Raw genomic sequence first — 52514 nt, 5'->3', positions numbered from 1 at the left:
CGATGCGGACGTAGAGTGCGGTCAGGAGGGTGTTGAGGTCGGTCGTCACAACCCGAGCCTGAACACCCTCCGTCCGCGTCTACAGCGCCCTTCGACCCTCCGGGTCGATAGGACTTACTCGTCTAGGCGAGCCAGACGACCCCGGCCTGGCGGCCGGTGACCCTGTCGCGGCGGTGGGAGAACAACCGGCGGTCCTCGACGGTGCACCGCGGGTCGTGCACCACCTGCGCCACCCCGGCGCCGGCCAGCAGCTCGGCCAGCCCGGCGCGCAGGTCCAGTCCGGGGGTCCCCCGGCGGGTGCGGACGGCGGCCGACGGCGCCACGCGGGCCACCTCGGCCTGCATCGCGCGTGGCACCTCGTAGCAGGCCCCGCACACGGCGGGGCCGAGCAGGGCGGTGACGTCGGCCGGCCGGCTGCCCAGCCGCCCCATGGCGGCCAGCGCGGCCGGGACGACGCCGCGCCGGACACCCTCCCGTCCGGCGTGCACCGCGGCGACCACACCGGCCACCGAGTCGGCGAGCAGCACCGGCACGCAGTCGGCCACCAGCACGCACAGCACCAGGCCGGGCGTGCGGGTGACCAGGGCGTCGGTCCCCGGCAGCGGGCCGCGGACGGGTCCGTCGACCACGGCGACGCCGGTCCCGTGGACCTGGTCCATCCAGACCAGCCGGTCCTCGGCGACGCCGAGCTCGCGGGCCAGCCGCGCCCGGTTGGCCGCGACGTCGGCGGGGTCGTCCCCGACGTGGCCGCCGAGGTTGAACGAGTCGTAGGGAGGACGGGACCGGCCGCCCCGCCGGTCGGTGACGACCCGTCGGGGTCGTACCGCCTGCGGGGCGGCCGGGGAGGAGCTCACGGCGTGGCCCCCGTGCAGGGGTCCGCCGCAGCCCCGTCCAGGGCACCACCCCGAGCGTGCGAGGGGTGGGGAGGACGGGGTCCTTCCATGGCGGGGGGCACGGGCGGCCCTCCTGCCGGGGCCCGCAGCGAGCGTGCGAGCCGCGGGGGGCAGGAGGCGGCCCCTGTGCAGGGGCCCGCCACGAGCCTGCGAGTGGTGGGGGGCACAGGGGTCCTTCTACTGGCGCAGGAACTCCGGGATGTCGAGCTCCTCCTCGAAGTCCTCGTCGGAGAGCGGCCGCCGTCCTCCGGCGGTCGCGCTCTGCGCCGGGGGCAGCGGCGGCACGGTGATGCCCGGGCCGGCGGGGCGGGCGGGCAGCTGCGAGGTCGGGGGCAGCGGAGCCGGCTGGACCGGCGGCGTCGCGGACGCCGAGCCGAGCAGCCGCTCGCCGGTCTGCGCGGGCCCTGCCGCGGTCACCGGCTGGGGGTGCACCGGCATGCGCGGGGTGGCCGGCGGGGCGACCGGGGCCGCGGACGGCACCGAGGCGATCCCGGCGTCCTTGCGACCGGCCGGCTTGCCGCCGTCGAAGCCGGCGGCGATGACGGTCACCCGCACCTCGTCGCCGAGGGCGTCGTCGATCACCGCGCCGAAGATGATGTTGGCGTCGGCGTGCGCGGCGTCGGAGACCAGCGAGGCGGCCTCGTTGATCTCGAACAGGCCGAGGTCCGAGCCACCCGAGATCGACAGCAGCACGCCGTGCGCGCCCTCCATCGAGGCCTCGAGCAGCGGGCTGGCGATGGCCTGCTCGGCGGCCAGCAGCGCCCGGTTGTCGCCGCGCGCGCTGCCGATGCCCATGAGGGCCGACCCGGCGCCGGACATGACCGACTTGACGTCGGCGAAGTCCAGGTTGATCAGGCCCGGCGTGGTGATCAGGTCGGTGATGCCCTGGACACCGGAGAGGAGCACCTGGTCGGCGGTCCGGAAGGCGTCCATGACGCTGACGTTCCGGTCACCGAGCTGCAGCAGCCGGTCGTTGGGGATGACGATGAGCGTGTCGCACTCGTTGCGCAGCTCCTCGATGCCCGACTCGGCCTGCACGGCCCGCCGCTTGCCCTCGAAGGAGAACGGGCGGGTGACCACGCCGATGGTGAGCGCCCCGAGCTTGCGGGCGATGGAGGCGACGACGGGCGCGCCACCGGTGCCGGTGCCGCCGCCCTCCCCCGCGGTCACGAAGACCATGTCGGCGCCCTTGAGCACCTCTTCGATCTCCTCGCGGTGGTCCTCGGCGGCCTGCCGGCCCACGTCGGGCTGCGCGCCGGCGCCGAGCCCGCGGGTCAACTCACGGCCGACGTCGAGCTTGACGTCGGCATCGCTCATGAGCAGCGCCTGCGCGTCGGTGTTGATGGCGATGAACTCGACCCCCTTGAGGCCGACCTCGATCATCCGGTTGACCGCGTTCACACCGCCGCCGCCGATGCCGACGACCTTGATGACCGCGAGGTAGTTGTGCGGAGGTGTCATGTGGGGCTCCCGACCTCGACCCTCATCCTCAAGTAAAGCCTTATAGTTATGTCAACTGGGTCGACGCGGACGAAGTTAGATGGGGCGCCACAGGCCTCACAAACACCCTCTGGCGCCCGGCGTGTCGAACGGGCACGTCCTCACCATCCTCGGGGAACACACTGGTCACACCCGCATCACTGACCGTGACGGCGCGCGCCCGGAACGTCTCATGCACAGGTCGAGGGCCCCGACACACCGACGACCGGGAACCGGGAAAAGTGATGTGGCGCGTCGGGCGTGTCGCGCCACCGCGCGTGTCGTCCGCGCCCTGACCTGGGCGGTCCGGAACCGGCGCGACACGCAGGGTCACTCGCGCGGCAGCCGCCCCAGGAGGTAGAACTCGTCGTTCGGCGGGATCGCGGCCCAGTGCGCCAGCCGGTTGGACAGCGCGAAGAGCGACACGATGGCGCCGACGTCCCACACGTCGTCCTCGGTGAGCCCGTGCGCCCGCAGGCCGGCGAGGTCGGCGGCGGTCACCGCCGCCGGCTCGACCGCCAGCCGCACGGCGACGTCGAGCACCGCGTGCAGCCGCGGCGACAGGGGCGCCTTGCGCCAGTCGACGGCGACCTGGTCGGCGATGCGCGGGTCGCGGGCGCGGATCCGGGCGATCGCCCCGTGCGCCACCACGCAGTACAGGCAGTCGTTGGCCGCGCTGGTGGCCACCACGATGACCTCCCGGTCGGCCTTGGACAGCCCGGGGGTCTCCTTGTCCATGAGGGCGTCGTGCATCGCGAAGAACGCCGCGGCCTCGGCTGGGCGCCAGGCGAGCGCGGCGAAGACGTTGGGCAGGAAGCCGGAGCGCTCCTCGACGTCGGCGTAGCGCTCGCGCAGCTCGTCGGCGAGCTCGTCACGGGCGGGGACGGGGAACCGGCTGATCGGCGAGGCATCCACCCGGCCAGCCTCCCGCGCACCGACGGGGCGCGGCCACCCGCCGGCCCCCGCCGGCCCGTCCGGAGACCGGCCGCGCGCCGGGCACGAGACCGACGAGGTCCTCGCTCAGCGCAGGACGACGGTCTCCGGCGCGCTGACGTCGATCGTCTCGGCGGGGTCCAGGGCGCCGGACTCCAGCTGGCCGAGGAGGGCCACGAGCACCTGCGCCTTGGCGGCGGCGTCCTCCGCGCTCCCCCACAGCACCGTGGTGTCGTCGTCCAGGGTGAGCGTGACGTCCTCGGCAGTGGTGGCCGTCGCCGCCGTGACCTCCGCCCGCACCTCCGCGGGCAGCGCGACCAGGGCGGCCAGCGCCGCGCGGGTCACGCGGTCCTCGGGCCCGGGCTCGGGCACGTCGAGCGGCACCGCACCCGAGGGCAGGTCGCCGGTCACCGTCTCGAAGAGCACCCCGTCGGCGTCGACGAGCGACCGGACGCCGTCCTGCTCGACGACGGCCACCGGCACCCGCTCCCGCACGGTGATGACGACGCTGCGGGGCCAGCCGCGGGCCACCTCGACCGACGCGACCTGGGGCAGCCGGGCGACCCGGGCCTCGGCCGCGTCCACGTCGACCCGCAGCAGCGGCGTGCCCTCCGCGATGCCGGCGACCTCGACCACCTCCGCGGAGGTCAGGCTGCCCGCGCCGTCGACCTCGACCCGGTGCACGGCCAGCACCGGGCTCCCCCACACCAGCCAGGCGAGCACAGCGACGACGGTGACCGCGACGCCGACCCGCACCACCAGCCGGCGCCGGCGGTCGGCGGGGGTGTCCCGGCGCGGCCGGCGGGGACGCCGCGCGGGACGGCGGCCGGCCTCGGGGCCGGCCCCCGCGGACCGGTCGCGGGTCGTCGTCCCCGAGCGGCTCACCGCGCCGGGACCGCCGGGTCGTCGCCGGACTCGCCGGTGCGGGCGCGCAGCGCCTCCAGCACCTCCGGGCCGACCATGGAGACGTTGCCGGCGCCCATCGTGATCACCAGGTCACCGGGGCGAGCCCGGTCGGCCAGCGCCGGCGCGGCGCCCGACCAGGAGGCCTCGAAGTGCACCTGCTCGGCCGGCAGCGGGACGGCGTCGGCGACCATCGCGCCGGTGACGCCCGGCACCGGGTCCTCGCGGGCGCCGTAGACGTCCATCACCACGACCTCGTCGGCCAGGCCGAGGGCGTCGCCGAAACCGGCCGCGAACTCGCGCGTCCGGCTGTACAGGTGCGGCTGGAAGGCCACCACGACCCGGCCGCCGGCGGCGACCGCCCGGGCCGCCCGGAGCTGGGCGGCGACCTCGGTCGGGTGGTGGGCGTAGTCGTCGTAGACCCGCACCCCGCCCACGGCGCCCTTGAGCTCGAACCGCCGGTGCACGCCGCCGAAGCGGCCCAGCCCGGTGATCAGGCCCTCGGCGGGCAGGCCGAGCTCCAGCCCGGCCAGCAGGGCGGCGGCGCTGTTGCGGGCCATGTGCTCCCCGGGCACCCGGATCTGCACCCGGCCGAGGACCTCGCCGTCCAGGACGGCGGTCCACGCGGTGGTGTCGGGCCCGACCTCGATGTCGAGCAGCCGCAGGTCGGCGTCCTCGGCCGTGCCGTAGGTGCGCACCCGGGCCGGCGTCGGCACCCCGCGGAGCCGCGCCGAGCCGGGGTCGTCGGCGCACAGGACGACGAACCCGGCGGGGTCGACCGTGCCGAGGAACCGGTCGAAGGCGGCCTCGACCGCCGACAGGTCCCCGTAGTTGTCCAGGTGGTCGGCCTCGACGTTGGTGACGATGGCGCCGTAGGGGGCCAGGAGCAGGAAGGAGCGGTCGCTCTCGTCGGCCTCGGCGACGAAGACGTCGCCCCTGCCCGCGTGCGCGTTGCTGCCCGACTCGTTGAGGTCCCCGCCGATGGCGAACGACGGGTCCGCGCCGCAGGACTGCACCGCGACGGTGAGCATCGAGGTGGTCGAGGTCTTCCCGTGGGTGCCCGCGACGGCGACGCTGCGCTTGCCGGCCATGACCGCCGCCAGCGCCACCGCGCGCGGCAGCACCCGCAGACCGCGCCCGCGGGCCGCGGCCAGCTCGGGGTTGTCCTCGCGGATGGCGGTGGAGACGACCACCGTGTCGGCCTCGCCCAGGTTCGCGGGGTCGTGGCCGAGGGCCACCCGCGCCCCCAGCGCGCGCAGGGCCAGCAGGGTCGGGGTGTCCCGCCGGTCGCTGCCGGACACGGTCACACCGCGGGCGAGCAGGATGCGCGCGATGCCGCTCATGCCGGCGCCGCCGATGCCCACGAAGTGCACCGCGCCGAGTTCCTCGAGGGTGGGCACCGGGCCGCTCCAGGCGGCCACGTCAGCGGCGGGCACGGGCGACCTCCAGCACGATGTCGGCCAGCCGCTCGTCGGCGTCGGGCGCGCCGACCTCGGCAGCGTGCCGGGAGTACCCGGCCAGCGCGGCCGGGTCGGTGATCAGCGGGGTCACATGCTCCTCGATCCAGGACGGCGACAGGTCGGCGTCGTCCACCAGCAGTCCTCCCCCGGCCTCGACCAGCGGCAGCGCGTTGCGCCGTTGCTCGCCGTTGCCGATCGGCAGGGGCACGAACGCCGCCGGCAGGCCGACGGCCGCGACCTCGGCCACGGTGACCGCGCCGGCCCGGCACAGCGCCAGGTCGGCGGCGGCGTAGGCGAGGTCCATCCGCTCCAGGTAGTCGACGACGACGTACGGGGCGCTGCCCGGGGCGCGGGCGGGCACGGTCACGTCGGTGTTCTTGGGTCCGCGCGCGTGCAGGACCTGAACACCGGCCGCGGTGAGCGCGTCGGCCGCCCCGACGGCCGCCCGGTTGAGGGAGGCCGCCCCCTGCGACCCCCCGAACACCAGCAGGGTGGGCCGGTCGGGGTCCAGCCCGAAGGTGGCGCGGGCCTCGGCGCGGCGGGCGGCGCGGTCCAGGCTGCTGATCGCCGTCCGCAGGGGCATGCCGACGTGCTCGGCTCCGTGCAGCGGTGTGCCGGGGACGGTGACGGCGACCCGCGCGGCCAGCCGGGCCCCGATCCGGTTGGCCAGCCCCGGCAGCGCGTTCTGCTCGTGCACCACGATCGGCACCCGCTCGCGGCGGGCCGCCAGGTAGGCCGGCAGCGCCACGTACCCGCCGAAGCCGACGACGACGTCGGCCGTGAGCTCGCGCAGCAGCGCCCGGGTCTCGGCGACCGATCGGCGCACCCGGCCGGGGACCCGGAGCAGGTCCAGGGTGGGCTTGCGCGGCAACGGCACCGGCGGGATGAGCCGCAGGTCGTAGCCGCGGGCGGGCACCAGCCGGGTCTCCAGGCCCCGGGCGGTGCCCAGGCAGGTGATCCGCAGCCCGCCCTCGAGCGCGCCGCGGCGGAGCAGCGCGTCGGCGAGGGCGAGCATCGGCTCGATGTGCCCGCCGGTGCCGCCGCCGGCGAGGACGACGCTCAGGCTCACCGTGCTCCGCTCCTCGCTCGTTCCTCGCTGCGATGCTCGCGCCCCTGTCCGCTCACCGTGGCCGCCGCGGGGTCTCGGGCGCCGTGGACCGGGCGCGGGGCGGCGGCTGCCGGCGGACCTCGCCGGCCCGGGCGCGCCCCTCGGGGCTGCGGCGCTCGCGCGCGGCGGGGATCCGCTCCCGCGCGGGGTCGACGGCGACCCGGGCGACGGTGCGGCCCCCGGGGACGGTCGGCCGCCGCGGAGCACGGTCGGCGGGGCGCTCGACCCGCCGGTCGGCCGCCCCGCCCGGCTCGGGCCGGTTCCGCCGGCGCGGCCGCACCGGGTCCACCGCCTGCGCGGGGACGGGCAGCAGCAGGCGGGCCAGCCGGCCGCGGTCGCGGCGGCGCTGGTGCTCGATGGCCTCGGGCTCGGAGCGGGCGAAGCGGATCAGCAGCCCGACGATGAAGAGGGTGAGCACCAGCGAGGTGCCACCCGCGGAGATCAGCGGCAGCGTGACACCGGTGACCGGCAGCAGGCCGACGACGTAGCCCATGTTCATCGCCGCCTGTCCGACCAGCCAGACGGTGATCGCGACGCTGGCCAGCTGCACGAACCGGTCGGTCGAGCGGCGCGCGATCCGGAAGCCGGCGTAGGCGAGCACGCCGTAGAGGGTGACCACGACCAGGCACCCCAGAAACCCGAGCTCCTCGCCGATGATGGCGAAGATGTAGTCCGACTCGGCCTCGGGCAGCAGGTTCCACTTCATCGCGCTGTTGCCCAGCCCGACGCCCCACAGGCCGCCGGTCGCCAGCGCGTAGAAGCCGCGGATGGCCTGGAAGCCGCTGTCGGAGGGGTCCGCGAACGGGTCGAGGAACGAGGTGATCCGCGCCATCCGGTAGGGCGCGGCCACCACCATGGCCCACAGGCCGAGGGCCGCCAGCCCCGCACCCCAGGCGAAGAACCGCTTCGGCAGCCCGGCACCCCACAGCAGGCCGACCAGCACCAGCCCGAGGGTGACGATGCCGCCGAAGTCCGGCTCCAGGTAGAGCAGGAACGCCAGCACGCCGAAGACCGGCAGCAGGGGGACCAGCAGGGACTTCACCGTCAGGAACCGGCCCCGCAGGGCCAGCATGTGCGCGCCCCACAACGCGAAGACGAGCTTGGCCATCTCCGAGGGCTGGAAGTTGGTCACCTTCAGGTCCAGCCAGGCCCGGGAGCCGTTGAGCTCCATCCCGAGCCCGGGAACGAAGACCAGCAGCAGCGAGACGGCGGAGACGACCAGCGCCAGCGGCGCCCAGCGGCGGATGAGCCCGACGGGCAGCCGCAGCGCGACGAGCATCGCGCCCAGCCCGACACAGGCGAACACGACCTGGTCGACACCGGGGCGCCACGCCGGCTGGTCGTCCAGCGCCGCCTCGATGGCCGACGCGGAGAAGACCATGACCAGGCCGATCGCCAGCAGCAGGCCGCCCGCGCCGACCACCAGGTGGCAGCTGGTCATCGGCCCGTCGAGCCAGGCTGGTCCGGCGAACCGGCGCGCCGAGGGCCGCACCCGCCCGGCCGCCGCGGTCCGCCGTCCGCCGGCCGGGGTGACGCCGGTGGACTCCATCGCGCCATCGTCGCCGCTCCCCCCGGCGTCCGGGCGGAGGGACGGGGCGTGTCGCAGCAGCGGCTGCCGTCTCACAGGCCGGTGACGGTCAGCCAGTCGGCGTAGAACAGGCCCAGCCCGAAGGCCACCGCCATGCCCGTCACCAGCCAGAAGCGCACGATCACCGTGTTCTCGGTCCAGCCGGCGAGCTCGAAGTGGTGGTGCAGCGGGGCCATCCGGAACACCCGCCGACGGGTGGCCCGGAAGAACGCGACCTGGATGACCACCGACAGGGTGACCGCGACGAACAGCCCGCCGAGCACGATGAGCAGCAGCTCGGTGCGGGTGACGATCGCCAGACCGGCCAGCAGCCCGCCCAGGGCCAGTGACCCCGTGTCGCCCATGAAGATCCGCGCCGGGCTGGTGTTCCACCACAGGAAGCCCAGACAGGCGCCCAGGCCGGCGGCGGCCACCAGGGTGATGTCGAGGGGGTCGCGGACCTGGTAGCAGCCGTCGATCAGCTCGGTCGTGCAGTCGTGGGTGAACTGCCAGAACGAGATGATCGTGTACGCGCCGCAGACCATCGCCGAGCACCCGGCGGCCAGTCCGTCGAGACCGTCGGTGAGGTTCACCGCGTTGGAGAACCCGGCGATGAACAGGTAGGCCAGGATCACGAACCCGATCGACCCCAGCGCCAGCGGAGCGATGTCGCGGACGTAGGAGACGAACGTCGAGGCGGGCGTGTTGCCGGCGTCGTCGGGGAAGTTCAGCGCCAGCACGGCGAACGCGACCCCGATGACCAGCTGGCCGACCAGCTTGGCGGTCTTGTTCAGCCCCAGGCTGCGCCGGTAGCGGATCTTGAGGTAGTCGTCGAGGAAGCCGACCGTGCCCAGGCCCACCATGAGGAAGAGCACCAGCAGGCCGCTGGCGGTGACGCCCCGCCCGGGCTGGTTGACGAGGAAGAGGTGGGCGATCAGGTAGCCGCCGACCGTGGCGGCCACGATGACCGTGCCGCCCATCGTGGGCGTGCCCTTCTTCGACAGGTGGCTCTCGGGACCGTCGTCGCGGATCTCCTGGCCGAAGCCCTTCCGCCGGAACAGGTGCACGGCCACCGGGGTCGCGAGGATCGAGATCACCAGGCCGAAGGCGGCGGCGATGAGGACGGACTTCACGCGCCTGCCCCGGCGTCGAGCAGGTCCGCGGCCAGCACCTCGAGCCCGTAGGACCGGCTGGCCTTCACCAGCACGACGTCACCGGGCACCACCACCTCCGTGAGCAGTTGCCGGGCAGCCGCCCGGTCGGGCACGTGCACCGCGCCCTCGTCCTGGCGCGCCCCCGCGGCGGACGCGCCCCTGGCTATCCCTACCGCATCGGGGCCGACGGCCACGACGAGGTCCACCCCGGCGGCCACGGCGTCGCGCCCCAGCCGCTCGTGCTCGGCGGTCGCGCCGGGGCCCAGCTCGGCCATCCCGCCCAGCACGGCGATCCGCCGTCCGCCGGGCAGCCGGGTCAGCGCGGCCAGGGCGGCGCGCATCGACTCGGGGTTGGCGTTGTACGCGTCGTTGACCACGGTGACGCCGTCGGCCCGCCGGGCGACCTCCATCCGCCAGCGGCTGCGCGGCACGGCCGCCGACAGCGCAGCGGCGACGTCGGGCAGGGCCATCCCCGCGGCGAGGGCCGCCCCGGCCGCCGACAGCGCGTTGGCGACCTGGTGCTCCCCCACGACCTGCAGGCCGACCGGCGCGCTCCCGCCGGCGGCGGTCAGCGTGAACCCCGCCCGGCCGGCCTCGTCGAGGACGACGTCGTCGGCCCGGACGTCGGCGCCGTCGGCCCGGCCGGTGGTGAGCACGCGGGCGCGGGTGCGGGCGGCCATGCCCAGCACCCGCGGGTCGTCGGCGTTGAGGACGGCGGTCCCCTCCTCCGGCAGGGCCTCGACCAGCTCGCCCTTGGCGACGGCGATGCCCTCGGGGGAGCCGAACTCGCCCAGGTGCGCCGAGCCCACGTTGAGCACCACGCCGACGTCCGGGCGGGCGACGCGGCAGAGCCGGGCGATGTGCCCGGGCCCGCGCGAGCCCATCTCGAGCACGAGGAAACGGGTGGCCTCGTCGGCGTCGAGCACGGTCAGCGGCAGACCGATGTCGTTGTTGTACGAGCCGGGCGGGCTCACGGTCGGGCCGGCGGTGGCCAGCACCTGGCCGAGCAGGTCCTTGGTCGAGGTCTTCCCGGACGAGCCGGTGATCCCGAGCGTCGTGAGGCCCCGGGCGGCCAGGCGGGCGTGCACCGCGGCGGCCAGCCGGCCCAGCGCCGCGACCGGCTCGTCGACGACGACACAGGGCAGCGCGTCGTCCGGGCGGGTGGTCAGCGCGGCGACCGCTCCGGCGGCGGCCGCGGCGGCGAGGAAGTCGTGCCCGTCGACCCGCTCACCGGGCACGGCGACGAACAGGTCGCCGGGTGCGACGGTGCGCGAGTCGACGGTGACCTTCCCGGTGACCGTGCCGGCGTCGGGGGCCGGCCGGGCCCCGACCGCCTCGGCCACCTCGGACAGGGTCAGCGGTATCACGGGGTCTCCTCGCTGGCGCCCGCGGGCGCCGGCTGCGCCAGCGCCTCGCGCAGCACGGCGCGGTCGTCGAAGGGGTACACGGTGCCGGCCACCTCCTGGCCGCTCTCGTGGCCCTTGCCGGCCACGAGGACGGCGTCGCCGGGCCGGGCCCGGGCCACGGCCGCGGCGATCGCCGCGCGGCGGTCCCCGATCTCGAGGACGGCGTCGCGTCGGTCGGCGGGCACGCCGGCGAGCATCGCCGCCCGGATGGCGGCGGGGTCCTCCGAGCGCGGGTTGTCGTCGGTGACGACGAGCAGGTCGCTGCCCAGCGCCGCGGCCTCCCCCATCCCGGCGCGCTTGCCGGGGTCGCGGTCGCCGCCACAGCCGAGCACGGTGATCACCCGGCCCGTGGTGGCGGCGCGCAGGGCGGTGAGCGCGGTGGTGACCGCGTCGGGGGTGTGCGCGTAGTCGACGACGGCGACGAAGGGCTGCCCGGCGTCCACCGGCTCCATGCGGCCGGGCACGACGACGTCGGCCAGGCCCTCCACCGCCGCCTCGACCGGGACGCCGACCGCGTCGAGCAGGGCGACGGCGAGGACGGCGTTGGCCACGTTGAACCGGCCGGGCAGCCGGACGCGGGCGCCCCAGGTGCGGCCACCGGGCCCGTGCAGGGTGAACGCCGAGCCGCCGTCCGGGGCGACGGAGATCCCGTCGGCCCACCAGTCCGCCCCGGCGCCGCGGGTGGAGACGGTGACCGCCCGCCGCCCGCCCAGCATCCCGGTCAGCCGCCGGCCGTGCGGGTCGTCGACGTCGACCACCTCGACCGCGGCGCGGCCGTCGAAGAGCCGGGCCTTGGCGCGGAAGTAGTCCTCCAGGTCGGCGTGGAAGTCCAGGTGGTCACGGCCGAGGTTGGTGAACCCGGCGGCGGCGAACGGGATCCCGCCGACGCGGCCGAGCACCAGCGCGTGGCTGGAGACCTCCATGACCACGGTCTGCACCCCGGCGTCGGCCATGGTCGCCAGCAGCGCGTGCAGGGCGGGCGCCTCGGGGGTGGTCCGGACGCTGCGGAAGGCGGTCACCGTCGACGTGCCGTCCGGCGCCGTGGTCCGGGTCCGCGTCTCGACGGTCCCGATCAGCCCGGTCGCTCGTCCGGCGGCGGCCAGGCCCGCCTCGACCAGGTAGCTGGTCGTCGTCTTGCCGTTGGTGCCGGTGATCCCGACGACCTGCAGTCGCCGGCCGGGCTCGCCGTACACGCGTGCGGCGACCGCGCCGAGCAGTTCGCGCGGGTCGTCGACGACGCAGACCGGCAGGCCGGTGGCGCACGCCTGCGCCCGGCCGGACGGGTCGGTGAGGACCGCGACCGCCCCGCGGGCGGCGGCGTCGGCGGCGAACCGGGCGCCGTGCGTGCGCGCGCCCGGGAGGGCGGCGTAGAGGGCACCGGGCCCGACCTCACCCGAGGCGAGGGTCACCGACGAGACACCGGTGGCGGGGTCGCCCTGCACCGGGGCGCCGACCAGGTCGGCGAGGTCGGCGAGTGTCAGCGGGGTGGTCCCCGCCGGACGGGGCACCGACCCGTCATCGGTCGGGCTCACGGAACTCCAATCTACCGGCGGGCGGGCCCCGTCCCGGGACCCGCCCTGCGCGTGCCGGGGGGCGAGAGGGTCCGTCAACCGGTGAGGTCGAACTCGGGGCGCGGCGTCCCGGACGGGACGATCCCGTCGGCGGTGAGCGCCTGGCGCATGACGTCGGCGAACACGGGCGCGGCCACCTGCCCGCCCTCGGCCGAGCTGGTCGGCCGCTCCAGGTCGACGGCGACGACGTACTGCGGGTCGTCGGCCGGGGCGAAGCCGACGAACGTGGTCACGTACCCGCCGCCGTCGTAGCAGCCGCACTCGGGGTTGGCCCGCTGCGCGGTGCCGGTCTTGCCGGCCACCCGGAACCCGTCGACCTGCGCGAGGGGCGCGGTGCCCCCGGGGCCCACCACGGCCTCGAGCATGTAGGCCATCTGGTCGGCGGTGCGCTCGCTGACCACCCGCGTGGACGCCGGCGCGGGAGCCGGCTCCCCGCCGACGGAGGCGACCACCCGGGGCTCGATGCGGACCCCGTCGTTGGCGATCGCCTGGTAGACCGACGCCATCTGCAGGGTGGTCACCGACACGCCCTGACCGATCGGCACGTTGGCCGACCGGCTGGCGGTCCACTCCTCGGAGTCCTGCAGGATGCCGGCGCTCTCGCCCGGCAGCTCGATCCCGGTGGTGCTGCCGACGCCGAAGGCCCGCAGGTACTCCTCCAGCTTCTCGTCCCCGACCTCCCGGGCGAGCATGATCGTGCCGACGTTGCTGGACTTGGCGAGGATCCCGGTGACCGTCCAGTCGATCGGCTCGTGGTCGTGGGCGTCGGTGACGACGGCGTCCCCGGCCTGGATGTGCCCGTCGACGGTGAGCACGGTGTCCGGGGTGGCCTCCCCCTCCTCCAGGGCCGCGGCGAGGGTGACCGCCTTCATCACCGAGCCGGGCTCGAAGACGTCGGAGACCACGGGGTTGCCGAGGAGCTCGGGGTCGGTCTGCCGCGCCTCGGCCGGGTCGTAGCCCGGGCAGGAGCCCATGGCGGCGACCTGGCCGGTGTGCACGTCCAGGACGACGGCCGACGCCCGGGTGGTGGCGCCGTCCTGGCAGGCCTGCTCCAGACGCTGCTCGGTGATGAACTGCAGGTCCGCGTCGAGGGTCAGCGCGACCGTCTCGCCGTCGGTCGCCGGGGTGGACTCGTCGATGCCCGAGGGGATCGGGTGGCCGCCGCTGCCGACCTCGACCCGCCGCTCCCCGTCCGAGCCCGCCAGCTGGTCGTCGAAGGTCTGCTCGATGCCGGCCAGCCCGTCACCGTCCCGGCCGATGAAGCCCACCACCTGCCCGGCGGTGGTCCCGGCCGGGTACAGGCGGACGGGGTCGTCCTCGAAGAAGATGCCCCCCAGGTCCAGCTCGTCGATGGCGTCGACGGTCTCCGGCGACACCTGCGAGGCGAGGACGACGTAGCGGCTGTCCTTCGACAGCTCCTCGGTCAGCTCCGAGACCGGGACGTCGAGCAGCGTGGTGAGCGCGAGCGCGGTCCGCGCCGGGTCGGTCACCACCGTGGGGTCGGCGACCACCCGCGAGGCGTCGACGGTGTAGGCCAGCGGATTGCCGTCGCGGTCGGTCACCGCGCCCCGCAGCGCGGCGATCGGGTAGCTGCGCAGCCGGTCCTGCGCCGCGGCGGTGGCGTACTCGCCGCTGTCGACGCCCTGCAGCAGGACCAGCTTGCCCATGACGACCAGCAGCGGGACGACGACGAGGACCAGGCCGAAGGTCAGCCGGCGGCTGCTGGCGCGGATCCCGGCGGTGGTGCGGCGGCTGCCCGGGGCGCGACGGGGCGCGAAGGCGCCCGATCCCGGCGCGAGCCGGTCACCGGTGCGCCGTCCGGGCGAGGGTGGGCGGACTGCGGTGGGCACCGGTCAGCCTCCCGACTCGGGGTCGGACTCGGAGTCGGACTCGGGTTCCTCGGCCGGCGCCGGCTCGCCGCGCAAGGTCACCGTGCCGTCCGCACCGATCACCAGGTACGCCGCGGAGCCGGCCGGGACCAGCCCGGCGGCCGCGGCCGCCGAGGCCAGGGCCGCGGGCGTGCTGCCGTCGACGACCTGCTGCTCCAGCCGCTCGACCTCCTGGGCCCGCTCGGCGTTGGCCGCCTCCAGCTGGGTCGCCTTGAGCGAGTTGACCGCGATGGCGGTGTTGAGGAACAGCAGGGCCAGGGACGTGGCCACCAGCAGGGCCACCACCAGCAGCGCCAGCCGCGTCTGCCGGCCGGAGAACGCGCCGCGGCGGGCACGGGTCGGCGCGGCGGCCCCGGCGGGACGCGGCGTGGGTCCCGTGGGCAGCGGCCGGGCCGGGCGTGCGCGCAGGGCGCCGGTGCGGATGGGCGCGCTGTGGGCGCGCGCCGGTCGGGCGGCGGCGCCCGCCGTGGTCCCGGGGGCCGCCGCGGAGCGGTCCGGCGCGGAGCGGTCCGGCGCGGCCGGCACCGCGCGGGGCGGGACACGGCGCACGGGGGCCGGGGCGCGCCGGGGCTCCGGCGGGATCCCGGCGGCGCGGGCGGCGGAGCTCATGCGGCCCGCCGGATGCGCTCGGCGGCACGGACCCGCGCGGAGGCGGCGCGGGGGTTGGCGGTGACCTCCGCGTCGGACGGGGCCTCCCCGCCGCGGGTGAGCAGCCGCAGCGTCGGGCCGTGCTCGGGCAAGGGCACGGGCAGCCCCGGCGGGGTGCGGTCGGTGGCGGCGGCGGCGAGGGTCTGCTTCACGATCCGGTCCTCGAGGGAGTGGAAGGTGAGGACGGCGATGCGCCCGCCGACGGCCAGCGCCTCGATCGCGGCCGGCAGGGCCCGCTCCAGGACGCCGAGCTCGTCGTTGACCTCGATGCGCAGCGCCTGGAAGGTCCGCTTGGCGGGGTGTCCGCCGGTGCGGCGGGTGGCCGCCGGGATGGACTCGCGCACCAGCTCGGCCAGCCGGCCGGTGCGGGTGAACGGCTCGCGCGCCCGTTCCCGCGCGATGGCCCGGGCGATGCGGCCGGCGAAGCGCTCCTCGCCGTACACGCGCAGCACCCGGGTGAGCTGGTCGGCGGGGTAGGTGTTGACCACGTCGGCGGCGGTGCGCCGCGCGGCGGGGTCCATCCGCATGTCGAGGGGCGCGTCGACGGCGTAGCTGAACCCGCGGTCGGGACGGTCCAGCTGCAGGGAGGAGACCCCGAGGTCGAACAGGACGGCCTGGACCTCCTCGATCCCGAGCCGCTCGAGCACGTCGGGGAGCTCGTCGAAGACGGCGGGGACGACGGTGGCCCGGTCCGCGCAGCCCGCGGCCTCGATCCGGCGGGTCGCCTCGGCGCGGGCGTCGGGGTCGCGGTCCAGGCCGACCAGCCGCAGCCCCGGGTGGGCGCGCAACAGGGCGAGGGAGTGCCCGGCCAGGCCGAGGGTGGCGTCCACCAGGACGGCGCCGTCGGGAGCGCAGGCAGGAGAGAGCAGCTCGACCACCCGCTCCAGCAGCACGGGCACGTGCACCGCGGACGGCGCCGGCTCGGTGCTGCTCATCGTCGACTGCTCCTCGAACGGGTCGGTGGGGCCCGTCCATGGTGGCGCGGGGCGGGGGTCGGCGGGTGGAGGGCAGCGGCGTTTCGCCGGGCTCGGTACCGGGAGGGGTGGGTCGGGGGGCGGGGCGCGCCCGACGGAGCGGGTGGGCGCGCTCCCGGGCCGGATCGCCGGCCCGCCCCCCGCGGGGCCCGCCTGGCGCCGGGGAAGTGCGTCAGGTGGCGCCCCGCGGGGACGGGGAGGGCCCGTGCCGGCCCGTCCGGGGAGGGGACGGCCGGCGCGCGCCCGAGGGGCGGTGCGTCCCTCCGCGCCGGAGGTCCGAGCCGCGGGGAAGACGGCTCGGGCCGGACCGGTCGAGCCGCGGGGAAGTCGGCTCGGTCGGGGCGGGGCCCGGAGGGGGTCGGGAGGACGGGGGTCAGGAGAGGGTGGGCATCCCCTCGCTCTCCATCTCGGCGAACTTCGCCTCCTGCTCGGCCACGTAGGCGTCCCAGGTGGTCGCGTCCCAGATCTCGAAGCGGGTGTCGACGCCGACGACGACGACGTCGCGGTCCAGGCCGGCGTACTGCCGCAGGTTCGCGGGGATGGTGATGCGGCCGGTCTTGTCCGGCTCGACCTCGACCATCGACCCGAAGCTCATCCGGGCCCGCATGCGGGCCTCGGCGGTGTCGGCGGGCGCCATGCTGGCCGCGGCCTGGCTCTGCTCGGCGACCCGGGACATGGTGAGGCCGTAGATGCACCGCTCCTGCCCCTTCTTGATCACCATGCCCTCGGCCACCTGCTCACGGAACCGGACGGGGAGTGCGAGCCGGCCCTTCTCGTCGAGCCGCAGCGGATAGCTGCCGACGAACACCGGATCACCTCCCCCATCGGTCCTCCTCGTGCTCCGGGGCGCCCCCGGGACGGGCCCTGCCTCCCCACCGGGCCACACAGTAACCCACTGGGCCCCACCAGACACCACTCGACACCATGTCGTGACCGGCCTCCCCCACCCCTCCCCCTGCAGGTCAGCGCGGGGTGGGGCCGGGTGGGGCGGCGGGTGGGGCGGAGTGGGGCGCCCGGTGGGGGGAGGTGGGGCGACGAGCCCACCGGCAGGTCGTCACCCAGGGGCGGCGGGGGCCCCGGAGGGGCGGAGCAGTTGGCCGAGCCATCCGTCCGGCGTCGCACGACCGCCCGGGGGGCCGATCCCGCACGTACCGTGGGACGACGGTGACCCGGACGGGAGGTCACGCGGGGAGGGAGCAGCGTTGGGCACGTGGCCGACGAGCGCCGTCGAGGAGCGCCCGTGACCGAGCTGGCGAGGTCCCGCGGCGACGCCGCCGACGCCTCGGTCGACGTCGCGGCGGAGGGCGCCCGGATCGCGGCGAACATGGCCCGCGTCGTCCACGGCAAGCCCGACGTCGTCCACCTGGCGCTGGTGGTGCTGCTGGCCGAGGGGCACCTGCTGGTCGAGGACGTGCCCGGTGTCGGCAAGACCACGCTGGCCAAGGCCCTCGCCGCCTCGATCGACGCGAGCGTGCGCCGCATCCAGTTCACGCCCGACCTCCTGCCCAGTGACGTGACCGGGGTGTCGGTCTACGACCAGGAGACGCGGGAGTTCGAGTTCAAGCCCGGTGCGGTGTTCGCCAACATCGTCGTGGCCGACGAGATCAACCGGGCCTCCCCCAAGACCCAGTCGGCGCTGCTGGAGTGCATGGAGGAGCGCCAGGTCACCGTGGACGGGGTCAGCTACGAGCTGGCCCGGCCGTTCCTGGTGGTGGCCACCCAGAACCCCATCGAGATGGAGGGCACCTACCCCCTCCCCGAGGCCCAGCGCGACCGGTTCACCGCACGGGTCTCCATGGGCTACCCCGACCGCGAGGCGGAGCTGGCCATGCTCGACGACCTGGTGACCACCGACCCGCTGGCCTCCCTCCTCCCGGTGGCCGACGCCGCCGGGGTGCGCGCCCTCGTCGCCGCGGTCGGCCGGCTGCACGTCTCCGAGGCCGTCCGCCGGTACGTGGTGGCCCTGGTGGAGGCCACGCGCCGCTCCCCCGACCTGCGGCTGGGCGCCTCGCCGCGGGCCGGCCTCCAGCTGCTGCGCACCGCCCGGGCCACCGCCGCCCTCGCCGGCCGCGACCACGTCCTGCCCGACGACGTGCAGACCATGGCGGTCCCGGTGCTCGCCCACCGGCTGCTGCTCACCCCGGACGCCGCGGCCGCGCGCCGGCGCGCCGAGCAGGTGGTCACCGACCTGCTCGCGACCGTCCCGGTGCTCCGCGGACGCTGACGGTGCGCGGCCCCGTGGCGACGGCACTCGCCACGCTCACCCTGCGCGGCCGGTGCCTCGTGGCCGCCGGCGCGACGCTGCTCCTCCTCGGCGTGCTGCTCGGCGAGCGCCCGCTGGCACAGGTCGCGGTCTTCGTGCTGGCGCTGCCGCTGCTGTCGGCGGCCGCCGTCGCGCGCCGCCGGTTCCGCGTCGCGTCCCGGCGCACGGTGCTGCCGGCTCGGGTCCCGCGGGGCGGGTACGCCGACGTCCGGCTGGACGTCACCAACGCCGGCCGCGGCACCGGCGGGCTGTGGCTGCTGGCCGAGACCGTGCCCGCCGAGCTCGGCCCCTCCCCGGAGTTCGTGGTCGACCGCCTGGCCGCCGGCGCCACCGCGGCGCTGCACTACCGGGTCCACGGCGGGCGGCGCGGCCGCCACCGGCTGGGCCCGCTGCGGCTGCGCCTGGTCGACCCGTTCGGCCTGGTGCTGCGCAGCGTCGCGGGTGCCGACAGCGCCCCGCTGGTGGTGGTGCCGCGGGTCGTCCCGCTCGGGCCCGGCGGGCCGTCCGGCGGTCACGGGGGCGGGGGGTCCGGCGCGCGCCGGTCGATCGCCGTCCACGGCGAGGACGACGTCAGCACGCGGGCCTACCGGCACGGGGACGACCTGCGCAAGGTGCACTGGCGGGCCACGGCCCGCACCGGGGAGCTCATGGTCCGGATGGAGGAGCGCCCGTGGCGGGCGCAGGCCACCCTGCTGCTCGACACCCGGGCGCGCGCCCACCTGCTGGTCCGTGGGCACGCCGCGGCCGCCCTGGCCGCCACCGCGACCCCCGACTCCCCTCCGCCGGACAGCCTCGAGTGGCTGGTGGAGGCCGCGGCCAGCATCGGCACGGAGCTCATCGCCCGCGGCGCGACGCTGCGGGTGGTCACCGACGCCCTGGAGCTCGCCCCGGCCGAGCACCGGGACGGGCTGGGCCCGGGCGAGCTGCTCGACCGCCTCGCCGGGGTGATGCCCTCGCGGCTCTCCGGCCTGGAACCGGGCATCGAGCTGCTCGCCCGCGCGGCCGGCGACGGCCCGGTGGTCGCCCTGCTGGGCGCCGTCGGCCCCGACGAGGCCGCCGAGCTGGTGCGCGCGCGCTCGGGCCCCACGACGGACGTCGCGGTGCTCGCCGACATCGGCAGCTGGGCCGGGTCCGGGGCCACCCGGGGCCGACGGCCCGGCACCGGCGCCTCCGGCGAGCTGACCCGGCAGCAGGAGGCCGCCGCCGACGTGCTGCGCGCCGGCGGGTGGCAGGTCGCACTGGCCTCCGCCGAGAGCTCCGTCGCGTCGGTGTGGGCGCAGCTGTCCCGCCCCGGCACGGCGCCGGCCGGACTGCGGGGGGTGCGGGCGTGACCGCACCCACGCCGGTGTCCGCCGCGCACGCGCCCGGCGAGGACCGGGGAGGGCCGGCAGGCGGCTCCCGGCCGCGCCCGCCGCTCCGGGACGCCGGTACGACCCTGGCCGCGGCGGCCGCCACCGGGCTCGGCGCCTTCGCGCTGGTCCCGGTCTTCACCGACCGCAGCTGGCTGCCGCCGGTGCTGGCCGCCGTCGCCGTCGTCGCCGTGGGTGGGCTGTTCCTCCGCGCTGCCGGCGCGGCGCTGGAGGCTCGGCTGTTCGCGGACCGGCCGGTCCCGAGTGCGTGGGCCGCCCTCGGCGTGCCCCTGGTCCCGCTCGGCCAGCTGGCCCTGCTCGGTTGCCTGCTCACCGCGCTCTTCGCCCCCGCCCGCGCCGGTGACGGGTTCCTGCCCACCGGCGACAGCGCAGCCGACCTGGCCTCCGTGCTGGTCGACGGGACCGCGGAGCTGCGCGAGCAGTCCACCCCGGCGCTGCCGCTGACCGGCCTGCTGGCGCTGACCACGGTGCTGGTCGGGCTGGTCGCGGTGGCGGTCGACCTGGTCGCCGTCGGCGGGCGCCAGCCGGCGCTGGCGGGGCTGGGGCTGCTCATCCTGTTCTGCGTCCCGGTGAGCACGGTGACAGGGACGATCGGCGCGCTGCCGGTGGCCGCTCCCGCGGCCGGCCTGGCGCTGCTGCTGTGGGCCGACCAGCACCGGCGGCTGGGCGGGCGGCCGGCGGAGGGACGCCGCCCGCTGCTGGGGACCGGCACGCTGGCCGCCGTCCGCACCGGGGCGGTGGCCGTCGTCCTCGGCCTGGTCGTCGGTGCGGTCGTGCCCACCCTGACCGAGGGCTCCTTCGCCGGCGGGATCGGCCGCGGCGCGGGCGGCGGCGCGACCGGGACGGCCCTGGACCCGGCGGCCGCGCTGCAGGGGCAGCTGACCCTCCCGGAGCCGATCGACCTGCTGCGCGTCGACGCCTCGGTGGAGGACCCGGGCTACCTGCGGGTGGTCGCCCTCGAGGTCTACGACAACGACGAGGGCTGGGCCGCCGGCAACCTCGACGGCGAGGCCTCGGTGGCCGGCAACGAGCGGCTGGCACCCCTGCCCGGACGGCGCGACGGCCGGCCCGTCGACGCGCTGATCACCGCCCTCGACCACGAGGACCGCTTCCTCCCGGTGCTCTACTCCCCCCTCGCCGTGCAGGTCGCGGACGCCGAGCACTGGCGGATCGACCCCTCCACCACCACCGTCTTCGGCCGCGACGCGACCACCGCGGGACGGACCTGGTCGGTGGCCTCGGTCGAGCCCCGGCCCAGCGAGGAGGAACTGGCCGGCGCGCAGGCGCTGCCGGCGGAGCTCCCACTCGTCCAGCGCTACACCGCCCTGCCACCGCTGGACCCCAGCGTCCCGGAGCTGGTCACCCGGCTCACCGACGGGCTGACCACCCCCTACGAGCGGGTCCGGGCCGTCTACGACCACTTCACCGACCGGGACAACGGCTTCGTGTACTCGCTGTCCACGGCCCCGGGCACCACCGGCGACGACCTCGCCGACTTCCTGCGGCTGCGGCGGGGCTACTGCGAGCAGTACGCGGGGGCGATGGCGGTCCTGGTGCGCGCGGCGGGCGTGCCCGCCCGGGTCGTCCTCGGCTACACCCCCGGCACCGTGCAGCCCGACGGCAGCCGGCTGGTCACCAGCGACGACGCGCACGCGTGGGTGGAGGTCTACTTCGACGACCTGGGGTGGATCCCGTTCGACCCCACGCCCATCGACGTGGACCGGGCGGTGGACCTGCCGTGGTCGCCCCGCGTCCAGGACCAGGAGGCCGACCCGCGCGCCGACGTCCCGTCCGCGCCGGCCCCCGCACCGGTTCCACAGGCGCCCCGGGCGGAGCCGGTGCCCCAGTCCACGCCGGTGACGCCGCGGGCCGAGGAGTCGGCGCAGTGGGTGCGACCGGTGCTGCTCGGCGCGGCGACGGTCCTGGGCGCCGCGGGCCTGGCCGCCGTCCCCGCCGGACTGCGGGCCCTGCAGCGACGGCGCCGGGTGGGCAGCGGGGACCCCGCCGCGCTCTGGGACGAGCTGACGGCGACCGCACTGGACGTCGGCCTGGAGACCGACCCGGCGCGCACGCCGCGGCAGGTGGCCGAGCAGCTGTCCGCGGCGGTGGCCGACCGCGGCGGGAGGGGTGGTGCGCACCGGACCGGCGGTCCCCGTCCGGACGCCACCGACGCCGTCGCCCGGCTGGCCCGCGCCGAGGAGTCGGCCAGCTACGCGCGGCCGGGCAGCGCACTGCCGGCCGGACCGGAGCTCCGGGCGGCGCTGGACACCGCCCGCCGCGGGCTGCTGTCGACGGCGCCGCGGTGGACCCGGCTGCGGGCGCTGCTGTGGCCGGCGTCCCTGGTCACCGCCCTGCGGGTCCGGCTGCCCCGGCCGGCCTGGTCACGGCTGGGGCGGCGGACGGCGCTGCGGGGCTGAGCCGGCCGATGGGGGCCGGCCCGGGTCAGGCCGGGCGGTCCACCTGCAGCCGCAGGACCCGCTCGGTGAGCTCGGTCAGGGGCACCGCCGGCCCGCCGCTCCCGGCGGAGACCACGGCCGCGACGATGCCGCCGGCCAGCCAGCCGGGGATCTCGGCGAGGAGGGTGTCCAGGTCGAGGAACACCGGCGCCTCACCGGGGTCGGCGGCGGCACCGGCCTCCGCGGTGGCCAGCTCCGCGGAGGTCCACAGCGGGACCACGTCGCGCCCGTCGTCGCCGGTCCAGGGGACGATGCCGTCGGCGTCCCCCCAGCCCCACAGCCCTCCGGCCGCGGCCAGGGCCGCCCACACCGGTTCGGTCACGTCCCCCTCCTCCGGGTCTGCGGCCCCCGACGCGCGACAGCCGCCGTCCGGAGGGGACGGCGGCTGTACGGCGGGGCTGTCGGGCTACTGGTCGTAGCGGCGGCGGAACCGCTCCTCGAGCCGGTTCTTCAGCGGCTGCCGACGGGGCTTGCCGCCGCGGCCGCGGGGAGCCGGACCGCCGGTGGCACCGGCTGAACCCGCCTCGGCCACACCGGTGGCGTTCTTGTAGTTGAGCACGGCGAGCGCGAGCCCGCCGAAGGCGATCAGGAAGCCGAGGACACCGAGCGGCACCCACGACGCCACGGCGCCGCCCACCAGGACGGCCATCCCGACCAGGACGAGGAGAGCGCCCAGCTGCAGTCTGCGGCGGGCCTTGATCCGGCGGTCACCGGTGCGGACGGACGAGGCGAACTTCGGATCGTCATCGACGAGGGCGCGCTCGATCTGCTCCAGCAGTCGCTGTTCGTGCTCGGAGAGCGGCACGTCGACCTCCAGGTGGGCCAAAGCCAAGACCCGACGGCGGTGCCCGCCGTCGGTGACATCGAGGATACGAGCCCTTTGCGGGGCGCGAAAGGCGAGTCGGCCCCGACCCGCCGTGATCACTCTCGTGGGTGGGACGGGGCCGTCGGGAAGACGAACGGGCGCGGCCGCGGGTTCCCCCGGGCCGGTCAGCGGACGGACTGCCCGCCGCGGTGCAGGAGGGTCGCCGGGCGCACCGCCCCGGCCCCGAACCGGCGGGCCGCCCGGTCGGCGGCGAGCTCGGCCTCCCGGCGGCCGTGCTCGCGGGCGCCCAGCTCCAGCTGCCGGGGGGCGGAGCCGGCCTCCACCAGGCGCTCGGCGCGCACGCCGACCAGCCGGATCCGCGCCCGCTGCAGGCCCAGGGCGTCGAACAGCGCGCGGGCGGTGTCGTAGAGCTCCTGCCCGACGTCGGTGGGGACCCCGAGGGTGCGCGAGCGGGTGATCGTGGTGAAGTCGGCGAAGCGGACCTTGATGGTCACGGTGCGGGCCAGCCAGCCCGCCGAGCGCAGCCGGCCCGCCGTCCGCTCGGACAGCCGCAGCAGCTCGCGGTGGATGACCGCCGGGTCGTCGACGTCGGTGCCGAAGGTCTCCTCGTGCCCGGTGGACCGCTCCGGCTCGTCGGGCACCACGCGGCGGGGGTCGCGGCCCCACGCCAGCTCGTGCAGGTGCGTGCCGGCGGCCTGGCCCACCGCCCGCTGCAGGGTGCGCACCGGCACGTGGGCGAGGTCGCCCACCGTGCGCAGCCCGAGCCGCACCAGCACCTCCTCGGTCTTGGCCCCCACCCCCCACAGGGCGCCGACCGGCAGCGGGTGCAGGAACGCCATGACCTCGGCCGGGCGGACGACCAGCAGCCCGTCGGGCTTGGCGCGGGTGGAGGCCAGCTTCGCGACGAACTTCGTGCCGGCCACGCCCACCGAGCAGGTGATGCCCTGCTCGTCGTAGACCCGGGCGCGGATGTACTCCCCGATCTCGGCCGCGTCGCCCAGCCGGCGCCCGGCGCCGGAGACGTCGAGGAAGGCCTCGTCCATGCTCAGCGGCTCCACGAGCGGGGTGATCGAGCGGAACAGCGCCATGACCGCGCGGGAGACCTCGCCGTAGAGCGCCATGTCCCCCGGCAGCACCGTCGCGGTCGGGCACAGCCGCAGCGCCCGGGACGTCGGCATCGCGGCGTGCACCCCGTAGCGGCGGGCCTCGTAGGTGGCCGAGGTGACCACCCCGCGGTTGCCGGCCCCGCCGACGATCACCGGGGTGCCGGCCAGCTCGGGGCGGCGGCGCACCTCGACGCTGGCGAAGAACGCGTCCATGTCGACGTGCAGCACGGTGCAGCCGGCGGCGCGGGCGGACTGGCTCATGACCCCTTCCCGACCTCGAACACGTGTTCGACGGACGAGAGGACGGTAACGCCCTCGGCACGGTCCGGGCACCTCCACCCCGTGTCGTGACCGACCCGTTGCCGACACGCCGTTCCCGCTGGTCGGAGCGGGAGTGTGAGAGCAGGATCGGTGAGGTACAGCACGCCCGGAGGGCCACCACCCGGTGGCCCGCGACCGATGCGATCGGAGACCCATGGCGCTCGACGACGATGACATGACCACCGCCGGCGTGGGCGACGGCGGCGCTGATGGCGGTGCCGACGGCGGCGCCGACGGTGGTGCCGACGGCGGCGCGGACGGCGGCGCCGGTCACGGCCCTGCCGACGGCGGGGCGGCCGGTGGCGGCTCCGACGGTGGCGCGGACGGCGGTGCCGATGGTGGCGCGGACGGCGGTGCTGATGGCGGCGCGGACGGCGGTGCCGATGGTGGTGCCGACGGCGGTGCTGATGGCGGTGCCGACGGCGGCGCGGACGGTTCCGCCTGACCGAGAACCCCGCCGCGCAGGGCCGGCCGGACCCCCGGCCGGCCCTGCGTCGGTGCACCGCCCTCGACCCGCAGGTCTTCGCGCGGGAGTACTGGTCGCGCCGGCCGCTGCTCACCCGCGCCGAGGAGACCGGCGGGTCCTTCGCCGACCTGCTCGACCTGGCCGCGGTCGACGAGCTGCTCTCCCGGCGGGGGCTGCGCACCCCCTTCCTGCGGATCGCCAAGGACGGCGCCGTCGTCGACCCCAAGCGGTTCACCACCTCGGGGGGCGCCGGGGCCGAGATCGCCGACCAGGTCTCCTCCGACGCGGTGCTGCGGCTGTTCGCCGACGGCAGCACCGTCGTCCTCCAGGGCCTGCACCGGCTGTGGCCACCGCTGATCGAGTTCGCCGACCAGCTGGCTGCCGACCTGGGTCACCCGACGCAGGTCAACGCCTACGTCACCCCGCCGTCCTCCCGCGGATTCTCCCCGCACTACGACGTGCACGACGTCTTCGTGCTGCAGGTCGCCGGCGAGAAGCACTGGCGCATCCACGAGCCGGTGCTGCCCGACCCGCTGCGCACCCAGCCCTGGAACGACCGGGCCGCCACCGTCGCCGCCGCCGCCGAGCGCGAGCCGGTCATCGACGCGGTGCTGCGGCCCGGCGACGCCCTCTACCTGCCCCGCGGCCACCTGCACTCGGCGGTCGCGCTGGGCGAGATCAGTGCGCACCTGACCATCGGCGTGCACCCGGTCACCCGCTGGGCGGCCGCCGAGTCGGTGCTCGACCTCGTGCGGGTGCTCGCCGCCGAGGACCCCGAGCTGCGCCGCTCGCTACCCCTGGGCGTCGACCTGGCCGACCCGGGCGCCGTGGCCGACGACGTGGCGGCGGTCGTGGCGGGCCTCAGGGAGTGGCTGGGCCGGGTCGACCCGGCCGAGGTCGCCGACCGGCTCCGGTCGCGGACCTGGGCGCAGGTGCGGCCCGAGCCCGTCGCGCCGCTGGCCCAGGCCGCCGCGGCGTCGGCCCTGTCCCCCGACACCGTGCTGCGGGTCCGCCGCCGGCTGCGCTGCCAGCTGCGCGAGCCGGTCGACGGCCGGGTCACGCTGGTCGCCGGGCGACGGTCGCTGGAGCTGCCGGCCGACACCCGTCCCGCCCTGGCCGGTCTGCTGGCCGCCGGCGAGCTCAAGGTCGCCGACCTGCCCGGCCTGGACGCCGCCGACCAGCTCACCCTGGCCCGTCGGCTGGTCACCGAGTCCATCGCGGTGGTCCCGGACGCGGCCGTGCCGGACGCCGTCGTCGGGACCGCGCCCGCGGGGCACGATGAGGGACGTGACCGCGGGCCCGGGACCGGAACGTGAGCCGGCCGGGCCGCACGGCGTGACGGACCCGGCCGACTTCTGCCGACCGGCGGAGGCACCCGGACGTCCGGTCGGCCGGATCGACGAGGACCGCTGCTCGGTGCGGGCGCTGCGCCGGGGTGACTCGGGGGTCGCCACGGCCTCCCCGGCCCAGCGCTGGCTGCTCATCGAGCAGACCGGACCGTGGGGCGTCGACGCGCTCACCCAGTCGCGCTTCGACGCCGCCGTCGCCCCGCGGCTGGCCCACCGCGCCCGGCAGGAGAACGTGCGGGTGCTGCTCGTCCGCCGGCCCGGCGACCGGGAGGCCGACTCCCGGCGGCGGTGGGCCTACGTCGACGGGCGGCCGGGGCGCGAGGGCCTGTGGTGGTCGGTGCGCACCAGCGACGCGGAGCTGGTCGACGTGCCGTGGGACGGCTCGGTGGGCGAGCCCGCCGTCGGGCCCACCTACCTGGTGTGCGCGCACGGCGGGCACGACGCCTGCTGCGCGCTGCGCGGCCGCCCGCTGGCCCGGGTGCTCCCGGCCGAGGACGTGTGGGAGTGCAGTCACCTCGGCGGTGACCGGTTCGCCGCCAACGTGCTCGTGCTGCCGCACGGCTTCTACTACGGGCAGGTCCCCGACGACGGCGCGGCCCTGGTGGGCGCGCACGCCCGCGGCGAGGTGGCCCTGCCGTGGCTCCGGGGCCGCGCCGGCTGCCCGCCGCCGGTGCAGGCCGCCCAGCACACCGCCCGCGCGGAGCTGGGGCTGCTCGGCATCGACGCCCTCCCGCCGCGGGGGGTACGCCGGCTGACCCCGGCCGGAGCCGAGGTCGAGCGGTGGGTGGTGACCCTCGCCGGCCCGGACGGCGACGTGGTGGCCGAGGTCGAGAGCCACCCGTCGGAGGAGGCGGCGCGGCTGACCTGCCGGGCGACCCACGACGCGCACACCCGGACCTGGTCGGTGCGGCTGGTCTCCGCGGTCTGAGGGGTCAGGCCGCGTCCTGCACCGGTGGGACGACGCCGTGCTCGGCCAGCGTGCCGTACAGCGACGTCGCCAGGGCCCGGATCTGGTCGTCGTCCGGTCTGCTGTTCAGGTTGACGGCCACGATCAGCCCGGTGTCCGGGAAGTAGACGTGCAGGGCCCGGAAGCCGAACGTCGCGCCCTCGTAGAACCAGTTGGTGCCCAGCGCGTCGGTCATCTGGGCGACGCCGAGCCCGAACCCCCGGGGATCGGCGGGGGACGTCCGCTCGATGGGCTGCCCCGTCGCCGTCGACACCAGGCTCAGCAGCTCGTCCTGCTGCTGCGGCGGCAGCAGCTCCCCCTCGTACAGCGCGCGTTCCCAGCGGGTCATGTCGGCGGTCGTGGCGAGGATGCCCCCGGCGCCGCGCGCCCAGGACAGGCTGTTCCGGCTGATGTCCTGCCCGAACAGCGGCGCCATCTCGGGGTCCGCGGTCTGCACGTAGTAGGCGGCCGGCACGCGGTCGATGATCCGGTCGGGGTAGACGTTCGGGCGGTAGAACGTGTCCTCCAGGCCCAGCGGCTCGAACAGCCGCTCCGTCAGCTGGTCCTCGTAGCTGTCCCCGGTCGCCGCCTCGACGATCAGCTCGCCGAGCACGTAGTTGGTGTTCGAGTAGCTGTACCCGGTGGTGGCCGGAACGCCGTCCACGTACGCGATCAGCTCCTCCGGCGAGAAGTCCCGCAGCGGGTCGGCGACGTAGGAGGCGAGCATGGCCGGCTGGTCGTCGTAGGTCGGGATGCCGCTGGTCATGCTCAGCAGCCGCCGGATCGAGACGTCGGCCCACTGCGGGTACTGCGGGAGCCACTCGGTGACGGTGTCGTCGATCGAGAGGCGGCCCTCGGCCTCGAGCTGCAGCAGGAGCACCGAGGGTGCTCATCGCGGACTCCGCCCGGGCGGGATCAGGGACACCGAACGGCCGGACTGTCGTCCTCCCCGGCCGGAGCCGTCAACGGCTGACCGCCGTGCGCGCGGTCAGGAGAGGGCGCGGCCCCGCGCGGCGAGCAGCGGGATGGCCAGCTCGGTCGCGGTGAGTGAGCCGTGGTAGCCCACCAGCCGGCTCGGGCCGGGCTCCCGCTCCGTCGCGGTGAGCGCCCACGTGCCGCGCGCCAGCGCGACGACGTCGCCGATCCGGGCCGCCATGCCGTCGTCCACGGGGCCGAAGACGCCGCTGGCGACGGCCTCGTCGCGCCCGGCGACCCACGCGCGGTCGCCCAGCACCTCCCGCCACCGGGCCAGCAGGTCGGCCTCACTGCCGGGGACGGCGTGCAGGTACCGGGCCCGCGGTTCCCCGGCGAGCAGCCGCACGCCGTCTGTCAGGTCGGGCTCGGCGTCGAGGTCGATGCGGGTGTGCGGCGGGACGTCGAACATCCCGTGGTCGGCGGTGACCAGCAGCGCGGCGTCGTCCGGGAGGCCGGCGACGACCTGCTCGACGAGCCGGTCGACCAGGGCCAGCTGCGCCCGCCAGCTGGCGGAGTCGACCCCGCGCACGTGGCCGGTGAGGTCGAGCTCGGCGGTGTAGCCGTAGACGAGGGTCCGGGGCGCGGCGGCCAGCGCCTGCAGCAGCCCGGCGGCGAGGTCGCCGGCGCCGACCGTCCCGGAGTAGCGGGCGCCGCGGTAGGCGGCCTGGGTGAGGCCGCTGCCGGCGAAGGCGTAGGGCGCGACGGCGGTGACCGGCACGCCTGCGGCGACGGCCTGCTCGAAGACGCTGCGGCGCGGCTGCCAGGTGGCCGGGTCCGGGTCGTCGGACCACTGGATGTGGTTGAGGGTCCGCTCCTCCCCCGTGGCTCCCGCCCCTCCGGGAACGATCGTGACGAAGCCGAGGACGCCGTGGCTGCCCGGCGGCAGGCCGGTGCCGAGGCTGGTGAGGCTGACCGGTGTGGTGCTGGGGCAGGGGGCGGAGAGGTCGCCGGCCGGGGTGGCCAGTCCGGCCAGGGTGGGCGCGAGGTCGGCGTGCGCCCGGACCAGGTCGGCGCCGAGCCCGTCGACCAGGAGCACCGCCACGCGGCGGGCGCCGGCCAGCGCGGCGGTGAGGCCGAGCGGGTCGGCGCTCAGGCCGTCGCGCTCGACGGGGACGCCGAGCGCGGTCGCGACGCCCGGGAGGACGTCGGCCAGGGTGGCGGTCCCGTAGGCGGGGCGCTGCAGGTCCGCCGGGAGGCTCACGGACGGGTGGCCAGGACGTGCAGCCCGGCGGCGACGTCGCGGTAGGGCGAGCTGCCGGCCAGGGCCAGCTCCAGCCGGCGGACGGCGTCGGGGTCGGCGCCCGAGGCGACGTCGAGCAGGTCGGCCACCACCGACACCCCGCGCCAGGTGCCCGGCCGCAGGCCGGCGGCCTCGACGAGGGCCAGCAGGCCGTCGGGGGTGAACCGGCGGCGGCCGGGGCGGGCGGGGTCGCGGCCCTCGACCATGGCCAGTGCCTCGACCGGGTGACCGGCGGCGGCGCGGGCGAGGACGGCACCGGCGCGGTTGGCGCTGGCCACGCTGGCGGTGCCGCCGGGGCGCAGCGCCCGGGCGATCTCGCGGAGCGTGGTGGCGGGGTCGTCGACGACCTCGAGCACCGAGTGGCACAGCGCGAGGTCGTAGCTGCCCTCGCCGTCGTCGCCGGGCGGGATCACCTCGTGCAGCAGGTCGCCGTCACCCTGCACGCCGTGCACCCGCTCCCCGACCCCCGCGGTCTGCGCCCGGCGGGTGAGGGTCGCGAGGGCGTCCGCGCTCGGGTCGACCACGGTGACCTGGTGGCCGAGGCGGGCCAGCGGGACGGCGAAGTTGCCGCTCCCCCCGCCGACGTCGAGCACGCGCAGCTCGGTGCCCGCCGCGACGACCGGGTCGAGCGCGGCCCAGACGGCGGCCACGCGGGCGGGCAACTGGTCCGCGGAGGAGGCGGGAGCAGACGGCGGCACCCGTCGGAGCCTAGTGGCGGGCGCCGCACGTCACAGCGACACGCGGGGCACGCTCAGGCGCGCCCCGCCGCCTGCGCCCCGCCGCCGGGCCGGGCGCGGGCCGGGCGCGGACCGCCGCCTGCGGCACGCTCAGGCGGGCACCTGGTCCGCGGCCCGCCGGATCTCGGCGATGTCGATGCGGCGCATCTGCAGCATCGCCTGGGTGGCGCGCTGCGCCCGGCCGAAGTCGGGGTCGTTGAGCAGGCTTAGCATCTCGACGGGGACGACCTGCCAGGAGACGCCGAACCGGTCCTTGAGCCAGCCGCACATGCTCTCCTCGCCGCCGTCGGCGGTGAGCCGGTCCCAGTAGTGGTCGACCTCCTCCTGGTCGGCGCACATGATCTGGAAGGAGATCGCCTCGCTGAACGAGAACTGCGGCCCGCCGTTGAGGGCCGTGTACTCCTGCCCGTCGAGGGTGAAGTCGACGGTGAGGACGTCGCCCTCCTTCATCGGCGGCGGCATGTCGGGGCCGTAGCGGGTGACCTGCCCGATCGAGCTGTTCGGGAAGACCGAGGTGTAGAGCTGGGCGGCCTGCTCGGCCTGGCCGTCGAACCACAGGCACGGGATCTGCTTGGGCATCGGGTTCCTCCGCGGTCGGTGCTGCTCGTCATGAGGTAGACGCCGCGGCGGCGCGGAACTCATCGGGTGGTCGGCGCCCGCGGCGGTGTGCGGTCCCGGCTGACGCCCGCGGTGGTGTGCGGTCCCGGCGCGTCCCGGCCGGAGAGCGCGCCGGGACCGCACACCACCGGACGGCGGCGCCCGACCACCGGACGCGGCGCCCGGCTCCCGGGCGGCCGCGCACGGCTGCCCGCGCTCAGTGGCCGGAGCTGCCGGGGCTGGAGTGCCACAGCTTGCGCGGCGCCGCCGCGGCCCGGCGGGCCGCGGTCGCGGCGTCGTCCCCGGCCGGCTTGATGTCGGCGTAGGGCGACATCCGGAAGCCGGTCGGGTGGACCAGCACCGGCTTGACCACCACCGGCCGGGACCCGTGCGAGGCCGCCGCCCCGGTGATGGCCGCCTCCGTGTACTCCCCCGGCGCGGCCATGTGCTCGGCCACCGCGGCCGCGCCGCCGGCCTCCCAGGCCTCGTGCAGTGCGGGCAGCTCCCACGCCCCGGTGGCCCGCAGGGACACCCCCCGCGGGCCGGTGCGCCGCAGCACCCCGCGGATCACCAGCAGCCACGAGTGGAAGACCGTGGCGGCGTAGGGCCCCTGGGCGTCCTCGAAGAAGGTGGAGTCGGTGCACCCGGTGCCGTCGTCGAGGGTCACGAAGACCACCCGGCGGCCGGAGCGGATCGGCGGGGTCTGGGTCGCCACCTTGACGCCGGCGACGAGCACCTCCGCGCCGCTGCGGCAGCCGAGCAGCTCCCCCGCCGGGACCGCGCCGATCGCGGCGAGGAACGGCCGGTAGAAGTCGACGACGTGCCGGCTGGCGTCCAGCCCGAGCACCTCGAGCTCGGCCCGCACCAGCTCGGCGTCGGTGAACTCGGGCAGCCCGCTGCCCTCCGCCCAGCTCAGCCCGGCTCCGCCCGCCTCCTCGCCACCGTCCTCCTCGCCGGGGAGCTCCAGGCCCATGAGGTCGAGGCTGAGCTGCCCGTTCGAGCTCGCCCGCGCGCCGCTGCGGCTCCACCGGTCGAGCTCGCCGATCTGCAGCAGCAGGTCGCGCCGGGTGACCTGCCGGCGGCTGCGGGAGGGGCGGCCGGCCTCGCGGTCGCGGACCCCGAAGCCGTAGAGGGAGTCGAAGCCGCCGGCCAGCACCAGCCGCTCGACCACCGGCCGGGACACCGACGCCCGGTGCCAGAAGTCGGTCAGCGACCGGTAGGGCTGCCCCGCGACGACGCGGGCCACCTCCTCCTCGGCGATGCCCTTGACGTCGGCCAGCGACAGCCGGAGGCCGTAGCGGGACGGGTCGGCCATCGAGGCGGGCATCCACTCGGGCCGCTGCCAGGACGGTTCCTCGTCGCCGAGCCGCTCCACCCGGTAGGTGCCGGCCGAGGCGTTGACGTCGAGCCCGAGCACCCGGACGCCGAAGTTGCGGGCGTCGTCGAGGATCAGCCGCTTCGGGTACATGCCCGGGTCGTGGGTGAGCACCCCGGCCAGGAACGCCGCCGGGTGGTGCGCCTTGAGCCACGCCGACTGGTAGGTGGGCAGGGCGAAGGCCGCGGCGTGCGCCTTGCAGAACCCGAACGAGCCGAAGGCGACCAGCACCTCCCAGACCTGCTCGGCCACCTCCGGCGGATAGCCCTCGGCCAGCGCACGCGGGACGAACCAGGTGCGCACCTCGGGGTGGGCGTCCTTCTCCCCCAGGGCGCGGCGCACCTCGTCGGCCTCGGCGAGGGTGCAGCCGGTCATCCGGGACACGACCTGCAGCACCTGCTCGTGGAAGACCACGACGCCGGCGGTCTGCTCGAGCGCGAAGGCGAGGTCGGGGTGCGGGTAGACCGCCTCCCGCCAGCCGTTCCGGGCCATGAGGAACGGGGTCACCATGTCGCTCTTCACCGGCCCGGGCCGGAACAGCGAGATGTCGATGATGATGTCCTCGAACGTCTCCGGCCCGAACTTGCCGACCAGCTCGCGCTGGCCCGGCGACTCGATCTGGAACATGCCGAGGGTGCGGGTGCTGCGGATCAGCTCGAACGTCGTCGGGTCGTCACGCGGGACCGCGTCGATGTCGACGACCTCGCCGTCGACCCGGGCCACCTCGTCGAGGGCGTGGGCGATCGCCGACTGCATCCGGATGCCCAGCAGGTCGAGTTTGAGCAGTCCGAGCTCCTCGACGTCGTCCTTGTCGAACTGGCTCATCGGGTAGCCCAGGTAGCTGTTCTCCACCGGGGTGCGGTCGAGCAGCGTGGCGTCGGAGAGCAGCACCCCGCACGGGTGCAGCGCGATGTGCCGGGGCAGCCCGTCGAGGCGCGCGACGAGGTCGAACAGCAGGTCCAGGTCGCCGGTGCCGCCGGTTCGTTCGGACCCGAACCGGCTGGCCCGCAGCTCCGGCAGGTCCTTGAGGGCGGCGTGCACCTGGTTGGCCCGGATGTGCGGGAAGGCCTTGGCCACCGCGTCGATCTCGGCCGGGGGCAGCCCGAGCGCGGCGCCGACGTCGCGGATGGCGTGCCGCACCCGGTAGGTGTCCATCATCGAGATGCAGCTGACCCGATGGGCGCCGAAGCGCTCGATCACCGAGTCGTACACCTCCATCCGGCGCGCGGACTCCACGTCGATGTCGACGTCGGGGAGCTGGTGGCGCAGCGGGGAGAGGAAGCGCTCCATCAGCAGGCCGTAGCGGATCGGGTCGACGTCGGAGATGCCGAGCAGGTAGGTGACCAGGCTGCCCGCACCCGAGCCGCGCGCGGCCGCACGGACCCGCAGGCCCCTGATGAGGTCGACCACGTCGGCGACGGTGAGGAAGTAGGACGGGTAGCCGAGGGCGTCGATCACCTCGAGCTCCTCCTCGAGGCGCACCCGCACCCGCTCGGTGAGCGTCATCCCGCGCCGGCCCAGCCCCGCCTCGCAGCGGGCGCGCAGCACCTGCGACGGGCTCATCCCCTGCTCGGCCGGGGTGGTGACCACGTCGAGCTCGGGATAGCGCACCGTGCCGATGCCGAGGTCGGCCCGGACGTCGACGGCGCACTGCTCGGCCAGCCGGGCGGTGCGCTCGAGCAGCCGCAGCACCGCGTCGCGGTCGGGCCCGACGACGTCCTCGGCGACCTCGGCCATCTCCTTGCCCGACTTCAGGTACCCCTCGGCGGTGCGCCGGTCGACGTGCCGGGCGTCCAGTGGCACCAGCCGGCGTGCGGCGTCGAGGACGTCGGCGGTGGGGGCGTCGAGGGCGTCGACGTAGCGGACGGCGTTGGTGAGCACCACCGGCACGTCCTCCGCGGCCGCGAAGCGCAGCAGCGCCTGCGCCCGGGAGCGGTCGCCCCGGCCGCGGTGGTGGACCAGCTCGAGCACCAGGGAGCCGGGGCCGAAGACCGCGCGCCAGGCGGCCAGCCGGGCGGAGGCGACGTCAGCCCGGCCCGCGGTCAGCGCCCGGCCCACCGGGGAGTCCGGCCCCAGGAGGGCGACCAGCCCCGGCGCGTGCTCGGCGGCCAGCGCCAGCGAGCTCACCGGCTCGCCGCGCGTGCCGCGCAGGTGGGTGGCGCTGGTCAGCCGGCACAGCGACCGCCAGCCGGCGCCGTCCCGGGCGAGGAAGGTGACCCGGGGCAGCCGGGGGTCGACGCTGGCCCCACCCCGGGCCGGCACGCGGCGACCCGACCCGGCGCGGCCGGGCGCGCCGGGTGGCCCGTCCGGCCGGCGCGCACGCGTCCGCTCCGCGGAGTGCCCACCTCCCAGCACCGGCGCCAGGGCCGGCGGCACCGTGCTGTCGACCGCGGGCACGACGGCGAGGTCCACCCCGAAGACCGGCCGGACGTCGGCCGCCCGGCAGGCGAGGGCGAACTTGACCGCGCCGTAGAGCCCGTCGCGGTCGGTCAGCGCCAGGGCCTGCATGCCGTGCTCGGCAGCCCGGTTCACCAGGTCGGCCGGGTGGTTGGCCCCGTACTGCATGGAGTAGCCCGAGGCGACGTGGAGGTGGACGAAGGGGTCGGCCGTCACCGCCTGTTCCGGTGCTCGGAGCCGCCGACCACCCGCGGGCGGGCGCGCCGGGGCGCCTCAGGTTCCGGGTCGCTGCCCAGGCAGCTCTCGACCACGGTGAGGAAGGCCCGGACGTCGCGGACCAGGTCGTCGGCCTCGCGCTCGGTGACCGCCCGGGAGAGCCCGGCCTCCGCGGCCGCCCGCTTGGCGGCGCCGGCGGCGAAGAACGTGGCCCACTCCCCCAGCTCCGGCGCGACCTGGCCGAGCAGCACCCAGGCGCTGCGCGGCCGACGGCGCCCGGACTCCGGCCGCGTGCGGGCGGCCAGCACCGCCGCGGCGGCCCGCAACGCGCCGAGGTGCGCGGTGGCGTAGCGCTGCCGGGCGTCGGTGCTCGCCGCGGCCTCGGCCAGCGCTCGGGAGGCCTGGTCGAGCAGCTGCGTGGCCGCCGGCGGCAGTGGCGGGGGCAGGGGGAGCTGATCGGCCACGACGCGGACCGCGCCCATCAGTCGTGCACCCGCACGAGCGACCACCGGTTGGCCGTGGACTCCCAGCTGAGGTCGAAGACGCCGGCGAAGCTCATCCGCGACCGCCCGGCCCGGACCGCCTCGACCCGCCACACCTCACGCGTGGCGACCAGCTCGGCGGAGGCGCCGCCGGCCTCCTCGGGACCCCGCTGCCACCACGGTGCGGTCTCCACCCACGAGTCGAGCAGCTCTCCCACGACGTACCGCGACTGGCCCCGCCAGAACTGCGCCGGGCCGAGGGACCCCCGCTCGACCTGCACCTCTTCGCCGACCCGACCGCCGACCCCACCCAGCACCCGGCTCATGACAGACTCCCCACCGCTCTGCGCCGACCCGGCCGGCCCGCCCGCCACACCGGGTGGGGAAGGACCCGGGTGCGGCGGGAGGTCGACCGCTGTTCGAACGCGTGTTCGAACGAGGTCGAGTAGACCCGACCGCACCGACACTCGTCAAGCGGAGCGCGCGGGAGTGGGCGAGCCGGCGCGGCAGAGGGCCAGCGGTCGGCGGGAGCCGATGGGAGGATCAGCGCATGAGCCGACCCGAGCACCCGCGGGTGGCTGCCATCGCCCGCCTCCTGGCGGAGTCCGGAGCGGCCGGGGAGGTCCGCGCCCTTCCCGACAGCGCCCGCACCGCCGGCGCGGCCGCCGCGCAGCTCGGCGTCCCCGTCGGGGCGATCGCGAACAGCCTGGTGTTCGACGTCGCCGGTGCACCCCTGCTGGTCCTGACCAGCGGCGCGCACCGGGTCGACGTCGACCGGGTCGCCACCCTCCTCGGCGTCCCCGCGGTGCGCCCGGCCTCCCCCGACTTCGTCCGCCGGCACACCGGGCAGCCCATCGGCGGGGTGGCACCGATCGGGCACCCCGAGCCGATCGGCACGCTGGTCGACGTCGAGCTGGCCCGCCACGAGCGGGTCTGGGCCGCCGCAGGCCACCCGCACGCGGTCTTCCCCACCACCTACGAGGAGCTGCTGCGGTTGACCGGCGGCACCGCGGCCGAGGTCGGCACCGGCCCCGTCACCCCGGTGGAGGTGGGATCGCCGTGACCGGGCGCGCGCGGTCCCGCACGGGCGGACCACCCCCGGCTCCGGGGACGACGAGGGCCGAGGAGGAGGCACCGTGACCGGCACGACCCCCGCCACGCGGGTCACCGAGCTGCCCACCGGGTGGCTGCGCGACCACATGCACGAGGCCCTGGCCATCTACGGCGCGGCGATGGGCTACGCGCCGTCGGTCGTGGCCGGGCGCTACGGCTACGCCGTCCAGCACACCGAGCGCGCCGGGTTCCGGGCCGTCGGCGGCTTCGTCGCCACCCCGGAGGGCGAGCAGCTGGTCGGGTTCGGCTACGGCTACCTGGTCGCCCCCGGCCAGTGGTGGCACGACCAGGTGCGGGCGGCGCTGGACCGGCGGACCGCCAAGCGGTGGCTGCCCGGGGCCTTCGAGGTCTGCGAGCTGCACGTCCACCCCGACCACCAGAGCCGCGGGCTGGGCCGGCAGCTGCTGCACGCCCTGCTGGCCGACCTGCCCCACCCCGCGGCGCTGCTGTCCACCCCCGACAGCGACACCAAGGCCTTCCGGCTGTACCACGCCGACGGCTTCGTCGACCTGGCCCGCAACCACCACTTCCCCGGCGACTCCCGCCCGTTCGCGATCCTCGGCGCCCGCCTGCCGCTGCGACCCCCGCCCCCGCGCACCGACGCGCGGTGACCGACGGCGACACCCCCGTCGACGCCGTCGTCGTCGGCGCCGGGCACAACGGGCTGGTCGCGGCCTGCTACCTGGCCCGCGCCGGCCTGCGGGTCGAGGTCGTCGAGCGCGACGAGGTGCTCGGCGGGGCGGTCTCCACGGTGGAGCGGTGGCCCGGCGTCCGCGTCGACCGCGGCTCCAGCGCGCACGTGATCATCCGGCAGAGCGGCATCGTCGAGGAGCTGGACCTGGCCGCGCACGGCCTGCGCTACGTCGACTGCGACCCCTGGGGCTTCGCCCCCGCCCCGGTCCCCGGCGACCCCGGCCCGGACGGGCGCCCCCTGGTCTTCTCCGTCGACCTGGCGGCCACCTGCGCCTCGATCGCGGCGGCGTGCGGGCCCGACGACGCCGACGCCTACCGCCGCTTCGTCGAGGTCTGGGCACCCCGCAGCCGCGCGGTCGTGGCCTCCTTCGCACGGCGGCCCAGCCCCGCGGGCCTGCTCCGGTCGTTCTGGCCGCTGGGTGCCCCCACCCAGGGCCGGCCGCGCACCTCCGGTGGCGACCTCGCCGTGGACTTCCTGGGCTCGGGCGACGCGCTGCTCGACCGGTGGTTCCGCAGCGAGCGGCTCAAGGCGGCGCTGGCCTGGTTCGGCGCGCAGTCCGGCCCCCCGGTCAGCGAGCCGGGCACCGCGGCGATGGTCGCCTGGGCGACGCTGCTGCACGACGTCCCGCCCGGCCACCCGGTCGGCGGCTCCGGTGGGCTCACGCAGGCGCTGCGCCGGCGGCTGGAGGCCGACGGCGGGCGGGTCACCCTGGGCGACGGCGCGGCGCGGCTGCTCGTCGAGGGCGGCCGGGTCGCCGGCGTGCAGACGACGTCCGGACGGTGCGTCCGCGCCCCGGTCGTGGTCGCCGCGTGTCACGTGCTGGAGACCCGCGACCTGGCCGGCGGGTCCGCCCCGCCCGCGCTCGCCGACGCCGACCCGCCGCTGGGCAACGGCTTCGGCCTGGTGGTGCGCGCCCTCACCGACGCCCCGCCGGCCTATCCGGGCGTCGCGGCCGCCGAGGCGCTCGGCGGCCTCCAGTTGCTGTGCACCGACCGCGCGCAGCTGGCTGCCGCCGCCGGCGACTGGCGGGCCGGCCGGCTGCCCCGGGAGCCGGTGCCGCTGGCGATGTGCTTCTCCGCCACAGACGACACCCTCGCCCCGCCCGGCCGGCACGTGGTCACCGTCTGGGGGCAGTGGTACCCCTACGCGCTCGCCGACGGCGCCGACTGGGACTCCCTGGCCGAGTCGGAGGCCGCCCGGCTGGTCGCGTCCGTCGACCGCTTCGCCCCCGGCTTCGCCGCCTCGGTACAGCGGCTGTACGTCCAGACGCCGGTGCTGCTGGAACGGGAACTGTCCCTGCTGCGTGGCAACGTCATGCACGTGGAGATGGGGCTGGCCAGCATGTTCGGCTTCCGCCCCACCCCCGCCCTGTCCGCCCACCGCGTCCCGGGGCTACCGGGCCTGTACCTGGCGGGCGCCTCGACCCACCCGGGCGGCGGCGTCTCGGGCAACTCCGGGCGGACGGCGGCGCGGGTGGTCCTCGCCGACCGCGGGCGAGCGGCCCGCGGCCGGGCGGCACTGACCCGCGCGGCCGGCCGGCTGCGGAGCCGCCGGTGACCGGGCCTGCGCTGACGCGGTCGCGCGGCACGGCGGCGGTCCTGCCGTGGGCGCTGGCCGGGCTGCTCGTCCTCGTCGCGATCGCCTACCCGCTGACCGACGGCGGCGCGCGGAACACCGTCAGCTGGACCATCGTGCTGCTGGGCGCGGCCCTCTCGGTGGGCCACGCCGCGGCCAGCCGGGGGACGCGGGCCGGCGCCGCGGTCCTGCTGCTGGTCGGCGTCACGGCGGTGGTGTTCGAGGCGGTCGGGCTGGCCACCGGCGTCCCCTACGGGCAGTACACCTACAGCGACGACCTCGGCCCGACGCTGCTCGGCGTCCCGTTCCTGGTCCCGCTGGCCTGGCTCATGATGGCCTGGCCCAGCTGGCTGCTGGCCCGCCGGCTGACCGCCGGGGTCCGGCCGCCGCGGCGCCGTCCGGCCCGCGTGGCGGTCGCCGCCGCCGTCTTCGCCGGCTGGGACGTCGTGCTCGACCCGCAGATGGTCCAGGCCGGGTACTGGACGTGGGCGCACCCGCGGCCGTCCCTGCCCGGCATCGACACGGTGCCGCTGACCAACCTGGCCGGCTGGCTGCTGGCCGGCCTGGTGCTGATGACGATGCTGGACCTGCTGGTCTCCGGCGCGCCGGCGCGGATCGGCGACGGCGCCCCGCTGCTGGCCCTGGCCTGGATGACCCTGGGCGGCGCGCTGGCCCACGCCGGCTGGCTGGACCTGCCCGGGTCGGCGGCGTGGGGGGTCGTCCTCGCCGTCCCGGTGCTGGCCACCCTGGCGGTGCAGGCCCGGCGGGCGCGGTCGCGGTGAGCGGCCCGGGAGTGCGCGCCCTCTCCGGGGTGGCGGTCGCCGAGGCGCTGCACGCGGCCCTCAACGCGGCGCTGCTGCATCGGCCGCCGTCCTCCCCGCCCCCGGTGCGCCGCCCGGTCACCGTGGTCCTGCCGGTCCGCGACGAGGAGGCGCAGGTCGGCGGCTGCCTGGCCGCGGTCCTGGCCCAGGAGGGCGTGCCCGACCTGCGGGTGGTCGTCGTCGACGACGGCTCGACCGACGGGACGGCCGCGGTGGTCCGGTCGGTGCCCGATCCCCGCGTCCGGCTGGTCCCCGCCCCGGAGCCGCCGCCGGACTGGCTGGGCAAGCCGCACGCGTGCGCGGTCGGTGCCGCGGCCGTGGGCGGGTGCGATGGCGACACCGACGACGTGCTGGTCTTCCTCGACGCCGACGTCCGGCTGTTCCCGGACGCGCTCGCCTCGGCGGTGGCCCTGCTCGACGCCGCCGGCCTGGACCTCGTGTCCCCCTGGCCGCGTCCGGTGACGGGGACCGCGGCCGAACGGCTGGTGCAACCGCTGGGTCCGTGGCTGTGGATGACGACGCTGCCGGTGCGGCTGGCCGAGCGCTCGCCGCGCCCGTCGCTGGCGGCGGCCAACGGCCAGTTCCTCGTCCTGCGGCGGACGGCGTACGAGCGGGCCGGCGGGCACGGCGCCGTGCGCGGCGAGGTCATCGAGGACGTCGCGCTCGCCCGGGCGGTCAAGCGGACCGGCGGGCGGACGGCGCCCGTCGACGGGTCCCGGCTGGCCGCCTGCCGCATGTACGAGGGCTGGTCCGCGCTGCGGGCGGGCTACGACAAGTCGCTGTGGGCCTCGGTCGGCGGGTCGCCGGGGGCGAGCGCGGTGGCCGCGGCCGGCCTGACCGCGGTCGCCGTGCTGCCGGCCCTGGCCGCCCTGCGCGGCTCCCGCGCGGGCCTGCTGGGCTACGCGGCCGGCGTCGCGGGGCGGGCGGTGTCGGCCGCGGTCACCGGCAGCCGGGTGTGGCCGGACTCGCTGGCCCACCCGGTGTCGGTGCTGCTGTTCGACGCCCTGATGGCCTCGTCGCTCGCCGCCCGACGGCGCGGGACGCTCGCCTGGCGCGGCCGCCGCCTGCCCTCCTGATCCCCGCTCGGCCGACCGACCGGTGCTCGGCGAGGATGGCCGGGTGACCAGCCCGGATGCCCGCGTCCCGTTCGACCCGGCCGCCATGGACAGCGGCGCCTTCTACCGGGTGCTCAACTCGGTGGTGGTGCCCCGGCCGATCGCCTGGGTGACCAGCCGCTCGGCCGAGGGCGTGGTGAACCTGGCGCCGCACTCCTTCTACACCGTCGCCTGCGTGGACCCGCCGGTCGTGCAGTTCACCTCGGTCGGCCGCAAGGACTCGCTGCGCAACGTCGAGGCCACCGGCGAGTTCACCGTCAGCCTGACCCCGGAGGAGCTGTTCGAGCAGGTGAACGCCACCGGGACGGACTTCCCGCACGGGGTGAGCGAGGCCGAGGAGTGCGGCGTCCGGCTCGAGCCCGGGGAGCGGGTCTCGGTGCCCCGGGTGGCGGAGTCCCCCGTGGCGGTGGAGTGCACGCTGCACTCGACGCTGCGGCTGGGCGACAGCACCGTCGTCTTCGGCCGGGTGCAGCTGATCAGCGTGCGGGAGAGCGCGGTCCGCGACGGGCGACCGCGGATCGAGGAGCTCAGGCCGCTGGCCCGGCTCGGCGGCAACGAGTGGTCGACCATCGGCGAGGTCAAGGAGATCCGGCGGATCGCCTACCGCCGGTGGGCCGAGGACCCCACGATCGGCGAACAGCTCCGGGAGGGCTGAGGGGGAGGGCCACGGCGGTCCACGCCCGGTCCGACGGGCGGCGCCGGCGCGCCCGATGAGGGACCAAAGGCCCTTGGATCGTACACAGCAGACGGATGAGCATCCTGTCTCATCCGAGACGATCCGGTCTCGCGTCGGGTGAGACGAGCCCGGGAGGAAGCGATGAGCTGGTTCCGGACCGCCGTGGTGGGTGTCGTCGTCGCGACAGCAGTGCTCCTCAACCCCGGGGCGGCGGCTGCGAACAGCAGCGACGCCGCGCCGCAGCACTGCGAGCAGATGTGGATCTGGTGGATCCCCTTGCCGTGCCTGTAGCCGGGCCTGCGGACCGGGCTCGACGGGCTCCCCGGCCGGGACACGGGGCGGCTCGGGGGCGGTACCGGCATCCGGTGCCGGTGCGGTCCCGGAGGACCGCGGTGTCAGGGCAGGTGGGCGGCGACCTCGTCGGCGGCGTCGGCCCCGAAGGCGTCGGCGAACCGCTCGAGGAAGGGCTGCCGCTGCAGGGAGTACTCCTGCGTGCCGATGACCTCGACCGCCTCGGTGGCCACCGCCGAGCCGAGCTGGGTGGCCCGCTCCAGGCCCAGCCCCCACATCCGGCCGGCGATGAACCCGGCCCGCAGCGCGTCGCCGCCGCCGGTCGGCTCGACCGGCTTGGTCTCGGGCACGGCGATCACCGAGATGGGGTCGCTGTCGACCTGCCGCACCAGCACGCCCTCGGCGGCCCGGGTCGTCACCCACACCCCCACGCGGGCGAGCACCTCCTCGGCGGTCCAGCCGGTCTTCTGCAGCAGCAGCGCCGCCTCGTACTCGTTGGTGAACAGCAGCTCGGCGCCGTCCACCAGCTCGCGGATCATCTCGCCGTCGGCCCAGGCCAGCTGCTGGCTCGGGTCGGCGGCGAAGGGGAAGCCGCGGTCGCGGCACTCCTGGGTGTGGCGCACCATCGCGGTCGGGTCGTTGGGGCCGACGACGACGAGGTCCGGCGTCCCCACCCGGGAGGCGACCGGGCCCAGCTCGATGGACGACGCCTCGCTCATCGCACCCGAGTAGAACGACGCGATCTGGTTGTTCACCGCGTCGGTGGTGCAGACGAACCGTGCGGTGTGCTTGAGCTCGGACCAGTGCACGCTGGCGGTGTCCACCCCGTGCCGCGCCAGCCAGGCGTCGTAGTCGGCGAAGTCGCTGCCGACGGCGCCCACCAGCACCGGCCCCACGCCGAGCAGGCCCAGGCCGTAGGCCATGTTCGCGCCGGCCCCGCCCCGGTGCTGCACCAGGTCGTCGACGAGGAAGGACAGCGAGACGTTCTCCAGCTGCCCCTCGACGAACTGCTCGGTGAACTTCCCGGGGAAGGTCATCAGGTGGTCGGTGGCGATGGAGCCGGTGACGACGACGGGCACGGGGGTCGCTCCCTCGGAGGCGGTGGCGGCCCGCGCGAGTCGGGTCCGGGCTGGGCAGGACAACCTTAGGTGGCCGCCCGCGGCTGCGCCGGTCAGTCCGCCAGCGCCCGGTGCAGGGAGGACGCCAGCTGTCCCACGCCGACCACCCCGAGCAGGCAGCCGACGGCCGTGCCGGCGGTGACCACCGGGGCCGCGGCGACCAGGCCGGACAGCACTCCCGCGCCCCCGAGGGTGAAACCGGTCATCGCCACCCGCGTCGGCCGCTCCCAGACCGAGATCGTCCCGGTCTCGGCCACGCCCGCCTGCCCGGCGCGGGCGCGCAGGTAGTCCGGGAGCCAGCACAGTCCGCCGAACGCCGCGGCCAGCCAGCCGGGGGCTCCGGCCACCCAGAGCGCCGCGGCGAAGGCGGCCTCGCTGAGCCGGTCGACGGCCGAGTCGAGCACGAAGCCGCGGCGGGAGGCGCGGCCGGTGCTGATCGCCAGCGCGCCGTCCACCGAGTCCAGGACGGCCGAGACGCCGACCAGCGGTCCGGCCAGGACCAGCCACGGACCGCCGGCCGCCGCCGGGACGACCGCGGCGACCGCCACCGCCAGCCCGAGCGCGGTGGCCACGACCGGGGGCAGCCCGGCCAGCGGACGGGCGATCGCGTAGGCGGCCGACAGCCAGCCGCGGACCAGCCGGCTCTGCGCGGGATCGGTCCCGCCGTGCCAGGCCGACCAGGCGGCCAGGTACTCCTCGCGGCTCAGCACGCCCGCAGTCCACCAGGACGGCACGAGCCCGGCGAGAGCAGGGACAGTGGGAGGGTGCTCGCCGGTCTCTCCCCCGCCCGGCGCCGCCTCGTCCTGGCGGTGCTGGCCCTCGTCGTCGTCGCCGCCCTCGCCGCCGGCGTGACCCTGCTGGTGGGCCGGTCGTCGGGAGCCGCGGACGGGCCGGTGTCCCAGGAGGAGCCGGGCCCGGTGCTGCTGGTCCCCGGCTACGGCGGGTCCACCGCGTCGCTGCAGCCCCTGGCCGACCGGCTCACCGCGGAGGGCCGCGACGCCACCGTCGTCGCCGTGCCCGGGGACGGCACCGGCGACCTCACCGCCTCCGCCGACGTCCTGGGCGAGACGGCCGACGCCGCGCTGGAGCGCACCGGCGCGGACAGCGTCGACGTCGTCGGCTACTCGGCGGGCGGGGTGATCGCGCGGCTCTGGGTGGCCGACGGGGGCGCGGACGTGGCCCGCCGGGTGGTCACCCTCGGCTCACCGCACCACGGCACCACCCTCGCCGACCTGGCCCGGTCGATCGCGCCGTCCCAGTGCCCGGTGGGCTGCCAGCAGATGTCGACCGGGAGCGAGCTGATCGCGCAGCTCAACGCCGGGGACGAGACCCCGGAGGGCCCGACCTGGGTCTCCATCTGGACCGCGCAGGACGAGACGGTCACCCCGCCGGACTCCGCCCGCCTCGAGGGCGCGGTGAACCTGCCGGTGCAGTCGGTGTGCCCCGACGCCCGGCTCGGCCACGGCGACCTGCCGCGGGACCCGCTCGTGCAGGCGATGGTCCTCGCCGAGCTGGCGCCCGGGGACCCGGTCGCGCTCGGCCCGGACGACTGCGCCCCCCTCGGCGGGGGATGAGCGGAGGAGATCCGTGCGCGTGAGCCGGACGGATGCCCTCGGCCTCAGCTGGTGACGTCCTTGGTGGTGAAGTTGGCCCACGCCGCAGCGAGCAGCACGCCGACGTAGACGCCCTGCAGCGTGAGGCCCCGGACGACGTCCCGCCACAGGATCGGGTCGCGGAAGAGGTCGACGAACGCCAGCCAGTAGCGCGTGGGCAGGTAGGGCGCGATCGGCGAGGCCGCGTCGAGGGTGAACAGCAGCGAGGAGGCGACCAGCACGGCCAGGGCGCCGAGGGCGGCGGCCAGCGGCGAGTCGGTCAGCGTGGAGAAGAACAGCCCGAACGCGGCGACCCCGAGCATCGAGACGGTGACGTAGCCGATGGCCATCCCGCTCCGGCCGAGCAGCTCCTCCTCGGACAGCGACGTGCCCGACACCGACGTCCCCCCGGCCGGCTGGGCGTCGAACAGCGTCGCCCCGACGACGTAGCCGACGGCCGCCACCACCAGCACGGTCACGAGGACGAAGGCGATCACCGCGACCAGCTTGGCGACCAGCAGCCGGGTGCGGCCGGCCGGGCGGGCGAGCAGGTAGCGCAGCGTCCCGGCCTGCGCCTCACCGGCGACCGAGTCCCCGGCGACGACGGCCACGGCGATCGGGAGGAACAGCGGCAGCACGATCGCCAGCGCGGCGAGGGGGAACAACGTCCCGTTGGTCAGGACGGCGGACAGGAACGGCGGCCCCTCGCCCGGCCGGGGCGCGAGGTCGGTGAGCACCAGCAGCACCGCCACCAGCACCGGCAGCGCGTTGAGGACGGCGATCGTCGTCCAGGTCCGCGGTCGCCGGAACAGCTTGCGCAGCTCGACGAGGATCACCGCGCCGCCTCCACCCGGTCGGGGCTGGCCCCCGCCGCGGCGAGGACCACCTCCTCCAGCGTGGGGCGGTCCAGCGCGAGGCCGGTCACGGGCACGCCCGCGCCGACCAGCTGCGCGTTGACCTCGGCGGGGTCCTCGCCCCGGACGACGACCCGCGTCCCGTCGACGGCCAGCACCCGCCCGTCGAGCAGCGCCCGCACCCGCTCCGGAGCCGGGGTGTGGACCACGGTCGCCCCGGTGGGTGCGGTCAGGGTCGCCAGGTCGTCCTGCAGCACGACGCGCCCCCGGTCGAGGACGCCGACCCGGGTGCACAGCTGCTCGACCTCGGCCAGCAGGTGGCTGGAGAGGAACACCGTCGTCCCGCCGCGGTGCAGGTCCAGCAGCAGCTCGCGGATCTCGGAGATGCCCTGCGGGTCCAGGCCGTTGGTGGGCTCGTCGAGGACCAGCAGCTCCGGCCGCCGCAGCAGGGCGCCGGCCAGCCCGAGCCGCTGGCGCATGCCCAGCGAGTAGGCCTTGACCGGCCGCCGGTCGACGCCGGCCAGGCCGACCTGCTCGAGCACCTCCTCGATCCGGCGGCGGCGGGTGCGCCGGGACCCGCCGGGACCCGCGGCGTCGAGCAGCGCGAGGTTGGCCCGGCCGGAGAGGTGCCCGTGGTGGGCCGGCCCCTCGATGAGGGCGCCCACCCGCGGCAGCACCCGCCGGGCGGCGCGCGGCATCCGCTGCCCGAGCAGTTCCACGTTGCCGCTGGTGGGCAGCACCAGGCCCAGCAGCATCCGGACCGTGGTGGTCTTCCCCGAGCCGTTCGCGCCGAGGAAGCCGTAGACGTCCCCCTCCTGCACGTCCAGGTCGATGCCGTCGACCGCGCGGACCCGGCCGTAGCGCTTGACCAGCCCCCGCGTGCGGATCACCACGGTCACGGCTGCGCTCCCCCGGGGAGCTGCCGGGCGGCCTCGGCGAGGGCGTCGAGGGTCACCGTCCCGGTGAGGACGTGGGCGCCGCGTCCGGGCGCGTCGACCAGCATCAGCCCCAGCGGGCCGGCGGCCACCCGCAGGCCCAGCTCGTCGACCACGGCGTCCGGGCTGACCCGCAGGGCCTGCCGGAGGCCGGCGGCCAGCCGCGGCGGGACCGGCGCGACCGCCAGCAGCGTCACGCCGCGGCCGTACACCCCCACCGCCGCCGGCACCCCCTCCAGGGAGCGGCGGGGCAGCCCGGCCAGCGCCGGCGGCAGCGGCCCGGTCGGCGTCCGCCGGCCCGCCTCGCGGATCAGCTCGTCGGTGTCCGGCGCCTCGGCCACCGTGGCGCCCGGCGGCGGGGTGAAGGCCACCACCGACGCCGGGGGCACGGTGAGGTCCAGGTCGAGGAAGCGGGTGTCCAGGGCCGGGTCGCTCGCGCCCTCGGCGAAGACCTCGACCTGCAGGGGCAGACCGCTGGCCGGGTCGACCCAGACGTCGACCCGGCCGACCGACGACGCGGCGTCCGCGGGGACCAGCCGCAGGCCGAGGGCGTCCCGGCCGGCGACTCGGCGTGCGCCGGCGCGGGACACCTCCTCGTCGGTGGCCTCCGACAGCAGCCGCCGGCCCAGCGGCGCCGGCAGCAGGTCCGGCGGGGTGGGCAGCGTGAGGGACGACGGCTCGCCGCGGGTGGCGGTCGCGGACTCGTACTCCCAGGTCCAGGTGCCGCAGGGCGCGCGGTACACCCCGGTCTCCCCGGCGGCGGTGACGACGTCGACCCGGTGCTCCTCGGGTCCGCGCCACCAGGCCCGCATGGTCGTGCGGTCGCTGAACAGGTCGGCCACGGCGGGGAGCACCTCGGAGACCGGCAGCGCCAGCCCGCCCGCGGAGACCGCGTAGCCCGAGAACCCGACGCCGGCGCTGGCCAGCACCGCGGCGCGCAGGTCGGCCGCCGGCACGTCGGCGTCGTCCGCCGGCAGCGCCCCGACGATCGACGGCAGCGCGACCAGGCCGGCGACGAGCACCGCGACCGCCGTCCAGCGCCGCATCGCCCCGTGCGCGCGTGCGGTCATGCGGTAACGGTACGTGCGCGTCTCCCCTACCGCGGCCCCGTCGCGGTGCGGCCGGGCTACCGGACGCCGTCCCAGAGCGCGCGCTGCTCCGGCCGGGGGTCGGGGACCACCGCGGTGAGCTCACCGAAGGCCTGCACCGGGCGGGTGGTCAGGTCGTACGCGGGCCAGCCCGGGTCCCCGGTGCGCACGAACGCCACCCACGCGGCGTGCACGGCGTCGGCCAGGTGCTGCGGTGCCGCGGGCCCGGCCAGCGGCTCCACGCCGTCGGTGGCCAGGGTGTCGAAGACGAAGGCGATCTCCAGCGCGTGACAGGCCGCGAGCCGCCCGCCGAACTGGGGGCTGGGCCAGGTGAACTCGTACACGAAAGTCCGGCCGGGCCCGCCGGCCCGCGCCTCGGCGAGCCGGACCGCCGGGATCCGGAAGAACCAGTCGGTGGCGGCCTTGACCAGCAGGTCGCCGGGCGTGGCCGTGAGGGCACCGGCCCGGTAGACGTCGAGCGCCGCGTCCACCGGCAGCCCGTAGCCGCTCAGCAGCAGCCGCAGCAGGTCCTCGGTCACCAGGTCGACGAACCCGTTGGGGACGAGGAAGAGGGCGTGCTCGTCGGTGTTGGAGCCCACCAGCAGGTCGACGCGGGCGCCTGCACCGGCGGCGACCGCCTCGACGGGCAGGGACGGGAGGACCTCGCCGTCGACCACCGGCTCGAAGACCATCGAGTTCAGCGTGATCTCGCCCCAGCGCGCCGGGTCGGGCGCCACGGCGGCCTCCTGCGACAGCGTCTGCTGGGCCGCCAGCAGGTCCGGGATCGGCACCGCGGCCAGCGCCTCCCGGGTCAGCGGCAGGCCGAGCCGCTCGGCCAGGTAGCCGGCCACCCGGCGCGCCGTCCCCGCGGACAGGGCGTGGTGGCCGGCGCCGCTCTGCGCCACCGCGCGGCGGAACAGCCCCGCGGCGCGGGGCATCGACAGCAGCGACGTCACGCTCATCGCCCCCGCGGACTCCCCGGCGACGGTCACCTGGTCCGGGTCGCCACCGAACGCCGCGATGTTGTCGCGCACCCACTCCAGGGCCGCGACCTGGTCCAGCAGCCCGCGGTTGGCCGGGCCGCCGTCGTCGAAGTGCAGGAAACCGTCGACGCCGAGCCGGTAGTTGATCGTCACGCAGACGACGCCGTCCCGGGCGAACGCGGTGCCGTCGTACTGCGGCACCGCCCCCGAGCCGTTGACGAAGGCACCGCCGTGGATCCACACCAGCACCGGCAGGCCGCCGGCGCCGGGGTCCGGCGTCCAGACGTTGAGGTTGAGCACGTCCTCACCCGGCACCACCGGCTCGGGCAGCAGCAGGTCGACCGGCGCGGGATAGGGCGGCTTCGGCGCCGTCGGGCCGTAGGCGGTGCAGTCGCGGACGCCCTCCCAGGGCGGCGCCGGCACCGGCGCGGCGAACCGCAGGTCGCCGAACGGCGGCGCGGCGTACGGGATGCCCTTGAAGGCGACGACCGGGCCGCTGGCCGTGCCGCGGACCGTTCCTGACGTGGTGGTGACCTCGAGCTGCACCTTCCGAGGTCTAACGGACCGGCGTCCCGGCGGCGACCCGAGCCCGGGCGGCCGGTCGTGGTCGCTGAGCGGATCCGGCCGACCATCGGATCCGAGCGCGGCAGCTCGACCGGCCGGGAGGCGTTCCCGCGGGGACGCCCTCGGAACACCTCGACGCTGGGCGTCGTGTCCGGGAGCGAGGGCTCCGTCCGGCCACGGTGGGCGGCGCAGGAGCACCGCCGCGGCAACTCGTGCTCTGAGTGCGCCGCGCACGCAGAGCACGACCGTGCCGGAACGCCGTCCCGGAGTCCGGCGCGCACGTCACGTATGCACCGACCGACGTATGCACCGACCGCATCGGCGGGTAGTGCGCCTGGCATGGCACCTCCGATGAGCGACGCGGTCGTCGTCGACGTCCTGCGCCGGGTCGACCGGCTGACCGCTCCGCTGGTCCGCCGCCTGGGGCGGCCGCCGGCGCTGTCCCCGGCGGCTCGCGACCGGTGGTGGGCCGACCGGGCCTCCCGCGTCGCCGCCGGGGTCAGTGCCGCGCCGCGCTTCGCCGGCAAGCTCGCCGACCTCCTGCCGCTGCAGAACACCGTCGGGGCGGCCGTGCAGGCCCTCGTCGTCGGCGGGGTGGCGACCGAGCACGGGGTGACCGACCCCGCCGAGCGGGTGTCGCTGCTGGCCTCCGTGCTGCTCGGCCGCGACCTGCCCACCGAGCGGGTCCGGCCGCTGCTGGCGCGGGCGCGGGGCACCTACCGCGAGGAGGCGTTCGGCGCGCGCGAGGAGCGCGCCGGCGTCCTGGGCAACCTCCGCACGCTGTGGCGGGTCGCCCGCCTGCTCGGCCGCATCGACGACACCCTCGACGCCCGTCCGAAGGGCAAGCTGCGGCACCGGTTCCTCGCCAACCTGCCGGTGGTCGGCGTGTTCGGCGGGTACGCGGCCGAGCGGGAGGCGCTGCGCCGGGCGGCGGGTGCGGCCGCCGCGGCCCTGGAGCCCGAGCCGGCCCGGCTCAGCGAGTAGCGCCGACCGCGGTCAGGTTGGCGTGCACCTCGCGGGTCGCCGTGGACCGGTTCATGGTGATGAAGTGGATGCCGGGCACCCCCTCGTCGAGCAGCGTCCGGCACAGCTCGGTGGCCACCTCGACGCCGTAGGCGCGGACGGCGGCCTTGTCCTCGGGGCGGTCGCCGTCGAGCTCGGCGAAGCGGGTGGCCAGCTCCTCGGGGAAGGCCTGGCCCGACAGCTGGACGATGCGGGCGATCTGCCGGGCGTTGGTCACGGGCATGACCCCCGCGATGACCGGCACGTCGCACCCGCGGGCGGCGACCCGGTCGCGCAGCCGCAGGTAGTCCTCGGGTCGGAAGAACATCTGGGTGATCGCGAAGTCGGCCCCGGCGCGGCACTTGCGGACGAACATCTCGACGTCGGTCTCGAAGTCCGGCGAGCGCGGGTGCCGCTCGGGGAAGGCCGCCACCCCGACGCAGAAGTCGCCCATCGACCGGATGAGCCCCACCAGCTCCGCGGCGTAGGTCAGCCCCTGCGGGTGCGCGACCCACTCCGCCTGCGGGTCGGCGCCGGGCGGGTCGCCGCGCAGCGCGAGCAGGTTGCGCACGCCGGCGGCGGCCAGTCGGCTCACCACGTGCCGCAGCTCGGCGACGCTGTGGTCGACGGCGGTCAGGTGCGCCAGCGGGGTCATGGTGGTCTCGGTGGCGATCCGCTCGGTGACCGAGACCGTGCCCTCGCGGGTCGAGCCGCCGGCGCCGTAGGTGACCGACACGAACGACGGCTGCAGTCGCTCGAGCTGCCGCAGCGCCGTCCACAGCTGGTCGGCGCCCTCGGGGGTCTTGGGCGGGAAGAACTCGAACGACCACGTCGGCCGTGCGGTGGCGAGCAGGTCTCGCACGGTGCGGGTCATGGGGACCGAGGATACGGACGCGGATCCCGCGTCGGTCTGCATCCGCCCGGTGTCGTCCGGGCGAAGAGGGCGTGGCAGGCGCCCACGCCCGGATCGAGGAGGCTGGTCCGTTGACGCTGGTACAGCACCCCCCGCCGCCCGCGCAGGCCGCCGCGAGGGCAGGGGATACTTGGGCGATGATCGCCGGGGCGCGCAGGCGCGAGTCGACCGCCCTCCCCCCGGCCCCGTCGCCGGCCGCCGCGGAGCTCGGCCGTGTCCGCGACGCGGTCTGGACCGCGCTCGCGGGTTTCCTCGACGTCCAGCGGGAGACGCTGGCCGCGATGGACCCGGCGCTGGTGACCGTCGCGGACGAGGTCCGGGCCGTGGCCGACGGCGGCAAGCGGCTGCGCCCGCTGTTCGCCTACTGGGGCTGGCGCGGGGTCCGCGCCGAGGGCCCGGCCGAGGACGACGCCGCGGTGCTGCGGGCGGTCGCCGCGCTGGAGTTCGTGCACGCCAGCGCCCTGGTGCACGACGACGTCATGGACGGCGCCCTGACCCGCCGGGGCCGCCCGGCCACCCACGTCGGCTTCGCCACCCGGCACGGCGAGGGCCGGCTGACCGGTGACGGCGAGGCGTTCGGGGTCGGCGCCGCGATCCTCGTCGGCGACCTGGCGCTGGTGTGGTCCGACGAGCTGCTGCGCCGCTCGGGCCTCTCCCCCGCCGCGCTCGGCCGGGCCCGGGCCGTCTGGGACACGATGCGCACCGAGGTCACCGCCGGCCAGTACCTGGACCTGTTGCGCGCCGCCGGGGGGCTGCCGGGCGCGCAGGGGGCGCTCACCGTCGCCCGGTACAAGAGCGCCGGCTACACCGTGCAGCGGCCGCTGCAGCTGGGCGCGGCCATCGCCGGCGCCGAGGCGTGGGCCGCCGACGTCTACACCGCCATCGGGCTGCCGCTCGGCGAGGCGTTCCAGCTGCGCGACGACGTCCTCGGGGTGTTCGGCGACCCGGCGGTGACCGGCAAGTCGGCCGACGACGACCTGCGCGAGGGCAAGCAGACGCTGCTGGTGGCGCTGACCGAGGAGGCCACGGACGCCGAGGGACGCCGGCTGCTGGCCGAGCTGCTCGGCAACCCCGACGCCACCCCCGCCGACTTCGACGCGCTCCGCGACCTGATGGAGGTCACCGGCGCCCGCGCGCAGGTCGAGGAGCGCATCGCCGACCGCACGGCGCTGGCCCGGACGGCGATCGCCGAGGCCCCGCTGGCCGAGGACGCCCGCGCCGCGCTGGACGCGCTCGCGGTGGCCGCGACCAGCCGCACCGCCTGATGGTCCGCACCGTCCCCGGGCCGACCGACCGCGTGGTCGTCGTCGGCGCCGGCCTGGCCGGGCTGTCGGCGGCGCTGCGGCTGCGCGGCGCCGGCCGCGAGGTCACCGTGGTCGAGCGCGGGCCCGGCCCCGGCGGCCGGGCGGGGCGGGTCGAGGAGCGCGGCTACGCCCTGGACACCGGCCCCTCGGTGTTCACCGCGCCGGAGCTGGTCGCCGACACCCTCGCCGCGGTCGGCGAGAAGCTCGACGACCGGCTGACCCTGGTGCCGCTGGAGACGACCTACCGGGCGCAGTTCGCCGACGGCTCGCACCTGGACGTGCACGCCGACGTCGACGCCTTCGCCGCGGAGGTCGAGGCGCTGTGCGGGCCGGCCGAGGCCGCCGCGCTGCGCCGCTACCTCGCCGACCTGGCCACCCTCTACCGGCTGCAGCTGGACACCTTCATCGACCGCAACCTCGACACCCCGCTGGACCTGCTCGGGCCCGAGCTGGTCGCCCTCGTCCGGCGGGGCGGCTTCGGCCGGCTGTCCACCCACGTCGCCCGGTTCTTCACCGACGACCGGCTGCGCCGGCTGTTCAGCTTCCAGGCCCTGTACGCGGGGGTCAGCCCGTACCGGGCGATCGCCGCCTACGCGGTCATCGCGCAGCTGGACATCGGCGCCGGCGTGTGGCACCCGGTGGGCGGGATCGCCGCCGTCCCCCGGGCCCTGGGGGGGGGCGCGGGCGCCGCCGGGGGCGCCCTACGCTACCGCACGGCCCGCGCCCCCCGCGTCCGCTCCCCGCGCCGGGGGACCGGCGTGGTTGTGGA

48 protein-coding genes are annotated in these 52514 nt (G+C 76.7%); 17 read left to right on the top strand and 31 right to left on the bottom strand.

Annotated elements, in window-relative coordinates; genetic code table 11:
* Positions 1 to 122 precede the first annotated feature (122 nt).
* The 14 genes from pgeF to mraZ all read right to left on the bottom strand — a co-directional run bounded on the left by pgeF (position 123) and on the right by mraZ (position 16793).
* The gene (gene pgeF / locus ACI79C_RS21200) at positions 123 to 854 is read right to left on the bottom strand and encodes a peptidoglycan editing factor PgeF (RefSeq protein WP_456947670.1); all 732 of its coding nucleotides are present in this window, start codon (positions 852 to 854) and stop codon (positions 123 to 125) included.
* A gap of 216 nt (positions 855 to 1070) precedes the next feature.
* Complete coding sequence (gene ftsZ / locus ACI79C_RS21195; protein WP_456947669.1) at positions 1071 to 2354, bottom strand: cell division protein FtsZ; 1284 nt, start codon at positions 2352 to 2354, stop codon at positions 1071 to 1073.
* Positions 2355 to 2702: 348 nt separating this feature from the next.
* Positions 2703 to 3287 (bottom strand): peroxidase-related enzyme, encoded by a 585-nt coding sequence (locus ACI79C_RS21190; RefSeq protein ID WP_456947668.1) that lies wholly within the window; start codon positions 3285 to 3287, stop codon positions 2703 to 2705.
* Between the two features lie 105 nt (positions 3288 to 3392).
* Positions 3393 to 4190 (bottom strand): cell division protein FtsQ/DivIB, encoded by a 798-nt coding sequence (locus ACI79C_RS21185; protein WP_456947667.1) that lies wholly within the window; start codon positions 4188 to 4190, stop codon positions 3393 to 3395.
* The gene (gene murC, locus ACI79C_RS21180; RefSeq protein ID WP_456947666.1) at positions 4187 to 5644 is read right to left on the bottom strand and encodes a UDP-N-acetylmuramate--L-alanine ligase; all 1458 of its coding nucleotides are present in this window, start codon (positions 5642 to 5644) and stop codon (positions 4187 to 4189) included. Before murC ends, ACI79C_RS21185 begins: the two co-directional genes overlap by 4 nt.
* Positions 5631 to 6737: an undecaprenyldiphospho-muramoylpentapeptide beta-N-acetylglucosaminyltransferase gene (gene murG / locus ACI79C_RS21175; protein WP_456947665.1), complete on the bottom strand. Its 1107-nt coding sequence runs from the start codon at positions 6735 to 6737 to the stop codon at positions 5631 to 5633. Before murG ends, murC begins: the two co-directional genes overlap by 14 nt.
* Before the next feature lie 52 nt (positions 6738 to 6789).
* On the bottom strand, positions 6790 to 8325 hold the full coding sequence (ftsW, locus tag ACI79C_RS21170; RefSeq protein ID WP_456947664.1) for a putative lipid II flippase FtsW: 1536 nt from the start codon (positions 8323 to 8325) through the stop codon (positions 6790 to 6792).
* A gap of 71 nt (positions 8326 to 8396) precedes the next feature.
* Positions 8397 to 9476, bottom strand: coding sequence for a phospho-N-acetylmuramoyl-pentapeptide-transferase (gene mraY, locus ACI79C_RS21165; protein WP_456947663.1), 1080 nt, complete (start codon positions 9474 to 9476; stop codon positions 8397 to 8399).
* On the bottom strand, positions 9473 to 10864 hold the full coding sequence (locus ACI79C_RS21160) for a UDP-N-acetylmuramoyl-tripeptide--D-alanyl-D-alanine ligase (RefSeq protein WP_456947662.1): 1392 nt from the start codon (positions 10862 to 10864) through the stop codon (positions 9473 to 9475). Before ACI79C_RS21160 ends, mraY begins: the two co-directional genes overlap by 4 nt.
* Positions 10861 to 12435 carry a UDP-N-acetylmuramoyl-L-alanyl-D-glutamate--2,6-diaminopimelate ligase gene (locus ACI79C_RS21155; protein ID WP_456947661.1) on the bottom strand — a complete coding sequence of 525 codons (1575 nt, stop codon included), beginning with the start codon at positions 12433 to 12435 and terminating at the stop codon, positions 10861 to 10863. Before ACI79C_RS21155 ends, ACI79C_RS21160 begins: the two co-directional genes overlap by 4 nt.
* A 74-nt stretch (positions 12436 to 12509) precedes the next feature.
* Positions 12510 to 14324 carry a peptidoglycan D,D-transpeptidase FtsI family protein gene (locus ACI79C_RS21150; RefSeq protein ID WP_456947660.1) on the bottom strand — a complete coding sequence of 605 codons (1815 nt, stop codon included), beginning with the start codon at positions 14322 to 14324 and terminating at the stop codon, positions 12510 to 12512.
* 3 nt (positions 14325 to 14327) lie between these two features.
* Positions 14328 to 14972 carry a hypothetical protein gene (locus tag ACI79C_RS21145; protein WP_456947659.1) on the bottom strand — a complete coding sequence of 215 codons (645 nt, stop codon included), beginning with the start codon at positions 14970 to 14972 and terminating at the stop codon, positions 14328 to 14330.
* Entirely contained in the window at positions 14969 to 15946 is a 978-nt protein-coding gene (gene rsmH / locus ACI79C_RS21140; protein ID WP_456947658.1) for a 16S rRNA (cytosine(1402)-N(4))-methyltransferase RsmH, read from the bottom strand. The genes ACI79C_RS21145 and rsmH overlap by 4 nt, the downstream gene beginning before the upstream one ends.
* Before the next feature lie 412 nt (positions 15947 to 16358).
* Positions 16359 to 16793: a division/cell wall cluster transcriptional repressor MraZ gene (gene mraZ / locus ACI79C_RS21135; RefSeq protein ID WP_456947657.1), complete on the bottom strand. Its 435-nt coding sequence runs from the start codon at positions 16791 to 16793 to the stop codon at positions 16359 to 16361.
* A gap of 432 nt (positions 16794 to 17225) precedes the next feature.
* Between mraZ and ACI79C_RS21130 the strand changes: the two genes are divergently transcribed.
* Genes ACI79C_RS21130 through ACI79C_RS21120 form a run of 3 tightly spaced genes read left to right on the top strand, consistent with a single transcriptional unit; the run spans position 17226 to position 22035 of the window.
* A complete protein-coding gene (locus ACI79C_RS21130) occupies positions 17226 to 18209 on the top strand; it encodes an AAA family ATPase (RefSeq protein ID WP_456947656.1) in 984 nt (327 codons plus the stop codon).
* A gap of 14 nt (positions 18210 to 18223) precedes the next feature.
* Positions 18224 to 19579, top strand: a complete 1356-nt coding sequence (locus ACI79C_RS21125; protein ID WP_456947655.1) for a DUF58 domain-containing protein — start codon at positions 18224 to 18226, stop codon at positions 19577 to 19579.
* Positions 19576 to 22035, top strand: a complete 2460-nt coding sequence (locus ACI79C_RS21120) for a transglutaminase family protein (RefSeq protein ID WP_456947654.1) — start codon at positions 19576 to 19578, stop codon at positions 22033 to 22035. The genes ACI79C_RS21125 and ACI79C_RS21120 overlap by 4 nt, the downstream gene beginning before the upstream one ends.
* A gap of 25 nt (positions 22036 to 22060) precedes the next feature.
* On the opposite strand, the gene ACI79C_RS21115 is transcribed toward ACI79C_RS21120, so the two are convergent.
* From ACI79C_RS21115 to dinB, 3 genes are all read right to left on the bottom strand, one after another.
* A complete protein-coding gene (locus ACI79C_RS21115; RefSeq protein WP_456947653.1) occupies positions 22061 to 22396 on the bottom strand; it encodes a hypothetical protein in 336 nt (111 codons plus the stop codon).
* Between the two features lie 84 nt (positions 22397 to 22480).
* Entirely contained in the window at positions 22481 to 22906 is a 426-nt protein-coding gene (locus tag ACI79C_RS21110; protein ID WP_456947652.1) for a DUF3040 domain-containing protein, read from the bottom strand.
* A gap of 158 nt (positions 22907 to 23064) precedes the next feature.
* A complete protein-coding gene (dinB, locus tag ACI79C_RS21105; RefSeq protein ID WP_456947651.1) occupies positions 23065 to 24267 on the bottom strand; it encodes a DNA polymerase IV in 1203 nt (400 codons plus the stop codon).
* Between the two features lie 214 nt (positions 24268 to 24481).
* Between dinB and ACI79C_RS21100 the strand changes: the two genes are divergently transcribed.
* From ACI79C_RS21100 to ACI79C_RS21090, 3 genes are all read left to right on the top strand, one after another.
* Positions 24482 to 24772, top strand: a complete 291-nt coding sequence (locus ACI79C_RS21100) for a BatC protein (RefSeq protein WP_456947650.1) — start codon at positions 24482 to 24484, stop codon at positions 24770 to 24772.
* Positions 24773 to 25080: 308 nt separating this feature from the next.
* Positions 25081 to 26109 (top strand): cupin domain-containing protein, encoded by a 1029-nt coding sequence (locus ACI79C_RS21095; RefSeq protein WP_456947649.1) that lies wholly within the window; start codon positions 25081 to 25083, stop codon positions 26107 to 26109.
* Positions 26072 to 27070: a sucrase ferredoxin gene (locus tag ACI79C_RS21090; protein WP_456947648.1), complete on the top strand. Its 999-nt coding sequence runs from the start codon at positions 26072 to 26074 to the stop codon at positions 27068 to 27070. The genes ACI79C_RS21095 and ACI79C_RS21090 overlap by 38 nt, the downstream gene beginning before the upstream one ends.
* Before the next feature lie 4 nt (positions 27071 to 27074).
* Here the strand turns inward: ACI79C_RS21090 and ACI79C_RS21085 are convergent, their stop codons facing one another.
* The 7 genes from ACI79C_RS21085 to ACI79C_RS21055 form a co-directional block, all read right to left on the bottom strand.
* On the bottom strand, positions 27075 to 27968 hold the full coding sequence (locus ACI79C_RS21085) for a serine hydrolase domain-containing protein (protein ID WP_456947647.1): 894 nt from the start codon (positions 27966 to 27968) through the stop codon (positions 27075 to 27077).
* 108 nt (positions 27969 to 28076) lie between these two features.
* On the bottom strand, positions 28077 to 29264 hold the full coding sequence (locus ACI79C_RS21080) for an alkaline phosphatase family protein (protein WP_456947646.1): 1188 nt from the start codon (positions 29262 to 29264) through the stop codon (positions 28077 to 28079).
* Positions 29261 to 30001: a class I SAM-dependent methyltransferase gene (locus ACI79C_RS21075; RefSeq protein ID WP_456947645.1), complete on the bottom strand. Its 741-nt coding sequence runs from the start codon at positions 29999 to 30001 to the stop codon at positions 29261 to 29263. Before ACI79C_RS21075 ends, ACI79C_RS21080 begins: the two co-directional genes overlap by 4 nt.
* 129 nt (positions 30002 to 30130) lie before the next feature.
* Complete coding sequence (locus tag ACI79C_RS21070) at positions 30131 to 30619, bottom strand: VOC family protein (protein WP_456947644.1); 489 nt, start codon at positions 30617 to 30619, stop codon at positions 30131 to 30133.
* A gap of 235 nt (positions 30620 to 30854) precedes the next feature.
* Positions 30855 to 34625: a DNA polymerase III subunit alpha gene (locus ACI79C_RS21065; protein WP_456947643.1), complete on the bottom strand. Its 3771-nt coding sequence runs from the start codon at positions 34623 to 34625 to the stop codon at positions 30855 to 30857.
* The gene (locus ACI79C_RS21060) at positions 34622 to 35107 is read right to left on the bottom strand and encodes an SAV_6107 family HEPN domain-containing protein (protein ID WP_456947642.1); all 486 of its coding nucleotides are present in this window, start codon (positions 35105 to 35107) and stop codon (positions 34622 to 34624) included. The genes ACI79C_RS21065 and ACI79C_RS21060 overlap by 4 nt, the downstream gene beginning before the upstream one ends.
* The gene (locus ACI79C_RS21055; RefSeq protein ID WP_456947641.1) at positions 35107 to 35433 is read right to left on the bottom strand and encodes a DUF6504 family protein; all 327 of its coding nucleotides are present in this window, start codon (positions 35431 to 35433) and stop codon (positions 35107 to 35109) included. Before ACI79C_RS21055 ends, ACI79C_RS21060 begins: the two co-directional genes overlap by 1 nt.
* Positions 35434 to 35657: 224 nt before the next feature.
* Between ACI79C_RS21055 and ACI79C_RS21050 the strand changes: the two genes are divergently transcribed.
* The 7 genes from ACI79C_RS21050 to ACI79C_RS21020 all read left to right on the top strand — a co-directional run bounded on the left by ACI79C_RS21050 (position 35658) and on the right by ACI79C_RS21020 (position 41392).
* On the top strand, positions 35658 to 36170 hold the full coding sequence (locus tag ACI79C_RS21050) for a YbaK/EbsC family protein (protein WP_456947640.1): 513 nt from the start codon (positions 35658 to 35660) through the stop codon (positions 36168 to 36170).
* A gap of 73 nt (positions 36171 to 36243) precedes the next feature.
* Positions 36244 to 36831 (top strand): GNAT family N-acetyltransferase, encoded by a 588-nt coding sequence (locus ACI79C_RS21045; RefSeq protein ID WP_456947639.1) that lies wholly within the window; start codon positions 36244 to 36246, stop codon positions 36829 to 36831.
* The gene (locus ACI79C_RS21040; protein WP_456947638.1) at positions 36828 to 38471 is read left to right on the top strand and encodes a phytoene desaturase family protein; all 1644 of its coding nucleotides are present in this window, start codon (positions 36828 to 36830) and stop codon (positions 38469 to 38471) included. Before ACI79C_RS21045 ends, ACI79C_RS21040 begins: the two co-directional genes overlap by 4 nt.
* Positions 38468 to 39271, top strand: coding sequence for a carotenoid biosynthesis protein (locus ACI79C_RS21035; protein WP_456947637.1), 804 nt, complete (start codon positions 38468 to 38470; stop codon positions 39269 to 39271). The genes ACI79C_RS21040 and ACI79C_RS21035 overlap by 4 nt, the downstream gene beginning before the upstream one ends.
* On the top strand, positions 39268 to 40386 hold the full coding sequence (locus ACI79C_RS21030; RefSeq protein WP_456947636.1) for a glycosyltransferase: 1119 nt from the start codon (positions 39268 to 39270) through the stop codon (positions 40384 to 40386). Before ACI79C_RS21035 ends, ACI79C_RS21030 begins: the two co-directional genes overlap by 4 nt.
* Positions 40387 to 40429: 43 nt before the next feature.
* A complete protein-coding gene (locus tag ACI79C_RS21025) occupies positions 40430 to 41080 on the top strand; it encodes a flavin reductase family protein (RefSeq protein ID WP_456947635.1) in 651 nt (216 codons plus the stop codon).
* 162 nt (positions 41081 to 41242) lie between these two features.
* Positions 41243 to 41392: a hypothetical protein gene (locus ACI79C_RS21020; RefSeq protein WP_456947634.1), complete on the top strand. Its 150-nt coding sequence runs from the start codon at positions 41243 to 41245 to the stop codon at positions 41390 to 41392.
* A gap of 104 nt (positions 41393 to 41496) precedes the next feature.
* On the opposite strand, the gene ACI79C_RS21015 is transcribed toward ACI79C_RS21020, so the two are convergent.
* Both ACI79C_RS21015 and ACI79C_RS21010 read right to left on the bottom strand, forming a co-directional pair.
* The gene (locus ACI79C_RS21015; RefSeq protein ID WP_456947633.1) at positions 41497 to 42471 is read right to left on the bottom strand and encodes a carbohydrate kinase family protein; all 975 of its coding nucleotides are present in this window, start codon (positions 42469 to 42471) and stop codon (positions 41497 to 41499) included.
* 92 nt (positions 42472 to 42563) lie between these two features.
* Positions 42564 to 43220, bottom strand: coding sequence for a CDP-alcohol phosphatidyltransferase family protein (locus ACI79C_RS21010; RefSeq protein ID WP_456947632.1), 657 nt, complete (start codon positions 43218 to 43220; stop codon positions 42564 to 42566).
* Between the two features lie 54 nt (positions 43221 to 43274).
* On the opposite strand from ACI79C_RS21010, the gene ACI79C_RS21005 reads away from it, so the two are divergent.
* Positions 43275 to 44084 carry a lipase family alpha/beta hydrolase gene (locus ACI79C_RS21005; protein ID WP_456947631.1) on the top strand — a complete coding sequence of 270 codons (810 nt, stop codon included), beginning with the start codon at positions 43275 to 43277 and terminating at the stop codon, positions 44082 to 44084.
* Positions 44085 to 44128: 44 nt separating this feature from the next.
* Here ACI79C_RS21005 and ACI79C_RS21000 read toward each other — a convergent pair whose 3' ends face one another.
* The 4 genes from ACI79C_RS21000 to ACI79C_RS20985 are packed head-to-tail and all read right to left on the bottom strand — an operon-like array spanning position 44129 to position 48508.
* A complete protein-coding gene (locus ACI79C_RS21000; protein ID WP_456947630.1) occupies positions 44129 to 44938 on the bottom strand; it encodes an ABC transporter permease in 810 nt (269 codons plus the stop codon).
* On the bottom strand, positions 44935 to 45855 hold the full coding sequence (locus tag ACI79C_RS20995) for an ABC transporter ATP-binding protein (protein WP_456947629.1): 921 nt from the start codon (positions 45853 to 45855) through the stop codon (positions 44935 to 44937). Before ACI79C_RS20995 ends, ACI79C_RS21000 begins: the two co-directional genes overlap by 4 nt.
* Entirely contained in the window at positions 45852 to 46961 is a 1110-nt protein-coding gene (locus ACI79C_RS20990) for a sigma-E factor regulatory protein RseB domain-containing protein (RefSeq protein ID WP_456947628.1), read from the bottom strand. The genes ACI79C_RS20995 and ACI79C_RS20990 overlap by 4 nt, the downstream gene beginning before the upstream one ends.
* A gap of 56 nt (positions 46962 to 47017) precedes the next feature.
* Positions 47018 to 48508, bottom strand: a complete 1491-nt coding sequence (locus tag ACI79C_RS20985; protein ID WP_456947627.1) for a carboxylesterase/lipase family protein — start codon at positions 48506 to 48508, stop codon at positions 47018 to 47020.
* Between the two features lie 369 nt (positions 48509 to 48877).
* Between ACI79C_RS20985 and ACI79C_RS20980 the strand changes: the two genes are divergently transcribed.
* Complete coding sequence (locus tag ACI79C_RS20980) at positions 48878 to 49510, top strand: hypothetical protein (protein ID WP_456947626.1); 633 nt, start codon at positions 48878 to 48880, stop codon at positions 49508 to 49510.
* On the opposite strand, the gene metF is transcribed toward ACI79C_RS20980, so the two are convergent.
* Positions 49500 to 50402, bottom strand: coding sequence for a methylenetetrahydrofolate reductase [NAD(P)H] (gene metF, locus ACI79C_RS20975; RefSeq protein WP_456947625.1), 903 nt, complete (start codon positions 50400 to 50402; stop codon positions 49500 to 49502). The genes ACI79C_RS20980 and metF overlap by 11 nt on opposite strands.
* A gap of 176 nt (positions 50403 to 50578) precedes the next feature.
* Here metF and ACI79C_RS20970 point away from each other — a divergent pair, with 176 nt between their 5' ends.
* Both ACI79C_RS20970 and crtI read left to right on the top strand, forming a co-directional pair.
* A complete protein-coding gene (locus tag ACI79C_RS20970) occupies positions 50579 to 51706 on the top strand; it encodes a polyprenyl synthetase family protein (protein WP_456947624.1) in 1128 nt (375 codons plus the stop codon).
* Positions 51706 to 52514 (top strand): phytoene desaturase family protein (crtI, locus tag ACI79C_RS20965; RefSeq protein WP_456947623.1); only part of this gene is annotated, 809 nt, incomplete at its 3' end. The genes ACI79C_RS20970 and crtI, both read left to right, overlap by 1 nt.

The sequence above is a fragment of the Geodermatophilus sp. SYSU D00697 genome (assembly GCF_054050175.1).
The sequence above is the reverse complement of the archived record's forward strand: the minus strand, read 5'-3'. Positions and strand labels throughout refer to the sequence as shown.

Coding starts and splice junctions, on each gene's coding strand:
- ftsZ (WP_456947669.1), bottom strand. CDS start 2,354: ATGACACCTCCGCACAACTACCTCGCGGTCATCAAGGTCGTCGGCATC.
- ftsW (WP_456947664.1), bottom strand. CDS start 8,325: ATGGAGTCCACCGGCGTCACCCCGGCCGGCGGACGGCGGACCGCGGCG.
- ACI79C_RS21145 (WP_456947659.1), bottom strand. CDS start 14,972: ATGAGCTCCGCCGCCCGCGCCGCCGGGATCCCGCCGGAGCCCCGGCGC.
- rsmH (WP_456947658.1), bottom strand. CDS start 15,946: ATGAGCAGCACCGAGCCGGCGCCGTCCGCGGTGCACGTGCCCGTGCTG.
- dinB (WP_456947651.1), bottom strand. CDS start 24,267: ATGAGCCAGTCCGCCCGCGCCGCCGGCTGCACCGTGCTGCACGTCGAC.
- ACI79C_RS21100 (WP_456947650.1), top strand. CDS start 24,482: ATGGCGCTCGACGACGATGACATGACCACCGCCGGCGTGGGCGACGGC.
- ACI79C_RS21090 (WP_456947648.1), top strand. CDS start 26,072: ATGAGGGACGTGACCGCGGGCCCGGGACCGGAACGTGAGCCGGCCGGG.
- ACI79C_RS21070 (WP_456947644.1), bottom strand. CDS start 30,619: ATGCCCAAGCAGATCCCGTGCCTGTGGTTCGACGGCCAGGCCGAGCAG.
- ACI79C_RS21060 (WP_456947642.1), bottom strand. CDS start 35,107: ATGGGCGCGGTCCGCGTCGTGGCCGATCAGCTCCCCCTGCCCCCGCCA.
- ACI79C_RS21055 (WP_456947641.1), bottom strand. CDS start 35,433: ATGAGCCGGGTGCTGGGTGGGGTCGGCGGTCGGGTCGGCGAAGAGGTG.
- ACI79C_RS21050 (WP_456947640.1), top strand. CDS start 35,658: ATGAGCCGACCCGAGCACCCGCGGGTGGCTGCCATCGCCCGCCTCCTG.
- ACI79C_RS21020 (WP_456947634.1), top strand. CDS start 41,243: ATGAGCTGGTTCCGGACCGCCGTGGTGGGTGTCGTCGTCGCGACAGCA.
- ACI79C_RS20990 (WP_456947628.1), bottom strand. CDS start 46,961: ATGACCGCACGCGCGCACGGGGCGATGCGGCGCTGGACGGCGGTCGCG.
- ACI79C_RS20980 (WP_456947626.1), top strand. CDS start 48,878: ATGAGCGACGCGGTCGTCGTCGACGTCCTGCGCCGGGTCGACCGGCTG.
- metF (WP_456947625.1), bottom strand. CDS start 50,402: ATGACCCGCACCGTGCGAGACCTGCTCGCCACCGCACGGCCGACGTGG.
- ACI79C_RS20970 (WP_456947624.1), top strand. CDS start 50,579: ATGATCGCCGGGGCGCGCAGGCGCGAGTCGACCGCCCTCCCCCCGGCC.